The 57,105-nt window shown below is 70.5% G+C and carries 47 protein-coding genes, 3 pseudogenes and 1 riboswitch (2 of these 51 cut by a window edge); of the genes and pseudogenes, 21 read left to right on the plus strand and 29 right to left on the minus strand.

The features are described 5' to 3' along the window. Positions 1–477, minus strand: partial view of an SIS domain-containing protein gene (locus tag ACFRMN_RS14715; RefSeq protein WP_383018647.1) — the 5' portion only. It extends 411 nt beyond the left edge of the window; only the first 477 of its 888 coding nucleotides appear in the window; the start codon lies at positions 475–477; the stop codon falls past the left edge of the window. Between the two features lie 164 nt (positions 478–641). On the opposite strand from ACFRMN_RS14715, the gene ACFRMN_RS14720 reads away from it, so the two are divergent. Further along, positions 642–1,439: a DeoR/GlpR family DNA-binding transcription regulator gene (locus ACFRMN_RS14720; RefSeq protein WP_383018650.1), complete on the plus strand. Its 798-nt coding sequence runs from the start codon at positions 642–644 to the stop codon at positions 1,437–1,439. Positions 1,440–1,581: 142 nt separating this feature from the next. On the opposite strand, the gene ACFRMN_RS14725 is transcribed toward ACFRMN_RS14720, so the two are convergent. Further along, on the minus strand, positions 1,582–2,841 hold the full coding sequence (locus tag ACFRMN_RS14725) for an MBL fold metallo-hydrolase (RefSeq protein ID WP_383018653.1): 1,260 nt from the start codon (positions 2,839–2,841) through the stop codon (positions 1,582–1,584). A gap of 220 nt (positions 2,842–3,061) precedes the next feature. On the opposite strand from ACFRMN_RS14725, the pseudogene ACFRMN_RS14730 reads away from it, so the two are divergent. After that, a pseudogene (locus ACFRMN_RS14730) lies at positions 3,062–3,388 on the plus strand (TetR/AcrR family transcriptional regulator); the annotation flags it as partial. Between the two features lie 104 nt (positions 3,389–3,492). Continuing rightward, positions 3,493–4,410 carry a carbohydrate kinase family protein gene (locus tag ACFRMN_RS14735; RefSeq protein ID WP_383018656.1) on the plus strand — a complete coding sequence of 306 codons (918 nt, stop codon included), beginning with the start codon at positions 3,493–3,495 and terminating at the stop codon, positions 4,408–4,410. A 96-nt stretch (positions 4,411–4,506) separates the two neighbouring features. Here ACFRMN_RS14735 and ACFRMN_RS14740 read toward each other — a convergent pair whose 3' ends face one another. Both ACFRMN_RS14740 and ACFRMN_RS14745 read right to left on the minus strand, forming a co-directional pair. After that, positions 4,507–5,508 (minus strand): DUF6745 domain-containing protein, encoded by a 1,002-nt coding sequence (locus ACFRMN_RS14740; RefSeq protein WP_383018659.1) that lies wholly within the window; start codon positions 5,506–5,508, stop codon positions 4,507–4,509. A 130-nt stretch (positions 5,509–5,638) separates the two neighbouring features. Next, a complete protein-coding gene (locus tag ACFRMN_RS14745; RefSeq protein ID WP_383018662.1) occupies positions 5,639–5,977 on the minus strand; it encodes a hypothetical protein in 339 nt (112 codons plus the stop codon). A 159-nt stretch (positions 5,978–6,136) separates the two neighbouring features. Between ACFRMN_RS14745 and ACFRMN_RS14750 the strand changes: the two genes are divergently transcribed. From ACFRMN_RS14750 to ACFRMN_RS14770, 5 genes are read left to right on the plus strand one after another with little or no spacing between them, the layout of a single operon-like run. Next, positions 6,137–7,090 (plus strand): STM4015 family protein, encoded by a 954-nt coding sequence (locus tag ACFRMN_RS14750; RefSeq protein WP_383018665.1) that lies wholly within the window; start codon positions 6,137–6,139, stop codon positions 7,088–7,090. A 3-nt stretch (positions 7,091–7,093) separates the two neighbouring features. Next, on the plus strand, positions 7,094–8,308 hold the full coding sequence (locus ACFRMN_RS14755) for an STM4014 family protein (protein ID WP_383018668.1): 1,215 nt from the start codon (positions 7,094–7,096) through the stop codon (positions 8,306–8,308). Then, positions 8,305–9,117 (plus strand): STM4013/SEN3800 family hydrolase, encoded by an 813-nt coding sequence (locus ACFRMN_RS14760; RefSeq protein WP_383019076.1) that lies wholly within the window; start codon positions 8,305–8,307, stop codon positions 9,115–9,117. The genes ACFRMN_RS14755 and ACFRMN_RS14760 overlap by 4 nt, the downstream gene beginning before the upstream one ends. Continuing rightward, complete coding sequence (locus tag ACFRMN_RS14765) at positions 9,114–10,466, plus strand: STM4012 family radical SAM protein (protein ID WP_383018670.1); 1,353 nt, start codon at positions 9,114–9,116, stop codon at positions 10,464–10,466. The genes ACFRMN_RS14760 and ACFRMN_RS14765 overlap by 4 nt, the downstream gene beginning before the upstream one ends. 5 nt (positions 10,467–10,471) lie before the next feature. Beyond that, positions 10,472–11,350: an STM4011 family radical SAM protein gene (locus ACFRMN_RS14770; RefSeq protein ID WP_383018673.1), complete on the plus strand. Its 879-nt coding sequence runs from the start codon at positions 10,472–10,474 to the stop codon at positions 11,348–11,350. Here the strand turns inward: ACFRMN_RS14770 and ACFRMN_RS14775 are convergent. Both ACFRMN_RS14775 and ACFRMN_RS14780 read right to left on the minus strand, forming a co-directional pair. Further along, positions 11,340–12,164, minus strand: coding sequence for an SGNH/GDSL hydrolase family protein (locus tag ACFRMN_RS14775; RefSeq protein ID WP_383018676.1), 825 nt, complete (start codon positions 12,162–12,164; stop codon positions 11,340–11,342). The genes ACFRMN_RS14770 and ACFRMN_RS14775 overlap by 11 nt on opposite strands. A gap of 168 nt (positions 12,165–12,332) precedes the next feature. Continuing rightward, positions 12,333–13,394 (minus strand): peptidoglycan DD-metalloendopeptidase family protein, encoded by a 1,062-nt coding sequence (locus ACFRMN_RS14780; protein ID WP_383018679.1) that lies wholly within the window; start codon positions 13,392–13,394, stop codon positions 12,333–12,335. 4 nt (positions 13,395–13,398) lie between these two features. Continuing rightward, positions 13,399–13,590: riboswitch (cyclic di-AMP (ydaO/yuaA leader) on the minus strand. 417 nt (positions 13,591–14,007) lie between these two features. Here ACFRMN_RS14780 and ACFRMN_RS14785 point away from each other — a divergent pair. Further along, positions 14,008–14,820: a tyrosine-protein phosphatase gene (locus ACFRMN_RS14785; protein ID WP_383018682.1), complete on the plus strand. Its 813-nt coding sequence runs from the start codon at positions 14,008–14,010 to the stop codon at positions 14,818–14,820. Between the two features lie 61 nt (positions 14,821–14,881). On the opposite strand, the gene ACFRMN_RS14790 is transcribed toward ACFRMN_RS14785, so the two are convergent. The 18 genes from ACFRMN_RS14790 to ACFRMN_RS14875 form a co-directional block, all read right to left on the minus strand. After that, complete coding sequence (locus tag ACFRMN_RS14790; RefSeq protein ID WP_383018685.1) at positions 14,882–15,082, minus strand: DUF6126 family protein; 201 nt, start codon at positions 15,080–15,082, stop codon at positions 14,882–14,884. Between the two features lie 23 nt (positions 15,083–15,105). Continuing rightward, positions 15,106–15,729, minus strand: coding sequence for a helix-turn-helix domain-containing protein (locus ACFRMN_RS14795; RefSeq protein ID WP_383018688.1), 624 nt, complete (start codon positions 15,727–15,729; stop codon positions 15,106–15,108). 77 nt (positions 15,730–15,806) lie between these two features. Next, positions 15,807–17,198, minus strand: coding sequence for an aspartate aminotransferase family protein (locus ACFRMN_RS14800; protein WP_383018691.1), 1,392 nt, complete (start codon positions 17,196–17,198; stop codon positions 15,807–15,809). After that, on the minus strand, positions 17,195–19,147 hold the full coding sequence (dxs, locus tag ACFRMN_RS14805; protein WP_383018694.1) for a 1-deoxy-D-xylulose-5-phosphate synthase: 1,953 nt from the start codon (positions 19,145–19,147) through the stop codon (positions 17,195–17,197). Before dxs ends, ACFRMN_RS14800 begins: the two co-directional genes overlap by 4 nt. A 95-nt stretch (positions 19,148–19,242) precedes the next feature. After that, on the minus strand, positions 19,243–20,262 hold the full coding sequence (gene hpnH / locus ACFRMN_RS14810; protein ID WP_383018697.1) for an adenosyl-hopene transferase HpnH: 1,020 nt from the start codon (positions 20,260–20,262) through the stop codon (positions 19,243–19,245). Positions 20,263–20,267: 5 nt separating this feature from the next. Continuing rightward, positions 20,268–20,957 (minus strand): 1-hydroxy-2-methyl-2-butenyl 4-diphosphate reductase, encoded by a 690-nt coding sequence (locus ACFRMN_RS14815; protein WP_383018700.1) that lies wholly within the window; start codon positions 20,955–20,957, stop codon positions 20,268–20,270. Further along, positions 20,957–22,969 (minus strand): squalene--hopene cyclase, encoded by a 2,013-nt coding sequence (shc, locus tag ACFRMN_RS14820; protein WP_383018703.1) that lies wholly within the window; start codon positions 22,967–22,969, stop codon positions 20,957–20,959. Before shc ends, ACFRMN_RS14815 begins: the two co-directional genes overlap by 1 nt. Positions 22,970–23,102: 133 nt before the next feature. Continuing rightward, positions 23,103–24,218 (minus strand): polyprenyl synthetase family protein, encoded by a 1,116-nt coding sequence (locus ACFRMN_RS14825; protein ID WP_383018706.1) that lies wholly within the window; start codon positions 24,216–24,218, stop codon positions 23,103–23,105. Continuing rightward, the gene (gene hpnE, locus ACFRMN_RS14830; protein WP_383018709.1) at positions 24,215–25,600 is read right to left on the minus strand and encodes a hydroxysqualene dehydroxylase HpnE; all 1,386 of its coding nucleotides are present in this window, start codon (positions 25,598–25,600) and stop codon (positions 24,215–24,217) included. The genes ACFRMN_RS14825 and hpnE overlap by 4 nt, the downstream gene beginning before the upstream one ends. 211 nt (positions 25,601–25,811) lie before the next feature. Continuing rightward, complete coding sequence (gene hpnD / locus ACFRMN_RS14835; RefSeq protein ID WP_383018713.1) at positions 25,812–26,762, minus strand: presqualene diphosphate synthase HpnD; 951 nt, start codon at positions 26,760–26,762, stop codon at positions 25,812–25,814. Further along, positions 26,759–27,679, minus strand: coding sequence for a squalene synthase HpnC (gene hpnC / locus ACFRMN_RS14840; RefSeq protein ID WP_383018716.1), 921 nt, complete (start codon positions 27,677–27,679; stop codon positions 26,759–26,761). Before hpnC ends, hpnD begins: the two co-directional genes overlap by 4 nt. A 381-nt stretch (positions 27,680–28,060) precedes the next feature. Then, the gene (locus ACFRMN_RS14845) at positions 28,061–28,846 is read right to left on the minus strand and encodes an ABC transporter ATP-binding protein (protein ID WP_030355206.1); all 786 of its coding nucleotides are present in this window, start codon (positions 28,844–28,846) and stop codon (positions 28,061–28,063) included. Further along, a complete protein-coding gene (locus ACFRMN_RS14850) occupies positions 28,839–29,768 on the minus strand; it encodes an ABC transporter permease (RefSeq protein ID WP_383018719.1) in 930 nt (309 codons plus the stop codon). The genes ACFRMN_RS14845 and ACFRMN_RS14850 overlap by 8 nt, the downstream gene beginning before the upstream one ends. A gap of 117 nt (positions 29,769–29,885) precedes the next feature. Then, entirely contained in the window at positions 29,886–30,758 is an 873-nt protein-coding gene (locus tag ACFRMN_RS14855) for a glycosyltransferase family 2 protein (protein ID WP_383019078.1), read from the minus strand. A gap of 5 nt (positions 30,759–30,763) precedes the next feature. Beyond that, positions 30,764–31,543: a CDP-alcohol phosphatidyltransferase family protein gene (locus ACFRMN_RS14860; RefSeq protein ID WP_383018722.1), complete on the minus strand. Its 780-nt coding sequence runs from the start codon at positions 31,541–31,543 to the stop codon at positions 30,764–30,766. Next, positions 31,521–32,582, minus strand: a complete 1,062-nt coding sequence (locus ACFRMN_RS14865; protein ID WP_383018725.1) for an iron-containing alcohol dehydrogenase family protein — start codon at positions 32,580–32,582, stop codon at positions 31,521–31,523. The genes ACFRMN_RS14860 and ACFRMN_RS14865 overlap by 23 nt, the downstream gene beginning before the upstream one ends. Beyond that, positions 32,570–33,319 (minus strand): sugar phosphate nucleotidyltransferase, encoded by a 750-nt coding sequence (locus ACFRMN_RS14870; RefSeq protein WP_383018728.1) that lies wholly within the window; start codon positions 33,317–33,319, stop codon positions 32,570–32,572. The genes ACFRMN_RS14865 and ACFRMN_RS14870 overlap by 13 nt, the downstream gene beginning before the upstream one ends. Then, the gene (locus ACFRMN_RS14875; protein WP_383019080.1) at positions 33,316–35,199 is read right to left on the minus strand and encodes a DUF5941 domain-containing protein; all 1,884 of its coding nucleotides are present in this window, start codon (positions 35,197–35,199) and stop codon (positions 33,316–33,318) included. The genes ACFRMN_RS14870 and ACFRMN_RS14875 overlap by 4 nt, the downstream gene beginning before the upstream one ends. A gap of 332 nt (positions 35,200–35,531) precedes the next feature. Between ACFRMN_RS14875 and galE the strand changes: the two genes are divergently transcribed. The 3 genes from galE (at position 35,532) to idi (ending at position 38,300) form a co-directional block, all read left to right on the plus strand. Then, positions 35,532–36,515 carry a UDP-glucose 4-epimerase GalE gene (gene galE, locus ACFRMN_RS14880; protein ID WP_383018731.1) on the plus strand — a complete coding sequence of 328 codons (984 nt, stop codon included), beginning with the start codon at positions 35,532–35,534 and terminating at the stop codon, positions 36,513–36,515. Between the two features lie 141 nt (positions 36,516–36,656). Continuing rightward, positions 36,657–37,595, plus strand: a complete 939-nt coding sequence (locus ACFRMN_RS14885) for a cation diffusion facilitator family transporter (RefSeq protein WP_383018734.1) — start codon at positions 36,657–36,659, stop codon at positions 37,593–37,595. A gap of 111 nt (positions 37,596–37,706) precedes the next feature. Next, the gene (idi, locus tag ACFRMN_RS14890) at positions 37,707–38,300 is read left to right on the plus strand and encodes an isopentenyl-diphosphate Delta-isomerase (RefSeq protein ID WP_383018737.1); all 594 of its coding nucleotides are present in this window, start codon (positions 37,707–37,709) and stop codon (positions 38,298–38,300) included. A gap of 10 nt (positions 38,301–38,310) precedes the next feature. Here idi and ACFRMN_RS14895 read toward each other — a convergent pair whose 3' ends face one another. Next, positions 38,311–38,781, minus strand: coding sequence for an ATP-binding protein (locus ACFRMN_RS14895; RefSeq protein ID WP_383018740.1), 471 nt, complete (start codon positions 38,779–38,781; stop codon positions 38,311–38,313). A 219-nt stretch (positions 38,782–39,000) separates the two neighbouring features. Here ACFRMN_RS14895 and ACFRMN_RS14900 point away from each other — a divergent pair, with 219 nt between their 5' ends. The 3 genes from ACFRMN_RS14900 (at position 39,001) to ACFRMN_RS14910 (ending at position 43,183) form a co-directional block, all read left to right on the plus strand. Further along, positions 39,001–39,780: an enoyl-CoA hydratase/isomerase family protein gene (locus tag ACFRMN_RS14900; protein ID WP_383018743.1), complete on the plus strand. Its 780-nt coding sequence runs from the start codon at positions 39,001–39,003 to the stop codon at positions 39,778–39,780. A 59-nt stretch (positions 39,781–39,839) separates the two neighbouring features. Continuing rightward, positions 39,840–40,703 (plus strand): hypothetical protein, encoded by an 864-nt coding sequence (locus ACFRMN_RS14905; protein ID WP_383018746.1) that lies wholly within the window; start codon positions 39,840–39,842, stop codon positions 40,701–40,703. 110 nt (positions 40,704–40,813) lie between these two features. Further along, positions 40,814–43,183, plus strand: coding sequence for a Tex family protein (locus tag ACFRMN_RS14910; RefSeq protein ID WP_383018749.1), 2,370 nt, complete (start codon positions 40,814–40,816; stop codon positions 43,181–43,183). A gap of 60 nt (positions 43,184–43,243) precedes the next feature. On the opposite strand, the gene ACFRMN_RS14915 is transcribed toward ACFRMN_RS14910, so the two are convergent. Beyond that, on the minus strand, positions 43,244–44,881 hold the full coding sequence (locus ACFRMN_RS14915; RefSeq protein ID WP_383018752.1) for an ABC-F family ATP-binding cassette domain-containing protein: 1,638 nt from the start codon (positions 44,879–44,881) through the stop codon (positions 43,244–43,246). Positions 44,882–44,925: 44 nt separating this feature from the next. Here ACFRMN_RS14915 and ACFRMN_RS14920 point away from each other — a divergent pair, with 44 nt between their 5' ends. Next, complete coding sequence (locus ACFRMN_RS14920) at positions 44,926–45,894, plus strand: FAD-dependent oxidoreductase (protein WP_383018755.1); 969 nt, start codon at positions 44,926–44,928, stop codon at positions 45,892–45,894. 9 nt (positions 45,895–45,903) lie between these two features. Here ACFRMN_RS14920 and ACFRMN_RS14925 read toward each other — a convergent pair whose 3' ends face one another. Both ACFRMN_RS14925 and ACFRMN_RS14930 read right to left on the minus strand, forming a co-directional pair. Then, complete coding sequence (locus ACFRMN_RS14925; protein ID WP_383018758.1) at positions 45,904–47,316, minus strand: M14 family zinc carboxypeptidase; 1,413 nt, start codon at positions 47,314–47,316, stop codon at positions 45,904–45,906. Next, positions 47,316–49,395: pseudogene (locus ACFRMN_RS14930) on the minus strand (Xaa-Pro dipeptidyl-peptidase). The gene ACFRMN_RS14925 and the pseudogene ACFRMN_RS14930 overlap by 1 nt, the downstream one beginning before the upstream one ends. Positions 49,396–49,758: 363 nt before the next feature. Here ACFRMN_RS14930 and ACFRMN_RS14935 point away from each other — a divergent pair. Then, positions 49,759–50,799: a LacI family DNA-binding transcriptional regulator gene (locus ACFRMN_RS14935; protein ID WP_383018761.1), complete on the plus strand. Its 1,041-nt coding sequence runs from the start codon at positions 49,759–49,761 to the stop codon at positions 50,797–50,799. Positions 50,800–50,841: 42 nt separating this feature from the next. Here ACFRMN_RS14935 and ACFRMN_RS14940 read toward each other — a convergent pair. Continuing rightward, a pseudogene (locus ACFRMN_RS14940) lies at positions 50,842–53,091 on the minus strand (glycosyl hydrolase); the annotation flags it as partial. A 267-nt stretch (positions 53,092–53,358) separates the two neighbouring features. Between ACFRMN_RS14940 and ACFRMN_RS14945 the strand changes: the two are divergent. The 4 genes from ACFRMN_RS14945 to ACFRMN_RS14960 all read left to right on the plus strand — a co-directional run. Next, positions 53,359–54,663, plus strand: a complete 1,305-nt coding sequence (locus ACFRMN_RS14945; RefSeq protein ID WP_383018764.1) for an ABC transporter substrate-binding protein — start codon at positions 53,359–53,361, stop codon at positions 54,661–54,663. A 158-nt stretch (positions 54,664–54,821) separates the two neighbouring features. Further along, the gene (locus tag ACFRMN_RS14950; RefSeq protein ID WP_383018767.1) at positions 54,822–55,790 is read left to right on the plus strand and encodes a carbohydrate ABC transporter permease; all 969 of its coding nucleotides are present in this window, start codon (positions 54,822–54,824) and stop codon (positions 55,788–55,790) included. Further along, positions 55,787–56,692, plus strand: coding sequence for a carbohydrate ABC transporter permease (locus ACFRMN_RS14955; protein WP_383018770.1), 906 nt, complete (start codon positions 55,787–55,789; stop codon positions 56,690–56,692). Before ACFRMN_RS14950 ends, ACFRMN_RS14955 begins: the two co-directional genes overlap by 4 nt. 142 nt (positions 56,693–56,834) lie before the next feature. Further along, positions 56,835–57,105, plus strand: the 5' end (the start) of a protein-coding gene (locus ACFRMN_RS14960; protein WP_383018774.1) for a GH1 family beta-glucosidase. 1,127 nt of this gene lie beyond the right edge of the window; 271 of the gene's 1,398 nt are visible here — the first part of the coding sequence; its start codon is at positions 56,835–56,837; its stop codon lies off the right edge, out of view.

The raw sequence follows: 57,105 nt of genomic DNA on the forward strand, positions 1-57,105 counted from the left end.
GACCGCGGTGTCCGGATGCAGACCGAGATGCGCTCGGAGCAGCGTGAGCGCGGTGGTGGCGAAGCGGGTCTGTACGACGGACCGCTCGTCGGCGAAGTCCAGTACGACCAGATCATCGGCGGCTGTACGCACCGGCGTCTCGGGGTCCGCGGTGATCGCGGTCGTACGGGCGGTACCGCGGACGTCCGCGAGCAGGGACAGCACCTCGGTGGTCGTCCCCGACCGGGTCAGCGCCACGATCCGGTCGTAGCGGCGGCCGGCGGGGAACTCGGAGGCGGCGAAGGCGTCCGTCTCGCCCAGCCCCGCCCCCTCCCGCAGCCCGGCGTAGGCGCGGGCCATGAACAGCGAGGTGCCGCAGCCGACGACGGCCGTGCGCTCACCGGGCTCGGGCAGCTTGTCGCGCACCGACTCGGCCAGGGCCGCCGCCCGGCGCCAGCACTCGGGCTGACTGGCCAGTTCCGTCTCCACATGCGTCATGTGTGTCTCCACTCCCCTGCGCCGCACGGCTCCCAGCCGTAGGGCACCCCTTGACCCTATGATTGTTTCTGCATGCTAGACGACGTTTTCAATCACTAACAAGCAATCCAGCCGGAGTGCATGTGCACATAGGATCAAGAGTCCACGGGATCGAGGGGGTTACGGTGAATCGCCATGAGCGTCATACGACCTTGCTTGAGCTGCTGACCGAGCGGCATCAGCTGGAGGTCGAGGCCGTCGCCGCGGAGCTGGGGGTGTCCGTGGCGACCATCCGCCGCGACCTCGATCACCTCGCCGAGCAGCAGCTGGTGACACGTACCCGGGGCGGGGCGGTGGCGCACTCCGTCGCGTACGAACTGCCGCTGCGGTACAAAGCGGTACGGCACGCCGCGGCGAAGGAGCGCATCGCGCGCGCCGCGGCGGCGATGACCGAACGCGGCATGGTGATCGGACTGAACGGCGGCACGACCGCCTCGGAGGTGGCCAGAGCGCTCGCCACCCACGGTGACCTGCGGGGAACGACCGAGGAGCGGATGGCCGAGGAGCCCGCGCTCACGATCGTCACCAACGCTCTGAACATCGCCCATGAACTGGCCGTGCGCCCGCACATCAAGGTGGTGACGACGGGCGGGGTCGCGATGCCCCAGTCGTACGAGCTCGTCGGGCCGCTGGCCCGGCACATCATCGGCGAGGTCAGCCTCGACATCGCGTTCATCGGTGCGGACGCCGTCGACACGGAGTCGGGCGCCAGTGCGCACAGCGAGCACGAGGCGAGCGTCAACGCGCTGCTCGCCGAGCGGGCGCGGACGCTGGTCGTGGTGGCGGACAGCTCCAAGCTGGGGGCCCGAGCGTTCGCGCGGATCTGTCCGGTGGGCGACATCGGGACGCTCATCACGGACTCCGGCGCGCCGGAGTGGGCGCGCCGGTTCGAGGAGCGCGGGGTACGCGTCGTCCAGGTCTGAGCGGACGGCGCCCTCCTCCTCCGCTCCTCTCCGACTTCCCTCTCCGACGCCCCTCGCGCGTCTGACCGGGCGAGGGGCAAGGATCGGGCCGTGGGGGCGCGAGGACCACGTCCCCGCGCCCCCCACGCCCCACCCTCGCGTGCTACGCGGAGGACGCCCTCTCGGCCGTCTCCTCCGCCTTCCCGCCGTCGCCCCTGCCGGCCGCGTCGCCCGCCGCCGTTACCTTCGCCGCCGGTGCCCCCGCGGCGGAGCGCTCGGTTACGGCGGGCCAGCCCTCGGCCGGTACGGCGGCCACCGAGCGCCACCACGGAGCGTCGGGAACCTCGTCCCCGGTGGGCTCGAAGGGCTGGCCGGGGCGCGGCAGCGCGATCCCGGCGCCCGCTTCGGTGGCGGCGGTGACCGTGCCCTCGCCTGGCTCGGCCCACGGGTGCGGGGCGAGGTTGAACGTACCCCAGTGGATCGGCAGCATCACGCCGGACGGCCGGCCGCCCTGGAGATCGAGATGGGCGCGCATACCCTCGGCCGGGGTCATATGAATATCGGGCCAGTACTCGCTGTACGCACCGATCTGGATCATGGTGGCGTCGAACGGGCCGTGCTCGGCGCCGATGTCCCGGAATCCGGGGAAGTAGCCGGTGTCCCCGCTGTGGTAGACGCGGTGCTCGGGACCGGCCACGACCCAGGAGGCCCAGAGGGTGTGCTGCTGGTTGCGCAGACCGCGACCGCAGAAGTGCCGCGCCGGGGTGGCGGTCAGCCGGAGACCGGCGACCTCGGTGGACTCGTTCCAGTCCAGCTCACGCAGCCGGGACGCGGGTACGCCCCACCGCTCCAGATGGGCGCCGACACCGAGCGGTACGGCGAAGACCGTGTCCGTGGAGGCGAGGGCCCGGATCGTGGGCAGATCCAGGTGGTCGTAGTGGTCGTGGGAGATCACGACGACATCGACGGAGCCGAGGGAGGCGAGCGGCACGGGCACGGGGTGCAGCCGTTTCGGCCCCGCGAAGGCGAAGGGCGAACACCGCTCACCCCAGACGGGGTCGAAGAGCACACGTCGGCCGTCGACCTCGGCGAGAACACTCGAATGCCCCATCCAGGTGAGGCGGAGGCCGGAGACCGGGGGCGCGGCGAGGTCCGCGAGGGTGGTGGAGTGCACGGGAATGGTGCCGATCGGCGCCCGCCGGGCGCGCGCTTCCTTCTGGAAGTAGATCTTCGCGAACTCCAGTCCCGAGGCGCCGGACGGTCTGGTCCTGGCACCCACCGGGTTCTGGAACACCCCGTCGACGAAGTTCGGCGAGCGGTGGATCCGCTCCAGCCGCTCGCCCGCCGAATCGGCCCCGAAGGCCGCGGGTCGCAGCGAGCGCAGCCGGGAGCGCAACGATAGGGGGGAACCAGCGCCTGTCACAGCACCTCCTGGAGGTTCGGTGTCGTCCCATTATGTCCGGGTGCGTACATCGGTGCGGGTCGAGTCGACCGGAATCGATCGGGCCCCACCCGGGCCTGCGTACGCCCGTCCAACGTCGTCACTTCCCCCGGGATTCCCGACTACGCCCCCGAGTCGTCGTCGCACAGCGGTACGGCCGGTACCGGTGAGGCGCCCGGGGCGGTCTCGGTAGGGTGGCGTCGTGGCGAGAGTGCGGCTGAGTGTGGCGGAACGGCGCGAGGATCTGCTGCGCGCCGCCGTCGGGCAGATCGAGGCGCGGGGCGTGGCCGCCGTGCGGATCTCGGATGTCGCCGCCGTGCTCGGCGTCAGCAACGCGCTGGTGCTCTACCACTTCTCCACGAAGGAGAAGCTGGTCGCCGCCGCCTTCGCCCATGCCGCACAGGACGATCTCGACCAGCTGCGCGCGCTGCTCGGCCGGCGCGACAGCGCGCTGGCCCGGCCGCACGGCGCGGTCCGCTGGTACGCGTCGTACGAGGGTTCACTGCCGCACGCCACCATGCTGGGGTGGGCCGACGAGGCCCTGGCACGTGAACTGGAGCTGGACGGCGCGGCCTTCGGAAGATCCGGCACCGGAATGTAGACAGACAGACTCAGACAGCGGAAAGGGAGATCGTGGCGCAGCAGCGGACCGACCAGCTCCATCATGATGTGCTGGTCGTCGGGGGCAGCGGGGTGGATACCGTCGTCCGGGTCGACTCGCTGCCGGTGCCTCTCGCCGACTCGGTATCGGTGGGGCCGATCCTCGAATGGCCGGGGCATACCGGTGGCAATGTGGCGCTCGGCTGCCGGAACCTCGGTCTGAACGTCAAGTTCCTCGACTATCTGGGAGACGACTGGACCGGCGAACAGGTTCGGGATCGGCTCGCGCGGGGTGGTGTGGACTTCGAGGCCCTGATCTCCCCCGCGGGCACCCGGCGCGCGGTCAATCTCGTGGAGAAGACGGGCCGCCGGATGTCCTTCCACGACGCCAGGGACCCGGACGATCTGCGGATGCCGCGCGATTTCTATCTGCCCCATCTCGAACGCACCCGCCATGTCCATCTGTCGATCACCAACTTCGCCCGGTTCCTCTATGACGACATCGAGGCGCTGGGCGTCCCTGTCTCGACCGATCTGCACGACTGGGACGGTCTCGCCGACTATCACAAGGACTTCGCCCTCCGCTCCGACCTGGTGTTCCTCAGCGCCGCCGGGGCGAGCGAGCGGATCGCCTCGGTGATGCGGGAGATCCTGCGCGAGGGCCGGGCCGAGGCGGTCGTCGCGACGGCGGGCGCGGGCGGCTCGTACGTGATGAGCCGTGAGGGGAGCCGTACGCCGCGCCCGGTCAGGGCGACCGTCCCGCCCGCGCCGGTGGTGGACTCCAACGGCGCGGGTGACGCGTACGTCTGCGGCTTCCTGTACGGGCGGCTGGCCGGACGCGACCTGGAGGAGTGCGCCCGGCTCGGCGCCGTGGCGGGTGCCCACGCCTGTACGGGCGAGGGCAACGAGGCGCTGATCGGACCGGACGAACTGCTCGCGGCCACTGTCTGACCGCCCCGGATCCCGGCGCCTTCGGCGCCCCGGCGCCCCGGTGCCCCGGTGCCCCGGTAGCGGCGTAGCCGGTTGGTCCTGTCCGCACCTAGCGGTTCAGGTCTGCCGCACCGGCGCGTACACCTCCTCCTCCACCCCGAAGGTCCACGCGACCCCCGCCTTCGCCGTGGACACCGTGGGCGGCACGCGCAGCCAGTAGGTGCGGTACGTACCGTCCGGCTCGGGTGTGGAGTTGACGACCTCGACCATCGCGACATCCTCGTCGCCGTCCAGCGCGATCCGCCACAGCACACCGGTCTCGTCGCGGTGGACGGGCCGCGCTCCCGACTCGTCCAGATAGCGGTCGTAGCCGTAGTACTCCAGCATCACGCGGCGCAGCTCCGCGTTGGCCTCGGTACGGATGCGCTCGGGCGTCAGGGACGGCAGTCCGGTGAGGAATTCGGCGGGGACGGGCATCCCGCGCCACGCGTACAGGGCGAAGCCGTCCGGATAGGCGAGCGCGGGGCCGTCCCCGCGGTCCAGCCGGCCCGCCTCGTCGCGGTACAGCGCGACGGGACGCTCGCAGATCACCACGGCGCGTTCGTACGGCCACCACCAGCCGGCGTGCCGCGCCACCTCGGCGAGTCCTTCGAGGCGTTCGCTTCGGCCGTCGAACGCGGCGAGCCACGCCGCGTCGTGCTGGCCGAGGACCGCGTCGAGCAGCACCGCGCGGATCTCGGCCGCCTCGGCGGGCCGGTCGGCGAGAACTTCCACGATTCCGAGGCGTATCCGCTCGGCGAGCGCCCGGGTGGTGTCCCAGAGCCGGGCGCCGGTGGTGTTCCAGTGCTCGGCCCAGCCCGCCGGCCCCAACGCGTCGTGCACCCTGCGCCGTTCCTCGGCCCACGGGTGCGTACGCACCTCGTCGCGCACGGACCGTCCCGCGTCGGCGAGTGACCGCGCGGACTGTGCGCCGGCCAGCGGCGAGCCGGCCCAGATGATCCGCTCCGGCTCCGCGAGGCCCGCTCCCCGGTAGGCGAGCCGCACCCCGCGCTCGGCGGCGGCCCGGTCCGTCTCCCCCGTCGCCGCGGCTACCGCCCGCCACGTATCCACGTCACTCATGCCCGAAGCCCCATCCCGTGTCATTCCCTTCCCCTGTCATGCCCGTCCCCCTGTCATGCCTGTCCACCGTCTCCGTACCGCTGTTGCCGCGAGGTCCGCCGCACGGCCGTGCTGAACGGGCGCCACGCCCTCAGTCCGCGACCATGCGCACCGCGCCCGGCAGGTACTCGCGCTGGCGCACCACCCGGAACCACCCCTTGGGCAGCGGTATCGCCGCGTGCTCCTCGTGCACCACCCGTCCGCCTTCCGGAAGATGGAGGAACATCGGTCCGAGCTCGTCGCCCGGCTCACGGACGAGCCGACCCGGTCCGGTCACCGCGTGGGCGTGGCCGGTGACCTCGCCGAGGGCCAGGACCAGCCGTCCCCGCGCGTCCCTCGGCTCACCGAGGGCGCGCTCGGCGTCCACAAGACGCGACGGCACCGCCTCTTCCGCGACGGGCACGATAAGGACGTCTCCTTGCCGGAACATGGCTCTCCCCTTGATCGGCGGCGCCGAGTGCGCCGACCTGAGAACGACGCTAGGGGGAGGGTCTGACAATCGGCCCCGGCACGGGGCGTTGTCAGTGGCCGCTGGTAGAACTGCTCCACATCAGCCGATCACATGTCACAGGTGTCTGGAGCGTTCGTCATGGCCATCTCGAACCATCTGCGGGAGTTCTACGGCCTGCCCGCGTTCGACTTCCCCCCAGCGGACACGAAGGCGGAGCTTCCCGACCCGGCCGCCGTGGCCTGGCGTATCTCGGTCGACTCGTACGAGTCCGAGGAGGAGTGGGAGGCGGCGTTCGCGCGCTTCGCCGAGTCCGTGGACACCACCGAGGTCCGGGCGCTGATCGTCGGATCCTGGAGCGACGCCTACGAGTCCGGCCCCGACGAGGTGATCTCGGCGCTCGTCGCCGCCCGCGACCGGCTGCCCGCGCTGCGCGCGCTGTTCCTCGGTGACATCACGTTCATGGAGTGCGAGATCTCCTGGATCAACCAGGGGCTGGTGACCCCGCTGCTCGACGCCTTCCCCGAGCTGCGCGAATTCGGCGTCCGCGGCGGGCAGGAGCTGCGTTTCCCCGCCGTCCGGCACGCACGGCTGCGCTCGCTCACGATCGAGACGGGCGGGCTGGACGCCGAAGTCGTGCGGTCCGTCGCGGCGAGCGACTTCCCCGAGCTGGAGCATCTGGATCTCTGGCTCGGCACGTCGTGGTACGGCGCGAACGCTCAAGTGTCCGACCTGGCACCGATCCTGGCCGGTTCGCGGCTGCCCCGGCTCCGCTCGCTGGCGCTGCGCAACAGCGAGATACAGGACGAGATCGCCGTGGCGCTGGCGGGCGCCCCGGTCGTGGCCGGGCTGGAGACGCTCGATCTCTCGATGGGCACGCTCGGCGAGGAGGGCGCGGAGGCTCTTCTCGGCGGCCAGCCGCTCAGCCATCTCAAGAGGCTCGATCTGCACCACAACTACCTCGGCGAGGCGATGCGGAAGCGTCTCCTCGACACGCTGGGCGCGGCGGGTGTCGAGATCGACCTCTCCGGGAGCACGGAGCCGGACCGTGAGTCCGACGGCGTCGAGCACCGCTATACCGCGGTGGCGGAGTAACGGATGACCCGGGACCCGAGCGACACGTCCGCGAGCGCCGTGCCCCGAAGCGCCCCGTCCCCGAGCACGCCGGCCCCGGGGGATCCGCGGCTGGTCGTGGTCGGGATCCCCGGCAACCGCCGCGTGTCCCTGTTCCAGGACGCCGTGCGGGCCGCCGGGCTGTCCCCAGCCCGCGAGGTGGCCTGGCGCGATGTGCTGGACAGCCGGGCGCGGTTCACGGCCGGTGAGACGGTACGGATCGACTCCCCGGGCGAGGACCCGGAGGTGGACCGGCTGCTTCGTGACGTGGACGATCCGACCCGTGTCGAGGGCACGGGCCGCTGGTACGAACGGTTCACGGCACTCGCCCGGGGCCTCGGCCGGGCCGCCTCCGCCGCCGGAGCCGATCTGCTGGACGATCCCGACGAGCTGGCGGTCCTCTTCGACAAGCGGCTCTGCCATGGCGTGCTCGACGCGGCGGGGGTCCGCGTTCCCGTGTCGCCCACCTCGGGCCCCGGAGGGCCGGCCGTGTCCGGCTGGGATGATGTACGCGCGCTGATGGCCGGGGCCGGGCTCCGCCGCGTGTTCGTCAAGATCGCCCACGGCTCGTCCGCCTCCGGTGTCCTCGCCGTCGAGAGGGCGGGTCCCGGCCGGGTGCGTGCCCTCACTTCCGTCGAACGGGACGGCGCGGGCCGCCTCTTCAACTCGCTGCGGATCCGCGACTACACCAGCGAGCGCGACGTGGCGGCGATCATCGACACCCTCGCGCCCGACGGACTGCATATCGAGCAGTGGGTGCCGAAGGCGGTCCTGGACGGCAGGCCGGCCGATCTGCGGGTGGTGGTCGTCGCGGGCCGCGCGACGCACGTGGTCGTACGGACCAGCCGGTCGCCCATGACCAATCTCCATCTGGGCGGGAAGCGCGGAGATCTCGACGCGGCCCGCGACGTGATCAAGGCGTCCGGCGGCAGCTTCTCCACCGCCCTCACCATCAGTGAGGCGGCGGCCGACCGCTTCCCCGGAACCCACTGCGTGGGAGTCGATCTGCTGCCCGCCCCGAGCTGGCGGCGGTACGCCGTCGGCGAGGTCAACGCCTTCGGCGATCTGCTGCCCGGTCTCACGGGGCTGCCGGGCCGCGGCGCCGACGGCCTGGACACCTACGCGGCGCAGCTCGCCGCCCTGCCGAGGCGTGCCACGCGCTGGACGACCGAGGAGCCGGCGTGCAGACACCTGACATGAACGAGGTCGTCGGGCGGGACGACCTCCTGCTCGTCACGCTCGACACACTGCGCTTCGATGTCGCGGAGGAGCTGGCCGCCGCGGGCCGTATCCCACATCTCGCCCGGCATCTCCCGGGCGGTCGCTGGGAGAAGCGGCACGCCCCGGGCAGCTTCACCTACGCCTCGCATCAGGCGATCTTCGCCGGGTTTCTGCCCACCCCCGCCGTGCCGGGTCCGCATCCACGGCTGTTCGCCGCGCGCTTCGGGGGCAGCGAGACCACGGCCGACCGGACCTTCGTCCATGACACGCCGGATCTGGTCTCGGGCCTCGCGGCGGCCGGCTATCGCACGGTGTGTCTGGGCGGCGTCGGCTTCTTCAGCCAGCGGGGCGCGCTCGGCTCCGTACTGCCCGGAATGTTCCAGGAGAGCCACTGGGAGCCGGAGTTCGGCGTGGCCTCTCCCACCTCATTCGAGGCGCAGGTGGAGCGCGCGGAGAAGGTCGTCGCCGGTCTGGAGCCCGACCAGCGGCTGTTCCTGTTCGTCAATGTGGCGGCGCTGCACCAGCCCAACTGGTTCCATCTGCCCGGCGCCACGCGGGAGGCGGGCGACTCGCGGGCCACGCACGCCGCCGCGCTGGAGTATGTCGACCGCCATATCGGCCGGCTCTTCGCCGCCGCGAGCAGCCGTCGGCGCTGCTTCACGATCGTCTGTTCCGACCATGGCACCGCCTACGGCGACGACGGCTGGACCGGCCACCGCCTGGGCCATGAAGTGGTCTGGACCGTGCCGTACGCCCATTTCTTCCTGGAGAGCGGGACAGCCCGATGAGCACCACCCTCGCACCTCGTCCGTACGAGAGTTATGTCTACGCCTATCCGCACAAGACCGCCTACCGCCCGCTGGAGGACCGCCCGGCGCTGCGTGGGCTGTGGGCCGGTGAACGCAAGGACGCGCTCTCCCTCTATCTGCACATACCGTTCTGCGAGGTCCGCTGCGGCTTCTGCAATCTCTTCACCCGGATCGGCGCCCCCGACGAACTGACGACGCGCTATCTCGACGCGCTCGACCGGCAGGCGATCACGGTGCGCGACGCCCTGGCGGACGCTGAAGCCGGCACGGACACCGTGCGGTTCGCCGCGGCTGCCTTCGGCGGCGGCACACCCACCTATCTGGACGCCGACGAGCTGGACCGGTTGTGCGACATCGCCGAGAAACGGATGGGGGCCGACCTGCGGGCCGTCCCGCTCTCCGTGGAGACCTCCCCCGCGACGGCCACCGCCGACCGGCTGGCGGTGCTCGCCGAGCGGGGTGCCACGCGGCTGAGCATCGGCGTCCAGAGCTTCGTCGACGCGGAGGCGAAGGCCGCCGTACGCCCACAGCGCCGCGCCGAGGTCGAGGCCGCGCTCGGCCGCATACGGGACGCCCGGATCCCCGTCCTGAACATCGATCTCATCTACGGCATCGACGGCCAGACGGAGGCGAGCTGGCGTCACTCCCTGGACGCCGCGCTCGCCTGGCGGCCCGAGGAGCTGTATCTCTACCCCCTGTACGTACGGCCGCTCACGGGCCTCGGCCGGCTCGGCGCCGGCGGTGACTCCGCCTGGGACGACCAGCGGCTGCGGCTCTACCGGCAGGGCCGGGACCAGCTGCTCGCGCACGGCTACGAACAGCTGTCGATGCGCATGTTCCGCCGGCCGGACATCTCGTTCCAGGACGCCGGCGCGGACGACTACGCGTGCCAGACCGACGGGATGATCGGTCTGGGCTGCGGGGCCCGCTCGTACACCTCCACTCTTCACTACTCCTTCGACTACGCCGTCGACATGCGCGAGATACGCGCCATCATCGACACCTACACGGCGACGGAGGACTTCTCCCACGCGGAGGTCGGCCGCCGGATCGATGGTGACGAGGCACGCCGCCGCCATCTTCTCCAGTCCCTCCTCCAAGCCGGGGGGATGACGGAGGCCGACTACCGCGCGCGGTTCGGCTCCGGCCCCGCCGAGGACTTCCCCGGCGAGCTGGCCCGGTTCGCGGCCCTCGGCTGGCTCGACGAGAGCGCGCCTCCCGGCCTGCTGCGCCTCTCCCCCGAGGGGCTCGCGTACTCGGACGCGCTGGGTCCCGCGCTCTTCTCCCCCGCCGTACGGGCCTCGATGGCCGCGTACGAAAGGAAGTGAGACCCGTGGACCTGACGATCCTCTACCGCGGCCCGCTCGCCTCCTGCGACTACGACTGCCCCTACTGCCCGTTCGCCAAGCGCCGCGACAGCCGGGAGCAACTGCGCGCCGACCGGGCCGCCCTGGAGCGCTTCACCGCCTGGGCTTCGGAGCAGCGGGAGGACAGGCTGTCGGTGCTGTTCACTCCCTGGGGCGAAGGGCTGGTGCGTTCCTGGTACCGGCGTGCCCTCACCGAGCTGTCGTCGCTGCCGCACATCGGCCGGGTGGCGATCCAGACGAATCTCAGCTGCCGCACCGACTGGCTGGCGGACGCCGATCCCGCGAAGCTCGCCCTGTGGTGTACGTACCACCCCGGCCAGACGCCGTACGACCGCTTCCTCGCGAAGACCCATGAGCTGGCGGAGCGGTCGATCCGGTTCAGTGTGGGGGTCGTGGGCCTGCCGGACCATCTGGAGCACGCCCGCCGGCTGCGCGCGGACCTGCCCGAGCAGGTGTATCTCTGGATCAACGCGGCCGAGGGCCGCAGCTATACGGATGAGGAGGCCGGTCGCTGGACGGCTCTCGATCCGCTCTTCCCCTACAGCCGCAGCCCGCACCGCTCGGCCGGTCTGCCCTGCCGGACGGGCGAGTCGGTGATCTCGGTGGACGGTGAGGGTACGGTGCGGCGCTGCCACTTCGTCCGCGCCGAGCTGGGCAATCTCTACGACGGGTCCTACCGGCGGGCGCTCGCTCCGCGGGCGTGCCCGCTGGCGGTGTGCGACTGCCATATCGGCTATGTGCATCTGGAGACACTGCCGTTGTACGACGTCTTCGCCGGAGGGGTACTGGAACGGGTCCCGGCGGGGATACGACCGGCCGGATCCGCCTCCGCGGTCAGTGCTTGAGAGGCAAGAGGTCCGGGCGCTTCGCTTCGACATGATCGCCGGAGGACTCACCGCGCAGCCGCCGCCCGATCCACGGCACCAGATATTCGCGTGCCCAGTGGATGTCGTCGCGCCGTACCTCCAGCGTCCCGCGCGGCGGCTGCGGCGGCCACGGCTGGTCCGGGTCGGCGGGCACATCGAGGCCGAGCACCTGCGCGGCGCGCAGCGCGACGCGGGTGTGCCCCTCGGGTGACAGATGCAGCCGGTCGCCGTCCCAGGCCCGCCTGTCCTGTACGGACTTGAGCGACCAGAGGTCGAGCACCGGGCAGTCGTAGCGGTCCGCGATGGCCCGCACATGGGCGGTGTAGGTGGCGATCCTGCCGCGCAGATGGCGCAGCACCGGGACGCCCCGGGTGTCGAAGCCGGTGGTCACCATGACCGTGCCGACGGCGCCGGAGAGATCGGCGACGGCCCGCTCGAAACGCTCGGCGACATCGTCGGGGTCGGTGCCTGGCCGGATGATGTCATTGCCGCCGGCGCAGAACGTCACCAGATCCGGGGCGAGTTCCTTGGCGCGCGGTATCTGTTCGTCGACGATCTGGTCGAGGAGCCGGCCGCGTACGGCGAGATTGGCGTACCGGAAATCACCGTGGACGGTGTCCGCCGTCGCACCCGAGACCGGCAGTTGGTCGGCGAGCAGGACCGCGAGCCGGTCCGCCCAGCCGACATACATCCCGTCGGGGCCCGGGTCGCCCACCCCCTCCGTGAAGCTGTCGCCGATCGCCGCGTACGACCCGAGTACGCCATTTCTTCTTGATCTCGAATCGTCTGCCACAGCACCACATCATTCCCGGCAGATGTGACCTACGCGACCGTAAGGAGGGGTTGACGCCGGGTGAGATATGCCATCGGTCAAGTTTCGGCCAAGCGGGAATAGTCGAAAAAGCCGCTGCCCGGCACGGAAAGTGCCGGGCAGCGCAATGAGCTGACGTGATCTGACGAATCAGACGTTGACACCGTTCTGCCGGAGGTAGGCCACCGGGTCGACGTCCGAGCCGTACTCGGGGCCGGTCCGGATCTCGAAGTGCAGGTGCGGTCCGGTGGAATTGCCGGTGGAACCGGAGAGTCCGATCTGCTGGCCCGCGCTGACGCTCTCGCCCGCGGAGACCTCCAGGGACGACAGGTGACCGTACTGCGAGTACATGCCGTCGCTGTGCTGGATGACGACCTGGTTGCCGTACGCACCGCCCCAGCCGGCCGTCACGACCGTGCCGTCGCTGACCGCCTTGACGGGGGTGCCCGAGGACGCCGAGAAGTCGACACCGGTGTGGTAGCCGCTGGACCAGCTGGAGCCGGAGGCGCGGTACGGCGTGGAGGTCGGTCCGTCGACCGGCGCGGTGAAGCCGGAACCGGTGCTCTGCTCCGCGGTGCCGTCGGCGGGGGCCTGCTCGGTGGTCGGGGCGGCGGACTCGTCCGTCGAACCGCTGGACGAGGAGTCGCTGGACGAAGAATCGGCGGACGAAGCGTCGGCGGACGAGGAATCGGCGGACTCGGCCGGGGAGGTGGTGTCGGCCGAGGACGTGGAGTCCGCCGAGGAATCGGCCGACGAGGAGGGCTCCGCCGGAGCCTCGGACGGCGCGCTCGCCGCTGCCCGCGCGCCGAGGGTCAGCTTCAGGCCGGGGTGGATCAGCGACGGGTTGTCGCCGACGGCCTCCCGGTTGTCCTGATACAGCCGGTGCCAGCCGCCCCGGACATGATGCTCAACGGCGATCTTGGAGAGATAGTCGCCGGCGACCACGGTGTAGGTCCTCGCGACCTTGGTGGCCACGTGGGTCACGGTCTGCTTCGTCACGGCGCGCTGCTGGGCGCCGGACAGATTCTGGGCCGTCTGCGCCGAGGTGGAGGCGGCCTGCGGAGCGGCGGCGGGGGCGGCCTTCTCCGCGGCGTGCGCGCCGGTGGCGCCGATGAGCGGAAGCGCGATGGCCGCGCCACCCGTACCCGCGGCGATGAATCCGCGCGAAATCGAATTGGTCTTGGGACGGCGGTGCTTACCCTTCGTGGGCATGGCGAATTCCTCTCCGGCGCCTGCGAGGTGAGCTGTCGGGTTCGGGCTGGAGCTGCCCGGCCGCGCATGGTGCGCGACTTCACCCCGAGCCGTCCGAACTTCCGGATCGGCGTACTACCTGGGTCCCCCGCTCCTGCCACGCGTTGATGGGTGGATGCGAATTCCAAGCGGCGGCAGGATTCGGCGATCCGCTCGGATTGAGGCTGAACGTAAGCGAGTCGGTCGGCCGGAACAAGATGCTGTTTTCCGGCGGTGACGCCCGTTCCGGATATCGCTCGGGTTATTCGGTCACCCTGCGTGGATTCCGGTCTTCAATTACCTTGCGGAGCAGCAATTCCCCCTCCCGATACCGCCACGCAACGTCACGGATATGATCCTGCTCACGGGCCGGAGCTCATCTCCCCCGCGACCGGGGCAGGTTATGCGGAATCACTCATTCCGGACAGATGGGCATGTGGGCGATATTCATCCGCGCGGCGTGTCCGAATAATGCGCTTCTGACCCTTCCGGAGCCGGGCCGATTGCCGCAGGTTGCCTGGGGAACAAATGTCGTAGGGTCGGAAGCCGACATCGTCGGCGAGCCGCGCCGACGGCAGACACGGAGGAGCACGCCGTGACGCAGCAGCTGCCGCAGGTCCCGTCGACAGAGCCCGAGTTGTCCGGCGTGCGCAACTTCCGCGATGTGGGCGGACTGCCGACCACGGACGGCCGGCGGGTGGCCTACGGCAGGCTCTTCCGCAGCGGACATCTCGCCAACGCCACCCCGGCCGATGCCGCCTTCCTCTCCTCCCTCGGCCTGCACACGATCTTCGACTTCCGCAACGCCGCCGATCTGAAGCTCGACGGCGCGGACGTGGAACTGCCCGGCGTACGCAATGTGAACCTGCCGCTCACTGATCCGGCGGACGGCGCCGAGTTCTGGCTGATGGTGCGGGACGGCGATCTCGACCAGCTGCGCTCGATCCTCTCGGACGGCAGAGCCGCGACCCGGATGATCGACTCGTACCGGACGATCATCACGGGACGCACCGCCGAGCACAGCCGCGTCCTGCACTCCCTCGCCGAGGACAGCGTCCCCGCGCTCATGCACTGCGCGGCGGGCAAGGACCGGGCGGGGCTCTCCATCGCGGTGTCCCTGCTCGCGGTCGGGGTGGAGCCCGAGGCGATCGAGGCCGACTATCTCAAGTCGAACCACCCGCACCGCCGCTACCCGATCCACCGCACCGACAACTCCCCCACCGGGATGTCCCCGGAGGTGATGGAACTGCTCAGCCCGCTCTTCGACGCTCGCGCCGAATATCTCGCGGCGGCCTTCGAGACCATCGAGAAGACCTGGGGCACCACCGACCGCTATCTGACCGAGGGGCTTGGGCTCGCCCCCGAGACCCGCGAGCGGCTTCGCACCCGCCTCCTCGACCAGAGCTGAGCAGCGGCGGGAACGGAGGGGGGACGGCGAGAGCGCCGGTAACGGCTTCGAAGGGGCGCCCCTACCCCCGCGCGCCCATCTCGAAGAGCAGATAGAGGAAGGCCGCGAAGAGATGGCCGGCGACCAGATAGGCGAAGAGCCGGATGACCAGCCCGCGGGGGAACTTCCCCTCTTCCTTCATGACATGACCGGACGCGGCGGATTCGGGCCGGCCTTCCGGTCCGTCGGCCGGGCCGGGCACGGAGTTCTCTGACTCGGACATGGTGGCAGACCTCTCTCAGCGGGTCAGCGACGATGGGCCCCGGCGCCGAGGCACAGCTCGGCGGCGGGGCTCTGCAGCAGGGTATGGACGAAGAGCAGCTCGGTCCCCTCGGGTCCGACCGCCGCGATCCGGTGCGGGGTGAGCGAGTCGAAGTGCGCGCTGTCCCCGGGGTCGAGTACGTGTACGGCGTTCCCGAGGGTCACCTGGAGCCGCCCTTCGAGGACATAGAGCCATTCCTCACCGGGGTGTACGCGGACGAGGTCGCCCTGAGCCCCGTAGGGGACCTGGAGCCGCAGCGGCTGCATGGCCCGCCCCGGGCCGCCCGCCTGGTGGTAGGTCCAGCCGTCGGCCTCGACCGGTTCCATCCGGCCGGCCCGGACGATGGGATCGCGCTCCGGCGGCATCTCCCCCAGCAGTTCGGAGACCGTCGTACCGTAGATACGGGCGAGGCTCAGCAGCATCGGAAGCGACGGCTGTCTGTGGCCGGTCTCCAGCCGGGAGAGATGGGCGGGGGAGAGCCCGGCCCGCCCGGCGGCGGCCTCCAGGGTGAGCCGTCGGCCGCGGCGCAGCTCGCGCAGGCGGGGTGCGACATCGGGCAGCTGGTCGGGCAGCTCGTCGGCGGCCCCTCCAGCGGGAGGTGTGCTCATATCTCCATTGCGCCAGGAACTTTCCTCTGGGGCAAATTTCTTACCCCAGAGGCAAAGAATCCCGATCCCCAGTACACCTAGCGGTTCGCCACGGCCTGCTTCACCAGAGTCCTGCCGAAGTCCCACATCAGTCCGCCACCGCCATGGGCGTCGTCCATGACCGCCGTGAAGGCGTCCACGAAGCGCTCGACCTCCCGCTCGCCGATGGTCAGCGGCGGGATCAGCTTGATCACCTCCAGATGGTCGCCGGAGACCTGGGTGAGGATCCGGTGCTTCTGGAGCAGCGGTACGACCACCATCTGCGCGAAGAGTCCCTTGCGGGCCGCCTGGAGCATGGTCCAGCGACCGCGCAGCTTGATCGAGTTCGGCCGGCCGAACTCGATGCCGATCATCAGGCCACGGCCGCGTACCTCGTACAGCAGCTCATAACGGTCGACGAGCGCGGCCAGTCGTGACCTGAGGAGATCCCCGGTGATCCGCGCGTTGGCGACGACGTTCTCGTCCTCCATCACGGACAGTACGGCCAGGCCCGCGGCCATGGCCTGGGCGTTGGATCCGAAGCTCGCCGAGTGGACGAGCACCCGGTCCATCGAGGAGTAGACCTTCTTGAAGATCCAGTCCTTGCCGAGGGTCGCGCCGACGGGCACGTAGCCGCCGGAGAGCGCCTTGGCCACACAGACGAGATCCGGCTCCACTCCCTCCTCGTGCTGGTACGCGTAGAAGTCCCCGGTCCTGCCGAGGCCGGTCTGTACCTCGTCGACGATGAGCAGCGCCTTGTGCCGGTGCAGCAGTTCCTGGGCGGCGCGCAGAAAACCGGGCGGGGTCTCGTGGACGCCCTTGCCCTGGATCGGCTCGACCACGAAGGCGGCCACATCGCCGCGCTTGAGCTCCCTCTCCAGCGCGTCGAGATCGCCGAGCGCGAGGGCGGTGTCGGGCAGCAGCGGTGCGAAGCCGTCCCGGAAGCCCTCCTCTCCGTTGACGGAAAGCGAGCCCGTGGTGAGCCCGTGGAAGGCGTGCGAGCAGTAGAGGATCCGGGGCTTCCCGGTCGCGTACCGCGCGAACTTCAGCGCCGTCTCCACCGCTTCCGTACCGCTGTTGCCGAAGAACACCCGGTCCAGATGCGGGGAGTGGGCGAGCAGTTTCTCGGCGAGCAGTCCGGGCAGCGGCTGGCAGTCGAAGCGGGTGAGATCGGCGAGCGAGGCGTCGAGGACGTCGTGGAGCGCCTTGCGTACGACGGGATGGTGCCGGCCGAGGCCCATGACGCCGAAGCCGGCGAGCATGTCGAGATAGTCGTTGCCGTCCTCGTCCCAGAAGTAGGCTCCCTCGGCCCGCTCGTAGAACCGGTCGAAGCCGATGGTGTGCAGCATGCGGGGAAGCTGGTGGTTGAGGTGCTTGGTGTACAGCTCGTAGCGCTCGGCGCCGCGCTCCGCGAGCAGCCGCGACAGGTCGAAGCCCGTGGGCCCGGTCATTCCGCGCTCTCCTTTCCTGCCGGGCTCTGCCCGCGCGCCCGGCTCTCCGCACGCGCCGGCTTCCCTACGCGTGCCCGGGTCTTCTTGGGTGCCAGGGCGGCGCTGATCCGTCCCGCGATCTCCACCGGGGTGAGACCGATGTCGGCCAGCACCTCACCCCGTTTGGCATGGGCCAGGAACTCCTCGGGGATACCGAAGGTCCGCAGCGGTACGTCCACCCCCGCGTCACGCAGCGACTGGCCGACGGCCGAACCCACCCCGCCGCTTCGGCTGTTGTCCTCGACGACCGCTACCAGCCGGTGCCGTTCGGCCAGCGGGGCGAGCTGTTCGTCGACGGGCTTGACCCATCGGGGATCGACCACCGTGCAGCCGATACCGCGCTCCGAAAGCAGCTCCGCCGCCTGGAGACATACGGGCGCGAGCACCCCCACCGATACGAGCAGCACCTCGGCGTCCGCCGCGCGACGCAGGACGTCCATCCCGCCCACGCGCCCCAGGGCCGGGATCTCCGGGCCCACGGACTCCTTGGCGAACCGCACCACGGTCGGCGCGTCGTCCACGGTCACCGCCTCGCGCAGCTGCGCCCTCAACTGTCCGGCGTCGCGCGGCGCCGCGATCCGCAGTCCGGGTACGCACTGGAGGATCGACATGTCCCACATGCCGTTGTGCGAGGCACCGTCGACTCCGGTGACCCCGGCCCGGTCGAGTACGAACGTGACGCCGCACCGGTGCAGGGCGACATCCATCAGCAGCTGGTCGAAGGCGCGGTTGAGGAACGTGGCGTAGACGGCGACGACCGGGTGCAGCCCGCCGGTGGCGAGCCCGGCCGCGGAGACCGCCGCGTGCTGCTCGGCGATGCCCACGTCCCAGATCCGGTCCGGGAAGCGCTCGGCGAACTTCGTCAGCCCGACGGGGTGCAGCATGGCCGCCGTGATCGCCACCACATCAGGCCGCTCCTCGCCGATCGCGACGATCTCGTCGCGGAACACCGAGGTCCACGACGGGCCGTTGGACGGTGCCAGCGGCTCGCAGGTCAGCGGATCCATCACGCCGACCGTATGGAAGCGGTCCGCCTCGTCCTCCAGCGCCGGCGCGTAGCCGCGCCCCTTCTCCGTCAGACAGTGCACCAGTACGGGTCCGTGGAAGCGTTTGGCGCGCCGCAGCGCCGATTCCAGGGCGGCGGTGTCATGGCCGTCGACCGGTCCGACGTATTTGAGACCAAGGTCCTCGAACATGCCCTGCGGGGCGAAGGTGTCCTTGAACCCCTTCTTCGCACCGTGCAGCGACCCGTACAGCGGCCGGCCCACCACGGGGGTGCGCTGGAGTACGTCCTTGCCCCAGGCCAGGACGCTCTCATAGCCGTCGGTGGTACGGAGAGTGGCCAGGTGATCGGCGAGTCCGCCTATCGTCGGACCGTATGACCGTTCATTGTCGTTGACCACGATGATCAGGGGCCGGTCCTTGGCCGCGGCGATGTTGTTCAGCGCCTCCCAGGCCATTCCGCCGGTGAGCGCTCCGTCCCCGATGACCGCGACGACATGGTCCTCCCCGCCCCGCACGTCACGGGCCTTGGCGAGTCCGTCGGCCCAGCCGAGGACGGTGGAGGCGTGCGAGTTCTCGATGACATCGTGTACGGATTCGGCGCGGGAGGGATAGCCGGAAAGGCCGCCCTTGCCGCGCAGTTTGGAGAAGTCCTGTCTGCCGGTGAGGAGTTTATGGACATAGCTCTGATGGCCGGTGTCCCACAGAATTCGGTCGACAGGAGAATCGAAGACCCGGTGCAGGGCGATGGTCAGCTCCACCACCCCGAGATTGGGCCCGAGATGGCCGCCGGTTCTGGCGACCGCCTGAATCAGGAACGCTCTGATGTCCTCGGCCAGTTCACCGATATCACTTTCACTCAGCGCCTTGAGATCGCGCGGCCCCCGGATATTCTCCAAGACTGACACGCTCGGGCCCCCTCTCGGAATGCTTCTTCAGCTCACCGTGACGGCGGGCGTTCCCGAGGGAACCCCCGCGTCCTCCACCATCGACACGGCTGTGCTCACCGCGTCCCGGCGACCGTCTCGCGGACCGCTCGCAGGGACTCCTTGAGCGAGCCCATGGTGGCGAGGACGGCGGTCGGCTCATAGCCGCAGTGCGCCATGCAGTTGGCGCAGCGCGCGTCCTTCCCGCGGCCGTACTTGTTCCAGTCCGTCTCCTCGATGAGCTGCCGGTATGTCGGCACATACCCGTCGCTCATCAGATAGCAGGGACGCTGCCAGCCGAAGAGCGAGTAGTTGGGGATGGCCCACGCCGTGCACGGGAAGTCGGCCTTGCCTTCCAGGAAGTCCAGGAACAGCGGGGAGTGGTTGAGACGCCAGCGCGCCCGGTTACCACCGGCGAACGACTTCCGGAACAGCTCCCGGGTCTGCTCGACACCCAGGAAGTGCTCCTGATCGGGGGCCTTCTCATAGGCATAGGCGGGCGAGATCATCATCTCGTCGACCTTCAGATCGTCATTGAGATAGTTCAGCACCTCGATGATGGTCTGCGGGGTGTCGGTGTTGAAGAAGGTGGAGTTGGTGGTCACCCGGAAGCCGCGGCGCTTGGCCTCCTTGATGGCCGCCACTGCCTCGTCGAACACGCCTTCCTTCGCCACGGACTCGTCGTGCCGCTCACGCAGCCCGTCGATGTGCACCGCGAAGGCGAAATACGGCGACGGCTTGAATTTCTCGATCTTCTTGCGCAGCAGCATCGCGTTGGTGCACAGGAAGACGTATTTCCGCTTCGCCACCAGCTGCCGGACGATCTCGTCGATCTGCGGATGCATCAGCGGCTCGCCACCGGCGATGGAGACCATGGGCGCCCCGGACTCCAGCACCGCCCCGACCGCCTGGGCAACGGGCATTCGCTGCTTCAGGATGCCTGCCGGGTGCTGGATCTTGCCGCAGCCCTCACATTTCAGATTGCAGGCGAAGAGGGGTTCCAGCTCGACGATGAGCGGAAACTTCTCACGTCTGCGGAGCTTCTGTTCAAAGAGGTACGTCCCGACCCTGATGGTCTGACGGAGCGGCATGGCCATCTAGCTCACCTCCTGGGGAGCAGCAAAGAACGGTGCCATTCATGGAAAGCTGGGAGGACGGCACGGAGAACGCGGAAGGCTGATATTCCACCGCGCACTGTGCCAATACGGACGAGCTCATGCTCTGGAGCGTCCACGACCACCCGGACGGCCGCAACCGGGCGGGACCCGGCGCTCAGAGCACTCCGGAGCGTGGCGGCGGACTCCATGTCCACCGCGACCGCCCCCGTGGCGCGCAGTTCGGCCCGCTCCTGACCACGAACCACATGGTCGGAGCCGGTCAGCGGGCCGGTGTGGACCGTATGGCCCGGCACGACCCTGGCCAGTGCGTCCACCAGCAGTGCGGTGCCCGTACAGGGCGTGGAGCCGTCCGGGTGCCGGGTCTCGTCGGCGACGATCAGATCCCCGGGGTTCATCCCCGGGACGAGTCCGGCACAGAACCCGGACGCGATCACGGCCGCGTCCCTGTTCCGGGCCTCCGCGAGCACGCGTGCCACGGCGCGCTCGGCGTTCTTGGGTCCCATGCCCGTACGCAGGACGGTCACCGGCGCCGCCGCGCCGGCCCGGCCCGGGCGCAGGGCGAACCGCTCGATGCCGAGCGCGCAGGCGATCAGCAGCGGCGCGGCGGGACGGGGAGCCGGACTCGCCGACGGACCGGAGGACGGAGCCGAGGACGGGCCGGAGGACCGTTCCATCAGCTCCCCTTGTGGGCGCCGGCGAGGACCGCGAGCGGCTTGGGCTCGCCATGGAGGTACCTGCCGAGCGCGGTGAGCGGGAAGACCTGCCGGTAGAGGTGGTAGTTGATGGAGAAGTCCCAGGGAAAGCCGGTACCGGTGAAGTGCGGCTCGTCCCAGGAGCCGTCCTCCCGCTGAGCCCCGGCGAGCCAGGCGATTCCCCGCTCGACGGCCCTGCTCTCCCGCTCGCCGGCCGCGAGGAGCGCGAGCAGCGCCCACGCGGTCTGGGAGGCGGTCGTGGCACCGCGTCCGATCCACGCCTCGTCGTCGTACGAGCGCAGGTCCTCGCCCCAGCCGCCGTCCTCGTTCTGCACGGATTCGAGCCAGCTGACCGCGCGGCGGATCGCGGGGTGGGAGACCGGCAGTCCGGCCGCGGTCAGCGCGGGCACCACCGAGCCGGTCCCGTATACGTAGTTGACGCCCCAGCGGCCGAACCAGGCGCCGTTGGTCTCCTGTTCGGCGAGAAGCCACTCGATTCCGCGTCGGGTGCGGGGGTGATGGGACTTGCCCTCGAAGGCGAGCATCTCGACGACGTGCGCGGTGACATCCGCGGAGGGCGGGTCGATGACCTCGCCGAAGTCGCAGAAGGGCAGCCGGTTGGGGAACGGACTGGTGTTGTCGGCGTCGAAGGCGCCCCAGGCTCCGTTCCTCGACTGCATGCCCAGATTCCACCGGGCGCCGCGCTCGATGGCCGCGTCGAGCCGCCGGGCGTCCGGGTGTCTGACCCGGCGCAGCGCGAGGACGACCTCGGCGGTGTCGTCGATGTCGGGGTAGTTGTCGTTGTGGAACTCGAACGCCCAGCCGCCGGGCGCGAGTCCGGGCCGGCGTACGGACCAGTCGCCGGGGCGCACGATCTGCTCGCCGAGCATCCAGTCGGCGGCCTTGACCAGGGCCGGGTGGTCAGGATCCAGACCGGCGTCGGCGAGTGCGATGGTGGCGAGGCAGGTGTCCCAGACCGGCGACTGACAGGCCTCGATCATCCGGGCGCCGTCCTCGCGCCGGACGGCGAACCGGTCGAGTGATTCCAGGCCGGCGCGCATGATCGGGTGGTCGAGGTCGTAGCCGAGCAGATGCAGGGCGATCACGGAGTAGACGGCGGGGGGCTGGATTCCGCCCCAGCAGCCGTCGTTCTCCTGCCGTTCGATGATCCAGCGTGCGGCGGCGTTCATCGCCGTACGGCGCAGTCTGCGCGGCGCGACCTTGTGGTAGACGTGCAGCGCCTTGTCGAGGCGCTGGAACACGCCGTCCCAACTGGTCATGGGCGCGACGGACTTGCCCGTGCCGGGGCGCGCGGGGTCGGCGCGCAGCTCGTCCAGGGCGAATGGAGCGGGCCGTACGGGCCGCTTCGCGGAGACGATGGTCAGCGGCACGATCGTCTGCCGTGCCCAGCAGCCGAAGTCATAGATGTTGAGCGGGAACCACTTGGGAAAGAAGATCAGTTCGGGCGGCAGTTCGGGCAGGTCGTCCCACTTCCACCAGCCGAAGAGGGCGAGCCAGACGCGGGTGAATACCCGGGAGCCCTCGATGCCGCCGTGTTCGCGTACCCAGCGTGAGGCGCGCGCCATGTGCGGGTCTTCGGGACTGTCTCCGGCCAGCCGCAGGGCGACATACGCCTCGATGGTGGCGGAGAGTTCGGCGGGGCCTCCGTAGAAGGTGGCCCACGTACCGTCCGCGCGCTGCTCACCACGGATGAAGAGGGCCGATGCCTCCGTGGTGCGCGCGTCCTGGATTCCGAGGAACTGGCGGAGCAGCAGATCCTCGGCGTCCATCGTCACATTGGTGGCCAGGTCGCCCTTCCACCAGCCCTGGGCGTCCTGCCTGCCGAGCAGATGCTCGACGGATCGTGCGGTGGCCCGCTCGGCGGCGACTCGAAGGTCACCGCCCGCCGCGGGGGTGGTGGTTCCGGTCGGTCTGCTCGCCGAGGCTGCGCGGGGTCCCACGGCCCCGGTGCTTCCGTCGGTCGTCGCTGTCATGGCTTCCCCTTCGTGCAGTGGTGTGCTTCTGCTGTGCTGGGGTCTCCGTCGTCCGGCGCCCTACGGGCTGTGGACGGCGACTGTTGGGGGTATGGGGTTCAGCCCCTGGAAGGAAGGCATAGGGGAATAGTGATCATCTCTTTCGTACGACGACGAAGTCCGCGAGCGCGATGAGTTGCGCCCGGACCTGTTCCGGCATGTCGACGCCATCCAGGGCCTCGATGGCGACGGCGTGCTGCCTGCGGGCCTCCTGCGAGGTCCACTCCCGGCCGCCCGCCTCTTCGATCAACGCCGCCCGGGTGGCGAATTCTTCCTCCGAGAAGGTCTCGAAATCAATGCTTTTGGCGTCGGCGGCGAGCAGTTCACCGAGCCGTTCCGAGGCCCGGCCGCCCGCGGCGAGCGCCGCGACGACCGGCAGGGACTTCTTGCGCTGACGCAGATCGCTCCAGGTCTGCTTGCCGGTGGCCTCCGGGTCGCCCCAGATGCCGAGCAGATCGTCAACAGCCTGGAAGGCGAGGCCGAGATGATGCCCGTACGCCTCCAGCGTGTCGGCCGTACGGTCGTCGGCGCCGCCGAGGACCGCGCCGATGGAGACGGCGCAGGCGAGCAGGGCGCCGGTCTTGTTGCCCTCCATCTCCAGGCACTCCTCGACGGTGACCCGCTCGCGGTGCTCGTAGGAGATGTCCTGCGCCTGACCGTCGATCAGTTTGCGGGTCGCGGTGGTCAGGCGGCGTGTCGCGCGGCCCGCCTCGACCGTGCCGATCTCCAGCAGCACCTCATTGGCGAGTGCGAAGAGGGCGTCGCCGACGAGGATCGCCTGGGCGGGACCGTGAATCTTCCATACGGTGTCGCGGTGGCGGCGCTGTTCGTCGCCGTCCATCAGATCGTCGTGCAGCAGCGAGAAGTTGTGGACCAGCTCCACCGCGACCGCGCCGGGGACGCCCTTCTCGGCGGGCGCGCCGGCGGCCTCCGCGGAGAGCAGCGCGAGCGCCGGGCGCACCGCCTTCCCGCCGTCTCCGTCAACGGGCCGGCCCTCGGCGTCGATCCAGCCGAAGTGGTAGGCGGCGACGGTGTCCATGGGTGCGGCAAGCCGCTCAACAGCGGCGCGCAGCACCGGCGTTGACAGGCTCCGTCCACGCTCAAGCAGCGCGTGGACATCCGCGGTGTCGACAGCCGGATCAGCCGGGGGCACAGTCGGCACGGTCTCTCCTCTTGTTCCAGTACTCGTTGGTGCGGTACTCGGGCTCATGCCGCCTCCCGCAAGGGGTGTTCGTGGCGGTGCCCCAGCTCGGAGAGGGCCGCGCCGGCGGCGCTGAAGCCGCTGCGCACCGCACCCTCCATCGTCGCGGGCCAACCGGTGGCGGTCCATGCGCCGGCCAGGAAGAGGCCGGGGGCACGGGTGTGGGCCGTCGGCCGCAGCCTGCCCACACCCGGTGCGGGCGCGAACGTCGCGGTGCGCTCGCGTGTCACGAAGAAGTCCCGCACCTCCGCGCCCCGGGTGGCCGGAAGAAGTCGTTCCAGTTCGGGCAGATAGCGCTCGCGCAACTCCGACACGGGCGTGTCGATCTCGTCCTGGGCGGCCGACTGTGACACCGCCAGATACTGGCCGTCCTTCAGTCCGGAGGCGTCGGTACGGTCGAAGACCCATTGGACCGGGCTGCCGAGCGCGGCGAAGAACGGCCGGCGCAGCACCTTGCGGTCGTACACGACATGGAGGTTGAGGATCGGCGCGGTGCCGATGTCCAGCAGCCGGTCGGGGGCCTCCAGCGCGCCCCCGGGCAGCAGCGAGTGGGCCTCGCGCTGGGGTACGGCGAGGACGACGGCGTCCGAGTGCAGCCGCTCTCCGTCCATGTCGACATGCCAACCGCCGTTCTCCGCGCGGGAAACGGAGCTGACCCGGGTGCGGGTCTCGGTCCGTACCCCCGCGGAGTCGAGTGCCTTGCGGGCGAGCGTGTCGTGCAGTTCACCGAGCGGGACACGCGCCCAGCCGATGTCGGCGGCTCCGGGCTCGGAGAGCAGCCCGGTCTTGAAGACCATCGCGGCGAGCCCCATGGACGCGTACGGCGCGGTGGCGTTGAGGGTGGCCACGCCGACCAGGTCCCAAAGGGCCTCGATGGTCCGCTCCGACTGGCCGTGCCGGCCGAGCCAGGTGGCGAAGTCGATGCCGTCCAGCGCCGGGTCGGCGGGGTCGAGCCGCTTGAGCGCGAGCGCGGCGCGCCCGACGGAGGCGCGCTCGGCCAGTGAGAGATGCGGATACGTCGCGAGCCCGGCGGCCAGATGCAGCGGTACGGGCAGCCCGTTGCGGCGGATCCGTCCCAGCCTGGGCCCGCCGGCCGGGGCGACATCGAGTACGGGTACGTCCAGCCGGTCCTGGAGCGGCGCGAGCGCGGCGCCGTCCACCCGGTCGAGGAACCAGCGGTACGCCGTACAGCAGCGCAGATACACATGCTGGCCGTTGTCGACGGTGAGGTCACCGCGCTGGAAGGAGAAGGCGAGACCGCCGAGCCGGGGCCGTCCCTCGACGAGCGTCACCCGCACTCCGGCGTCGGCGAGCTGAAGGGCGGCCGTGATGCCGGCGAGTCCGGCGCCGACCACGACCGCGTGGCGGGGCGTGCCCTCGGCCGTTGTCATGCGTGCCCCCCTAGGGCGTGTGGTGAACGTCCCGCCTGGCCCGCCGTGCCCGGCAGCCCCGTCCCGCGGGCGGACGGCGCTGCTTTCGCGCCATGCCTCAGGGCGAGGGACGCGTCCTGGCGACGCGGGGTTGAGAACCATCGGTGCGTGTGCGTGTTCCGGTGGATTGCGCGGGGCGTGGGAATCGGGCCGAATCGGGCGGTGAGCCGCATCAGCCACGCCTCCTGATGGTCTGCCGGGAGATCTGGCGCGCGTCGAGCCCCGAGAGCCCGCGCACGGCGACATACGCCTTCTCACGTCCCGGCAGCGAGACCCTGCCGCGCAGCACGGCCTCGGGGTCGCGTGCGATGCGGTCGAGCAGCCGGCGGTAGATGCCGGCCATGGCGGCGACGCAGGCGCCGCTGCGCCGGTCGAGCATGGGCAGCAGACGCAGGCCCTCGGCGAAGAGCGCGCGGGCGCGGCGCACCTCGAAGTGCACCAGTCCGGCGAAGTCGGCGCCCGCGGCCGGGGTCGCGCTGTGGAAGCCCGCGGAGCAGCCGAACTTGGCGAGGTCGTCGGAGGGCAGGTACGTACGGCCGTTGCCCGCGTCCTCGCGTACGTCGCGCAGGATGTTGGTCAGCTGAAGGGCGAGTCCCAGCGTGTCGGCGTACTCGGAGGCACGCTCGGCGCCGGGCGCGCCGGGGGTGGTACCGAACACGCCGAGCGACACCCGGCCGATGGCGCCCGCGACACACCGGCAGTAGGCCTTGAGGTCGTCCCAGGTCTCATAGGTGTCGCCGCGTACGTCCATCAGCACGCCGTCGATCAGCTCGTCGAGGCCGCCGAGCGGGATCGGGAAGCGGCGCGCCGCGTCGGTGAGCGCGACGGCGACAGGATCGGTGTCGTCCTCATCCACCGCGCCCTTTCTGACCCGCTCCAGGAGGGTACGGGTGTCGTCGAGGCGTGCCTGCTTGGCCTCCGGGGCGAGTGTGCCGTCGCCGATGTCGTCCACCCGCCGGGAGAGGGCGTACAGCGCGGACATGGCCTGTCGCTTCTCGGCCGGCAGCAGTCTGATGCCATAGGCGAAGTTACGGGCCTGCTGCCCGGTGACGGCCTCGCAGTAGCTGTAGGCCGCCAGTACCGGCGCGGACATGGGCGTCTGTCCCTCCACGTTCCGGCTCACCCCTCTCTGTGCGCACTTCGCAGGACAGCTCCCACTTCGCGCAGCAGACGCGGCTTGGTGGGTTTGGGCGGTCCGGGGAGCACATCGTGCCCGGCGGCCGCGATCGAGACGAGGGCGGCACGCCCTCCGGCGACGAATCCGGCGAGCAGCAGCCGGAGTCTGCCGTGGACGCTACCCACCAACGGGGTGCCCTCATTCAGCAACTGCCCGGCACGTTCGGCCTCGAAGGCCACCAGCGCGCGGACCGACGCGTTCGCGGTGCCCGCGGCCAGGTCCGCCTCGGTGACATGAAACCTCTTCATGTCCTGGGTGGGCAGATAGATACGGTCCCGGCCAAGGTCCTCGGTGACGTCCTGGAGATGTTCGACGATCTGCAGCGCCGTGCAGACGGCGTCGGAGCGGCGGACGCGCTCGGAGCTCGCGGTGCCGGTGATCTGGAGGACGAGACGGCCGACCGGGTTCGCGGACAGCTCGCAGTAGGCGAGCAGGTCGTCATAGGTCTCGTAGCGGCGGACCAGCTGGTCCTGGCGATTGGCCGCGATCAGTCCGAGGAACGGCTCGGGGGTGAGCGAGCGGCGCCGTACGGGCGAGATCAGGGCGCGCAGCAGCGGATGCGCCGGAGCCGGGCCCTGCGGGTCGAAGACACGCCGCAGATCGGCCTCGAAGGCGTCCAGCATGACCAGCCGGTCGTCGGCCTGGGCGGGGTCGACGCCCAGGTGGCGGGCGTCGCCGCCGCCGGGGGCGAGATCGCCGTCACCGATGTCGTCGACGAGCCGGGCGAAGCCGTACACGGCCATCAGATCGTCTCGCCAGGCGCGCGGCAGGAAGAACGGGGCCACGGGAAAGTTCTCGTCCGCGGCCTTGTCCAGGGTGGTGCGCGAGGAGGCGTCGGAGCGTACCTGTGGGGGGCCCGTCATCGCGTGCTGCCCGGTACGGGGACGGCGGAATCCTCGCGGAGCTGGAGATTTTCCGTCATTGCCGTCACATCTCCCGTTCTACACTGCTGACCCAATACATCCCATTTCGGACACGCCGCCCGCTCCTCCGAGTACAGAAGGCCGGTAGGCAGGCGGGGCGCCCCGTGGGAATGACCCCACTTGCCGCGAATCAGCCCAGCACAGCTTACGTTGTACAGCTAGGAGGAACACGTCGGGGTGTTACGCGCATTACAAGAACCGCGCAATACCTGCCAACCTTCCACCGGCCCACCGGACTTGACCGATTTTTGACGATCGGCTCAACAGGAGGCCCCCGCCGGGTCGGTCCGGCGGGGGCCCGTTCGATCGTGGCGGACCGGACTACTTGCCGGTCTCCTTCTCGTACGCCTTGATGACCTCGTCGGTCGGACCGTCCATCAGGAGCTCGCCCTTCTCAAGCCACAGCACCCGGTCGCAGGTGTCCCTGATCGACTTGTTGCTGTGGCTGACCAGGAAGACCGTACCCGCCTCCTTGCGCAGCTCGCGGATCCGCTGCTCGGAGCGGATCTGGAACTTCCGGTCGCCGGTGGCCAGCGCCTCGTCGATCATGAGGACGTCGTGGTCCTTGGCGGCGGCGATGGAGAACCGGAGCCTGGCGGCCATGCCGGAGGAGTACGTCCGCATGGGGAGGGTGATGAAGTCGCCCTTCTCGTTGATCCCGGAGAAGTCGACGATGCCCTGGTAACGCTCCCGGATCTGCTCGCGTGTCATCCCCATGGCCAGACCGCCGAGGATGACATTGCGCTCACCGGTCAGATCGTTCATCAGGGCCGCGTTGACCCCCAGCAGGGACGGCTGGCCGTCGGTGTAGACCTTGCCGCTCTCCGCCGGCAGCAGACCGGCGATCGCGCGCAGCAGGGTCGACTTGCCGGAACCGTTGGTGCCGATCAGCCCGATCGCCTCGCCGCGGTACGCGGTGAAGGTGACCCCCCGGACGGCGTGGACCTTGCGGACGCCCCGCGACTCCCCCTTGTCGCGGCGGAGTATGCGGCTGAGCGCGGCGGTGGCGCTGCCCTTGCCGCCGCCACCGCCGTTGACGCGGTACACGATGTGCACGTCGTCGGCGATGACCGTGGGGATACGCCCCTGCGTGTTGTCCTCAGCCACGGCCGTAGCGCTCCTCAGCCTTCCAGAAGTAGACGAAGCCGACGACGCCCAGGAGCACGGACCACACCAGCGCGACCAGCCAGACATGCGCGGGCAGGTTGTCGGAACCGTAGCCGTCGATCAGCGCGAACCTGACCAGGTCCATGTAGATGGCGGCCGGGTTGTACTGGAGTACGTCGGCGATCCAGGCGGGCTTGTCCTTGAGCATCACCGGGATCGAGAACATCACGCCCGAGGCGTACATCCAGGTGCGCATCACGAACGGCATCAGCTGGGCGAGGTCGGGGGTCTTGCTGCCCAGCCTCGCCATGATCAGCGCGAGACCGGTGTTGAAGACGAACTGGAGCGCCAGCGCGGGCACGACCAGCAGCCAGCTCAGGGCCGGGTAGCTGCCGAAGGCCACCGCGACGACGACCAGCACGATCATCGAGAAGAGGAGCTGCTGAAGCTGCTGGAGGGAGAAGGAGACCGGCAGCGAGGCCCGGGGGAAGTGCAGGGCCCGGACGAGCCCCAGGTTGCCGGAGATGGCACGCACACCGGCCATCACCGAGCTCTGGGTGAAGGTGAAGACGAAGACGCCGGTGACCAGGAAGGGCACGAAGACATCCTGGGGGATGTCCTTCTTGGTCCCCAGGATCAGGCCGAAGATCAAGTAGTAGACAAAGGCGTTCAGCAGGGGGGTCGCCACCTGCCATAGCTGGCCCAGCTTCGCCTGGCTGTACTGGGCCGTGAGCTTCGCCTGGGAGAAGGCCAGGATGAAATGACGCCGGCCCCACAGCTGCCGGATGTAGTCGCGCAGCCCTGGCCGGGCACCGCTCACCGACAGACCGTACTTGGCGGCGAGATCCGCCGCGGACAGACCGTCGTCGGGCGACGGGGGGGCGCTCACAGCGATCGCACCCTCTTGGGTTGTGTCACTCACAAGTTGAAACTTTCGTGTTCAAGATGCGCAGCCGGTCGGGCGCGGGCACGGACGGCCCGGCCCCGGGGGGTTAAGAGGCAGGCGGCCTCTTGTCCGATGCTCTCAGAACCGAGCTTGTCAGATGACAGGCGGTCGGCCCAGCCGGGTCAGCCGCCACACCGTACGCCACTTCATCGGACGGCGCGGCCCGCACGGGGTCGCCCAGCCCTCCCGGAACCCGCCGAACCACGCCTTCAGCGCGGTCAGGGACGGGCGCCGGACCAGGGTGAGCAGCACCCACACACCGAGATAGAACGGGACGACGACGGCGGGCAGATTGCGACGGGCGAGCCAGACCCGGTTGCGGGCCACCATGCGGTGGTAGACCGCGTGCCGGGACGGCGGCATGGTCGGGTGGTTCAGCACCATGTCGGCGCGGTAGTCGATCATCCAGCCGGCGTCCAGCGCCCGCCAGGCGAGATCGGTCTCCTCATGGGCGTAGAAGAACCCGCCGGGCAGCGCGCCGACCTCCGCGAGGACCTTCGTACGTACGGCACTGGCACCGCCGAGGAAGGTCGTCACCCGCGAGGACCGCAGCGGGTCCGAGGCGCGCAGCCGCGGGACATGGCGGCGCTGGGTGAGACCGGTCTCCGGGTCGGTGATCCGGAAGCTGACGATCCCCAGCACGGGATCGGCCGCGAACGCCCCGCGGATCAGCTCGGCGGTGTCGGTGTGCGGCAGCAGACCGTCGTCGTCCAGGAAGAGCAGGGCGTCCACGTCCGAGCCGGCGGCCCCGAACGCCTCGATCCCGACATTGCGGCCGCCGGGGATACCGAGGTTCTCGGGCAGCTCGACCGTCCGTACGCCGTCGGGGACGGCGCCCACCGGGGCGCCGTTCCCGACCACGACGATCTCGACCGGGTCGCCGTTCTGGCGGCGGACGGAGTCGATCAGCGCACGCAGTTCGCCGGGGCGGTCACCCATCGTGATGATCACCGCGCCGAGCCGCATGTCGCTCACCTCAGCCTGCTGGACGCCAGGATGGAGACGAGGTGCAGCAGCGTCTGTACGACGGCGATTCCGGCCAGCACCGCGATCCCGAGGCGGCTGAAGAACAGATCGCCCCTGACCGAGTCCAGGATCGCCAGGAGAAGGATCAGCAGGGACGCCTCGATCCCGAGGATGAGCCGGTGGAACTTCAGCGCCCCGGCGGCCCTGCGGGCCAGCGCCATACCGGACGAGCGCGGCTCGGAGGCCGCCTCCTTGACCGGAGCCAGCCCCTGCTGATGACGGGCGACACCGACCAGGTCGGTCTCGGCCTTGACCATGATGGCGCCGAGGGCGGCGAGCGTACCGAGGAAGGCCCACAGCCAGTCGATCCGTCCGGTGCCCCACAGGTCGGCGGCGCGCAGCCCGAAGCCGAGCAGGACGGCGGCGTCGCACAGGTAGGCGGCGACCCGGTCCAGATACACCCCGGTCATCGAGTACTGCTTCTTCCAGCGGGCGATCTCGCCGTCGACGCAGTCCAGCAGCAGATAGAGCTGGACCGCCAGCACGCCGAGCACCGCGCCCGTGATCCCCGGCACCAGGAGGGCGGGGGCGGCGAGGGCACCGGCCACGGTCATCACGTACGTCACCTGGTTGGGCGTGACCCGCGTGTTCACCAGGTACCGGTCGACGCGCAGCGAGATCTCCCGCATGTACAGGCGCCCGGCCCAGTGCTCACCGCTGCGCCGGTCCTTGACCCCCTCCGGGTGTACGACCGGGCGGAGTTCAGCTACTGATGGTCTTGGCATAGTCGGCGTACGCGTCCCTGATGTGGTCGGTGGACAGGTCGAGGTGTTCAAGGATGGTGAAGCGGCCGGGACGGGTCTGCGGCGCGTAGGCGACGGCCCGTACGAACTCCTCCACGGAGAAGCCGATCTCCTCGGGCAGCACGGGCAGCCCGTGCCGGTGCAGCACCTCGGTGAACAGGTGTGACTCCTCATGGGCGCCGCGCAGGTACATGGCGAAGGCGGCGCCGATGCCGACCTGTTCGCCGTGGAGCGCGGAGCGCTTGGGGTAGAGCAGGTCGAAGGCGTGACTGATCTCATGGCAGGCACCGGACGAGGGGCGGGTGTCCCCGCTGATCGACATGGCGATACCGGTGAGCACCAGCGCCTCCGCCAGGACGGTCAGGAACTCGTCGTCGCCGACCCCGCCGGGGTGGCGCAGCACGGCCTCGCCCGCGGTACGGGCCATGGCGGCGGCGAGTCCGTCCATCTGCTCGCCGTTGGTACGGTGCGACAGCTCCCAGTCCGCGATGGCCGAGAGGTTCGAGATGGCGTCGCCGATGCCGGACCGGACGAAGCGGATCGGCGCGTCCCTGATCACATCGAGGTCGATGACGACGGCGATGGGGGTGGGGACGCCGTAGGAGCCGCGGCCGTTGTCGTTGTCGAGCGTCGCGACCGGTGAACACAGGCCGTCGTGCGAGAGGTTGGTGGCGACGGCCACCATCGGCAGGCCCACCCGGGCCGCCGCGTACTTCGTCACGTCGATGATCTTGCCGCCGCCGAGGCCGACCACGGCGTCGTACCGCTTGCCCTTGATGTTGTCGGCGAGCCTGACCGCGGAGTCGATCGTGCCGTCCGCGACGGAGAACCAGTCCGCGCCCGGCAGGTCCGGCGCGAGCCGTTCGCGCAGCACCTGTCCGGAGCCGCCGCTTATGGCCACGGCGAGCCGGCCCGAGCTGGAGATCCGCTGGTCGGCGAGGAGGCCGGCGAGATCGTCCAGGGCGCCGCGGCTGATGTCGACGACGACCGGGGACGGGATGAGCCGGGTCAGTACTGGCACGCGATCTCACGGCCCTTCGCGAGGTCGTCGTGGTTGTCGATCTCGACCCAGGGGATGTCACCGATGGGCGCCACGTCGAGGGTGAAGCCGCGGTTCACCAGCTCCTGGTAGCCGTCCTCGTAGTAGAGGTCGGGGTCCCGCTCGAAGGTGGCCTTGAGCGCGTCGGCGAGGTCCGCGGCGGCCTCGGGCTCGATCAGTGTGACCCCGATGTACTCGCCGGTGGCGGTGGCCGGGTCCATCAGTTTGGTGATGCGGCGCACACCCCTGGCGCCGTCCGTGATGACCTTCATCTCCTCGTCGGCCAGCCGCTTGACCGTGTCGAGGGCCAGGATGATCCGGCGGCCCTCGCCGCGGGCGGCGAGGAGGGTCTTCTCGACGGAGACCGGGTGCACGGTGTCGCCGTTGGCGAGGATCACACCTCGCGTCAGCACCTCACGCGCGCACCAGAGGGAGTAGGCGTTGTTCCACTCCTCGGCCTTGTCGTTGTCGACGAGGGTGAGCTTCAGCCCGTACGTCTTCTCCAGCGCGGCCTTGCGCTCGTACACGGCCTCCTTGCGGTAGCCGACGACGATCGCCGCCTCGGTGAGGCCGACCTCGGCGAAGTTGCCGAGCGTCAGGTCGAGAACCGTGGTGGTCCCCTCCCCCGCCGGGTCCACCGGCACGAGGGCCTTCGGCAGCGTGTCGGTGTAGGGGCGCAGACGCCTTCCGGCACCGGCGGCGAGTACGAGGCCGATCATGCGGCTTCTCCTTCGTCATGTACGGCGGGGGCTCCGGAGGACACCCAGAACCGGATGGACTCCGTGAGCGCGACCAGCGCCACGGCGACGGCGAGCACCGTCAGTTCCAGCGGGAAGTCGGATTCGCGCGTGGAGAAAGCGGCGCAGACGGTGACCAGCGACGTACGGCCCTCATGTCCGCCGAGCGTCCGGACGAGCGCGCGGGGCGGGGCGCCACTGCCGCCGCGGATGCGGTAGACCGCGTCGTAGTGATGGTAGGCGACCGCCGCCACCAGCCCGAATGCCGCGGGCAGCGCGCCTGGCACATCGGCGCGGGCGGCGAAGACCAGGACGGTGCTGTACTCGGCCGCCCGGAAGACGGGCGGGATCAGCCAGTCGAGGGGGCCGCCCATCCGGTGGGCGACGGCGAACCCCGAGGTCAGCACGTACACCAGAGCGCCGAAGATGAGCACGGGGCTGTGGAGCGGGCCGAAGGCCGCCATGGCGACGACGGTGACACCGCCGGCGAGTGCGACCAGGAAGGGCAGCACGCCGGGCAGCGCGCGGGCCGGGCGCCGCAGCACCCGCGCGACGACCTCCGCGAACGGCCCCGAATCGGACAGGTCCGCGAGCGCCTGGGCGGCCCGGTCGGTACGGACGGCCTTGCGGGTCACCGAGCGCAGGACCCGGCCCGCGGTGGTGTAGCAGGCGGCGAAGGCGCAGCCGATGAGCAGCGCGTAGAAGACGATCCGGGGGGTGGTGACGGCCGTCAGAACGGCGATCATCGCCCAGCGCTCACCGATCGGCAGCACGATCATCCGGCGCACCCAGACCGTCCAGCCGACGCTGTCGAGTCTGCTGGAGAGCGCGGCGGTGGGGGTGCCCACCACGGCCTTGCCGGAGGAGGTCGCGGCGGCCGCGTCGACGTTCGCCTCGTTGAACGAGAAGTCGACGACATGGCGGCAGGTCTGGAGGACCATCGCGCCGAGCGCGAGCGCCCATACGTCGTCGCCGCCCCGCGCGGCTCCGAGCGCCAGACCCGCGTAGTAGGCGTACTCCTTGGCGCGGTCGAAGGTCGCGTCCAGCCAGGCGCCCATCGTGGAGTACTGGAGCGAGTAGCGGGCGAGCTGCCCGTCGGTGCAGTCCAGGACGAAGGAGAAGAGCAGCAGCGCGCCGGCGGCGACATAGCCGCCGCGGGTGCCGGTGGCCGCGCAGGCCGCCGCGATCAGCGCGGTGATCAGCGACGCGGTGGTGACCTGGTTGGGGGTCAGCCCGCGGCGGGCGCACCAGCGGGCGAGATAGCGGGAGTACGGGCTGATGCAGAAGGTGGTGAAGAAGCCGTCGCGGGCCTTCACGGCGGAGCGCAGCCGTACGGCCTCGTCGTCCACGGCGGCGACGGCGGCCTCGGCCCGTTCCCGGGCGGCGGCGTCGGCCGGTACGGCGGCGACGAGCGAGCCGAGTTCGGGGCGGGTGACGGCGGTGCCGTCGGCGTCGAGCGCGGTGGCGACCCGGTCGGCGAGCGGTTCACACGGAACCACGGCGGTGGCGGCGGTCCGCTGGGGCTCCGTCGTGCCGCCGGCCGGCCGGGGGCCGTCCTCGGCCCCGTCCAGGGACGTCATGGCGCGCAGCAGCGCGGCACGGGCCCCGGGCTGTGCGGTGAGCGCGCCGGGCACGGCGGCGACCGGGAAGCGGGGGTCGGTCAGGGCCAGCCGCAGGGCGTGGACATGACCGACGAAGCGGGGGTCGACCAGTGCGACCCGCTCGGCCGCGGGGGCGGCGGCGAGCAGGCCCCGGGCGCCTTCCACGCTCGGCGCGGTACGTACGTCGAAACCCAGCGACCGCAGATCGTCTTCGAGCGACGATCCGGGTACCGGGGGACCGGTGAGGATGGCGGTCGACAGACGAACTCACTCCTTGGCGCTGACAGGGCTGGGTGCACGGCGAACGCCCCGGGATCCGGGCTGCGGCACGTCGGCAGAGGCTATCGGATGAACGGAAGACCTAGTTCACCGACCGTTTACGCCCCGGACGCCATGATCTGGTCCGGGAACAGCCCGCGTGGAGATCATCATTGTCGATCGACGCCCCGCCCCACAAACCGCGGGTGCCGGGGGCGGGGCCATGACGTGAACAGAACATGAGCGGGGCCGCCGGAACGGGCGTGCGCGAGCGCCCGTGCCAGGCGCTCTCGGGCCGGCGGGAACCCGGTCCTGACAGGGCCTAGGGTGACGGCATGACGTGGCTGATCACAGGTGGAGCGGGTTATATCGGGGCACATGTCGCGCGGTCCATGACGGCGGCGGGCGAGCGCGTCGTCGTGCTCGACGATCTGTCGACCGGCGTCGCCGACCGGCTGCCCCCGGAGATCCCGCTCGTGCGGGGCTCCTTGCTGGACAGGGGGCTCGTCGACCGCACGCTCGCCGGGCACGAGATCACCGGAGTCGTGCATCTCGCGGCGAAGAAGCAGGTCGGGGAGTCCGTCGAGCAGCCGCTGAGGTACTACCGGGAGAATGTGCACGGGCTCACAGTGCTGCTGGAGGCCGTGGTGACGGCGCGGGTGCGGCGCTTCCTCTTCTCCTCCTCGGCGGCCGTGTACGGCGTGCCTGATGTGGAGTTGATCACGGAGCGGACGCCCGCCGTGCCGATCAATCCCTACGGCGAGACCAAGCTCACGGGCGAGTGGCTGGTACGGGCGACGGGAAGGGCGCACTCGATCGCCACCGGCTGTCTGCGCTACTTCAATGTGGCGGGCGCCGGGCGCCCCGAACTCGCGGACACCGGGGTGTTCAACATCATCCCGATGTTCTTCGACCGGATCAGCCGGGGTGAGGCACCGCGGATCTTCGGCGCCGACTATCCGACACCGGACGGCACCTGTATCCGGGACTACATCCATGTCTCCGATCTCGCCGAGGCCCATCTCGCCGCCGCCCGGTGGCTGGCCGGCCAGGAGGGCGCCCGGGATCTCACGGTCAATATCGGCCGCGGCGAGGGGGTCTCGGTCCGCGAGCTGGCCGATCTGGTGGCGGAGGTGACCGGTGACCGTACGGAACCGGTGGTCGAGGCGCGCCGTCCCGGCGACGCCGCTCGGGCCGTCGCGGCCGTCGGACTGATCGGCGAGGAGCTGGGCTGGACGGCGAGCCGCGGCGTACGCGAGATGGTCGAGTCGGCCTGGGAGGGCTGGCGGCTGCACCATCCCACGGCCTCGGTCGGGTGATCGCGCCGCGCTCTGACCTGCGGTCATTTCCGCAGGTCAGAGCATATGACAACGGTGTTCAGTGCCGTGTTGCCGGATACCCCCCACCCGTAGTTCACTGACCTCGTCGGCAGTTTGTCCGGACGACCGGGAGGCATCCTCATGGGGGCAGGGCACAACCACGGGCACACGCACGGAGGACCACCCGCGGGCACCGCGACCGCCGCGTACCGTGGCCGGCTGCGGATCGCTCTGTCGATCACCCTGTCCGTGATGGTGGTGGAGATCATCGGCGGTATCGCCTCCGACTCCCTCGCCCTGTTCGCGGACGCGGCGCATATGGCGACGGACGCGGTGGGCCTCGGGATGGCCCTGCTGGCCATCCACTTCGCCGCCCGGCCCGCGGACGAGACCCGCACCTTCGGTTTCGCGCGGGCCGAGATCCTGGCCGCACTGGCCAACTGTGTGCTGCTGCTCGGGGTCGGCGGCTTCCTGCTGTACGAGGCGATCGAGCGCTTCCTCGTGCCGCCCGAGACCAAGGGCGGGCTCACGATCATCTTCGCCCTGGTGGGTATGGCCGCCAACCTGGTCTCCCTCTCGCTGCTGATGCGGGGGCAGAAGGAGAGCCTCAATGTGCGCGGCGCGTATCTGGAGGTCCTGGCGGACACCCTGGGCTCGCTCGCGGTGCTGGTCTCGGCCGTCGTCATCCTGACCACGGGCTGGCAGACTGCCGACCCGATCGCGGGCCTGCTGATCGGGCTCATGATCGTCCCGCGTACGGTGAAGCTGCTGCGGGAGACGCTGAACGTCCTGCTGGAAGCGGCGCCCAAGAACGTGGACATGAATGAGGTGCGCGCGCATATGCTCGCACTGCCCGGGGTGGCGGACGTACACGATCTCCATGTCTGGACGATCACTTCCGGGATGCCGGTGCTCTCCGCGCATGTGGTGGTGGACCAGGACGCGCTGGACGCGGTGGGCCACGAGAAGATACTCCATGACCTGCAGGGATGTCTGGGCCATCACTTCGATGTCGAACACTGCACCTTCCAGCTGGAGCCCCGGGGCCATGCGGAACACGAGGCGAAGCTCTGCCACTGACGTCCGCTGGGGCGTGCCGCGGCCGAACGAACATGCCCACGCCCCCGAGGTGCGGACACGGGGCTTTTGTACGGCAGACTTGGGCCCCGAGGCCCGATGCGAAGGATGGTTATGCCGACCACACCAGTCACTGCGGCGAACAGCTCGTCGAACGGCGCACAAGAAACGATCATGCTGGAGCTGGTCGACGAGCACGGCAATACCATCGGCACCGCCGAGAAGCTTTCGGCCCATCAGCCGCCCGGCAGGCTGCACCGGGCGTTCTCGGTCTTCCTCTTCGACGAGCGGGGCAGGCTGCTGATCCAGCGCCGCGCGCTCGGCAAGTACCACTCCCCCGGCGTCTGGTCGAACACCTGCTGCGGGCATCCGTACCCGGGCGAGGCGCCGTTCGCCGCCGCCGCCCGCCGTACCCACGAGGAGCTGGGCATCTCGCCCTCGCTGCTCGCCGAGGCGGGAACGGTGCGCTACAACCATCCCGACCCGGCCTCGGGGCTGGTCGAGCAGGAGTACAACCATCTCTTCGTCGGGCTCGCGCAGGCCCCGCCGCGGCCGGACCCCGAGGAGGTCGGCGAGACGGTGTTCGTCACCCCGGCGGAGCTGACCGAACGGCACGGCGAGGCCGCGTTCTCCGCGTGGTTCATGACCGTCCTGGATTCGGCGCGCCCGGCCATCAGAGAGCTCACCGGGCCTGCCGCGGGCTGGTAACACTTCCCCGCTACGGTTTCCCGGGCGCGGCCGGCGACGGGAAGGGCAGCACCGCCCAGACGATCTTCCCGCCGCCGGCGGTGTGCTCCACACCGCAGTTCCCGCCGGCCTCACGCGAGGTCTCCTGTACGAGCAGCAGCCCGCGCCCGCCCGTCCTGGCGTGATCCGTCTCCAGCGCCGTGGGCCGGTACGGATGGTTGTCCTCGACCGACACCCGGATCCACGCCGCGCCGATGGCGACCTCGACGGCGATCTCCGGCGAGAGCAGGGCCGCGTGCAGTACGGCGTTGGTGACCAGCTCGGAGACGATGAGCAGCACCCCCTGAACGACCCCGTCCCGGACCGGTACGCGCTGACGTTTCAGCAGGTCACGTACGGCGTGTCTGGTCTGAGGCACGGAGCTGTCGACGGCGGGTGCGGTGAACCGCCAGACCCCCTCGTACGACAGCGGCCGGGCCGGAACACTTCCGCGGCTCTCCATCGTGCGGCACCCACCCTTGTGTCGAACGGTGTCGTCCATCGGTACCGAGTCTTGGGACCGGCGCGGTCCGTACCGGAGCACTGAACAGAAGTCAGCCGGAATTGGCGTGTCGCGACCGCATTCGAGCGACACGACCAGAGAAACGATCGGCTCTGCTCATCTGCTGGCGCATTCGGAGCGGTTGCCGGTGTCATGGAGAGCGGGGATAGCATCCGGCGCATGGAGCCCCAGCTGCTGCACACCGTCACGGACGGCATCGCGACCGTGGTGATCCACCATCCCGCCAAGCGCAACGCGATGACCGCGCGGATGTGGCGGGAGCTGCCACCGCTGCTCAGCGTGCTGGCGGACGACCCCGCCGTACGGGTGCTGGTCCTGACCGGTGAGGGCGCCACCTTCTGCGCGGGCGCCGACATCTCCTCACTGCGCGAGCCGGGCCAGGATCCACAGTCGCTGGCGGTGGCCGCCGAGGAGGCGCTGGCCGCCTTCCCCAAGCCGACTCTCGCGGCCGTACGCGGCTACTGCGTGGGCGGCGGCTGCCAGCTGGCCGCGGCCTGCGATCTGCGGTTCGCCGAGGAGGGGGCGCGGTTCGGGGTCACTCCGGCGCGGCTCGGGATCGTCTACCCGGAGTCGTCCACCCGTCGGCTGGCCTCGCTGGTGGGGCCCGCCACGACCAAATACCTGTTGTTTTCGGCCGAGTTGATCGAGACGGAACGAGCACTGCGTACCGGACTCGTCGACGAGGTGCTGCCGGAGGGCGAGTTGGGCAAGCGGGTGGCGGAGTTCGCGCGGGTGCTGGTCTCGCGTTCGCGGCTGACCCAGGCGGCGGCCAAGGAGTTCGCCTCGGGCCGTACGGACCGTGCCGCGTACTGGACGGCGCAGGCGCGCGACAGCGGCGACACCGCGGAGGGGGTCGCCGCTTTCCTGGAACGCCGCGAGCCGCGCTTCAGCTGGACGTTCGAACCCGTCGGCACGGGCGGAGCCGTCACTGAAGGATGAACCGGCTCCCGTCCCGACCCGCCCTGTCGCACGTACCGACCAGTCGGTAACGTACGGCCATGACCTCACTGCCCGAGCGTGCCGCGCGGCGCTGTCACGCCGTCGTCAATCCGTTCCACTCGGCCCTCTACTTCTCCCCCGACCTCGGACGCGAGTTCGCGCGCGCCGGTCTGGACGACGCGCGGGCCGCCTACTTCGCGGCCCGTGCCGCACCCCTGGGGCGGGCCGGCGCGGGGACCGTCACCGCGTCCTTCTACAACTTCCGGCACGACCTCGTCGCCCGGCACATCCCGCGCGTCTGGGACTCCGTCTCCCCCGAGGACGCGCTCGACGCGCGGCTGCGGGCCGTCGACTCGCTGCTGCGCCGGCTGCTGGGCGAGGACGTCCTTGTTTCGAAGGAGCTGGCCGAGGCGGCGGAGCTGGCGCTGCGGGCCGCCGAGGCGTGCGCCCGTCCCGCACGTCCGCTGTACGCCGCCAACGCCGATCTGCCGGTGCCCGACGCGCCGCATCTGGCCTACTGGCACGCGGCCACGCTCCTGCGGGAGTACCGCGGTGACGGCCATCTTGCCGCGCTGCTGAGCGCCGGCCTCGACCCGCTGGAGGCACTGGCCAGCCACACCGCGAGCGGCCGGGGCATGTCACCGAAGTGGGTCCTGGCCACCCGGGGCTGGAGCCAGGAGGAGTGGGAAGCGGCCAAGGAGCGACTGCGCGAGCGGGGGCTGCTGGACGCGGACGGTGAGCTGACCGCGTCGGGTACGGAGCTGCGCAAGGCCCTGGAGGACGAGACCGACCTGCTGGACCGGGCACCGTACGAACATCTGGGGGCGGCGGGAGTGGCCCGCCTCACCGAGCTGGGCGGGGCTCTCGTGGGGGCGGCGCGGGCGGCCGGCGCGTTTCCCGCGGATCTCATCGGGCAGCGCTGATAACCGGCTCGTCACCGCTGAACCGGCTCGTCACCGCCGGTCGCGCCCGCTGATGTCGGTACCACCTGCCACAATGCAGACGGCGGACCACTGAACAGCGGAGCGTGATCGTGACGACGTCCATCGAAGGCAGGATCGCCGAGGAACTCGGCGTACGGGAGCGGCAGGTGAAGGCGGCCGTCGAGCTGCTCGACGGCGGGTCGACCGTGCCGTTCATCGCGCGCTATCGCAAAGAAGCGACCGAGACGCTCGACGACGCGCAGCTGCGCACGCTTGAGGAGCGGCTGCGTTATCTGCGCGAACTGGAAGAGCGGCGGGGAGCGATCCTGGAGTCCGTACGCGAGCAGGGCAAGCTCGACGACGCCCTGGAGGCGCGGATCCGGGCCGCCGACACGAAGGCGCGGCTGGAGGACATCTATCTGCCGTTCAAGCCCAAGCGGCGTACGAAGGCTCAGATCGCCCGGGAGGCCGGTCTGGAGCCGCTTGCCGAGGGGCTGTTGAGCGATCCGACGGTGGAACCGCTCGCCGCGGCCACCGCGTTCGTGGACGCGGACAAGGGGGTCGCCGACCCCGCGGCGGCGCTGGAGGGCGCCCGCGCCATCCTCACGGAGCGGTTCTCCGAGGACGCGGATCTCATCGGTGAGCTGCGCGAACGGATGTGGACCCGGGGCCGGCTCGTGGCGAAGGTGCGGGACGGCAAGGAGGAGGCGGGCGCCAAGTTCGCCGACTACTTCGACTTCGCGGAGGGCTTCTCCCAGCTGCCCTCGCACCGCGTACTCGCGATGCTCCGGGGCGAGAAGGAGGATGTCCTCGATCTGGTCCTGGAGCCCGAGGAGCCGTCGGAGCAGCCGGGCCCGAGCATGTACGAGAACATGGTCGCGCGCCGCTTCGGCGTGGCCGACCGCGGCCGTCCCGCCGACAAGTGGCTCGCCGACACCGTGCGCTGGGCGTGGCGTACGCGCATCCTGGTGCATCTCGGGATCGACCTCCGGCTCCGGCTGCGGACCGCCGCCGAGGACGAGGCCGTACGGGTGTTCGCCGCCAACCTCCGCGATCTGCTGCTGGCGGCCCCGGCCGGCACCCGCGCCACGCTCGGGCTCGACCCCGGGTTCCGTACGGGCGTGAAGGTGGCCGTGGTCGACGCGACCGGCAAGGTCGTCGCCACCGACACGATCTATCCCCATATGCCCGCGAACAAGTGGGACGAGTCGCTGGCGAAGCTGGCCCGGCTCTCGAAGGAGCACTCCGTCGATCTGATCGCCATCGGCAATGGCACGGCGTCCCGGGAGACCGACAAGCTCGCCGGTGAGCTCTGTGCCAAGCACCCCGAGCTGAAGCTCACGAAGGTGATGGTCTCGGAGGCGGGCGCCTCCGTGTACTCCGCCTCCGCGTTCGCCTCGCAGGAGCTGCCCGATCTGGATGTCTCGATCCGTGGTGCGGTCTCCATCGCGCGCCGGCTCCAGGACCCGCTGGCCGAGCTGGTGAAGATCGATCCCAAGTCGATCGGTGTCGGCCAGTATCAGCACGATCTGTCCGAGGTGAAGCTGTCCCGTTCGCTGGACGCGGTCGTCGAGGACTGTGTGAACGGTGTCGGTGTCGACGTCAACACCGCTTCCGCGCCGCTGCTCTCGCGCGTGTCCGGCATCGGGGCGGGACTCGCCGAGAACATCGTGGCCCATCGCGACGCCAACGGGCCGTTCCGGTCACGGCGCGCGCTCAAGGATGTGGCGCGGCTAGGTCCGAAGGCGTACGAGCAGTGCGCGGGCTTCCTCCGTATCCGCGGTGGTGACGACCCGCTGGACGCGTCGAGTGTGCATCCCGAGGCGTATCCGGTGGTGCGGTCGATGGTGAAGAGGACGGGCAGCGAGGTCGCCTCGCTGGTCGGGAACGCGTCGGTGCTGCGCACGCTGCGGCCCGACGATTTCGTGAACGAGTCGTTCGGTCTGCCGACCGTCACCGACATCCTGCGCGAGCTGGAGAAGCCGGGGCGGGACCCGAGGCCGGCGTTCAGGACGGCCACGTTCAAGGACGGCGTCGAGAAGCTCGGCGATCTGGCGTCCGGGATGGTGCTGGAGGGGGTCGTGACGAACGTCGCCGCGTTCGGCGCGTTCGTCGACATCGGGGTGCACCAGGACGGTCTGGTCCACGTCTCCGCCATGTCCAGGAACTTCGTGAAGGACCCGCGTGAGGTGGTGAAGCCGGGTGATGTGGTCAAGGTGAAGGTGATGGACGTCGACATCCCCCGCAAGCGGATCTCCCTGACGCTGCGACTGGACGACGACGCTCAGCCGGCCAGGCAGGACCGGGAGCGGTCCGGGGGCGGCGGGCGGCCTCCGCAGCAGCGGCAAGGGGCGCGCGGTGGCCGCGGTGGCGGCGGCGGACGCCAGGCCTCGGCCCCGCCGCCGGCGAACAGCGCGATGGCGGACGCCTTGCGGCGGGCGGGGCTGACGGATCCGAACGGCGGCGGCAAGCGGCGCTGAGCCGCCCTGGACGTGGCGGTGCGGGGGCTCCGGAGAGGAACAGGAGCCCCCGCGCCGCCGTCAGATCTCGGTGACCTTGCCGTCCGCCACATCGAGACGGCGGGTCGTACGGACCGCGTCCAGCATTCTGCGGTCATGAGTGACCAGCAGCAGCGTGCCGTCGTAGGAGTCGAGCGCCGACTCCAGCTGTTCGATGGCCGGCAGGTCGAGGTGGTTGGTCGGCTCGTCCAGGACCAGGAGATTGACGCCCCTGCCCTGGAGGAGCGCGAGCGCGGAGCGGGTGCGCTCGCCCGGTGAGAGCGTGGTCGCGGGGCGCAGGAGATGGCCGGACTTGAGGCCGAACTTCGCGAGCAGCGTACGGATGTCGGCCGGTTCGGTGTCGGGGACCGCCTTACGGAAGGCGTCCAGCAGGGATTCGGGACCGTGGAAGAGGGCGCGTGCCTGGTCCACCTCCCCGACGACCACGCCGGAGCCGAGCGTGGCGTGGCCCGCGTCCAGCGGAAGGCGGCCCAGCAGGGCGGCCAGGAGCGTGGACTTGCCGCTGCCGTTGGCTCCGGTGATGGCGACCCGGTCGGCCCGGTCGACCTGGAGCGTGACGGGCCCGAAGTGGAAGTCCCCGCGCGCTACTTCGGCCGCGCGCAGCGTCGCCACCACGGCTCCCGAGCGGTCCGCGGAGGCGATCTCCATCCGCAGTTCCCACTCCTTGCGGGGCTCCTCGACCACTTCGAGGCGTTCGATCAGCCGCTGCGTCTGGCGCGCCTTGGCCGCCTGCTGCTCGCTGGATTCGGTACGGAACTTCCGGCCGATCTTGTCGTTGTCGCTCGCCTTGCGCCGGGCGTTCTTGACGCCCTTCTCCATCCAGGAGCGCTGGGTGTGGGCCCGCGCCTCCAGGGAGGACTTCTTGTCGGCGTACTCCTCGAACTCCTCACGGGCATGGCGCCGTGCGGTCTCGCGCTCCTCCAGATACGCCTCGTAGCCACCGCCGAAGAGCGTGATCTTCTGCTGGGCCAGGTCGAGTTCGAGCACCTTGGTCACGGTGCGTACCAGGAATTCGCGGTCATGGCTGACGACGACCGTGCCGGCGCGCAGGCCCGAGACGAAGCCCTCAAGACGGTCGAGGCCGTCGAGGTCGAGGTCGTTGGTCGGCTCGTCGAGCAGGAAGATGTCGTACCGCGAGAGCAGCAGCGAGGCCAGACTCGCGCGGGCGGCCTGGCCGCCGGAGAGCGTGGTCATGGGCTGGTCGAGGCCGATGGTCAGCCCCAGTGAGGCGGCGACCTCCTCCGCCCGTTCGTCGAGGTCGGCGCCGCCGAGGGCGAGCCAGCGCTCCAGGCCGATGGCATAGGCGTCATCGGCACCGGGCGCGCCGTCGACCAGCGCCTGCGTCGCCTCGTCCAGGGCGGTCTGCGCGGCGGTGACGCCGGTACGACGGCCCAGGAAGGCCCGTACGGTCTCCCCCGGGCGCCGTTCGGGCTCCTGGGGGAGATGGCCGACGGCGGCGGTGGGCGGGGACAGCCTCAGTTGTCCGTCCTCGGGCGTGTCCACTCCGGCGAGCAGCCGGAGCAGGGTGGACTTCCCGGCGCCGTTGGCGCCCACAAGTCCGATCACATCGCCGGGCGCGACGACCAGATCGAGCCCGGAGAACAGCGAGCGGTCGCCGTGTCCCGCGGCGAGGTCTTTGGCTACGAGCGTGGCAGTCATCAGACCGCCGATCCTACCGGGGCGGATTCCGGTACGGTCCGGGCATGAGCGGCACAAGCACTGATGTGATCGTGGTGGGCGGCGGGGTCATAGGGCTGACGACGGCGGTGGTGCTCGCGGAGAGCGGCCACCACGTCAGGCTGTGGACCCGCGATCCGGTGGCGCGGACCACCTCGGCGGTGGCGGGAGCGCTGGTCTGGCCCTATCGCATCGAGCCCGCGCGCCAGGTCGGCGCCTGGCTGGAGGAGTCGCTGCGGCACTACGTACAGCTGGCGCGGACCCCGGACAGGACCGGCGTGCGCGTCGTCGCGGGGCTGATGGCGGACACCCCGCTGGTGGGACTGGGCAGTTGGGCCTCCAAGGTGCCCGAGCTGCGCGAGGCGCGTGCCGACGAGTTGCCCGACGGTGTCGCCCAGGGGCTGCGGGCCGCGGTTCCGCTGATCGACATGCCGGTGTATCTGCGCTGGCTGAAGGCGCGGTTGCGCACGGCGGGCGGCATCGTCGAGCGGCGGTCGGTCACGGGCCTCGCCGAGCCCGCCGCCGAGTCGTCCGTCGTGGTCGACTGCACCGGGCTCGGTGCGCGGGAGCTGGCGGGGGACGCGTCGCTGTATCCGGTGCGCGGTCAGGTGGTGATCGTGGAGAACCCGGGGATCGACGAGTGGTTCGTGGCGGCCGTCCCCGGCTCCTCCGAGACGACGTATCTGATGCCTCAGCCGTACGGGGTGCTGCTCGGCGGCACGGCGAGCGCTCACTCCTGGGATCTGAGCCCCGACCCGGCCGAGGCGGAGGCCATTGTCGCGCGCTGTGCCCGGATCCGGCCCGAACTGGCCGGGGCGCGGGTGCTGGAGCACCGGGTGGGGCTGCGGCCCGCCCGTCCCCGGGTGCGGCTGGAGGCCGTACCGCTGCCCGGGGGCGGGCGGGTGGTGCACAACTACGGGCACGGCGGCGCGGGCGTCACCGTGGCCTGGGGCTGCGCGGTGGCCGCCGCCCGGCTGGCGGTGGCCACCCCGTAGAACGAGCGGTCAGCAGGCGGCGGGCGTCGCGGCCGTCAGGTGGTACTCCGCCCGCTCGTCGAGCAGCAGCGGCACCAGGTTCCGCTGCGACTGGCGGAGCGGTACGAACGCGCCCTTGCCGAGCGGCACGGACACCACGCCGTGCAGGGCGAGTTCGTCCTTGACGTCCGTGTACTGGGCCGCGTCGAGACGATAGCCGCACGGCGGGTCCTGGAGGATCTTCTCCGGGGCCGCGGGGTCGTTGTCGGCGCCGCCGAGATAGACCGGTCCCCGGTCCTTGAGTCCGGCCAGCCGGGCGGTGGCCGTGGCGGTCACGATCCGCGCCCTTCGCTCGTCGGTGAAGGTGAACAGGCCCTTCAGCGAGTCGAGTTGGCTGGTCACACGGCGCCGATTGTTGAGCGCCTCGTCGGCTTTCTCGGCGTCCGTGAGGGGATCGACCCGGCTCTCGATGAGGAGGCCGATCGAGTGCTTGACGCCCGAGGCGTTGCGCAGGATGCGTTCCTGGCCGTCGCCGGCGGTCTGCCTGATGGGGTCGCCGGTCACCGGGTCGGTCCAGATGCCGTAGGTGCCGATGGAGTGGCCGGCCGCGCGCGCGGCGGGCCGTACGTACCGCTCCGACAGCGCCTGCGACTCGTCGTGCACCCGCGCGTCGGTGTTGAGGTTGCGGGGCCAGAGGTCGAACAGGTCCTCGTCGTAGTACGGCGGGGTGGCGCCGTACTCGTGCAGGTCGTAGATGATGTCCGGCTGACGGTCGCGGATGAGGGCGGCCATCGTGCGGCCCTCGGCCGTCTTCAGCGCGATGTGGTCGCGGTTGATGTCGACGCCGTCGGAGTTGCCGCGGGTGTCGGCGGCGCGGCCGTCCGGGTTGGCGGTCGGGAGGACGAGCACGGTCGTACGGTCCAGGAAGCGCCGGGTGGCGCGGTCCTTGGCGTAGGCGAGGTCGCGGACGGTGGTCAGACACGCCTCGCGGCCCGACGGTTCGTCGCCGTGCTGGCTGCACACCAGCAGCACGGTGGCGGGCGCGCGCCGGGCGCCGAGCTCCACGAGCTGGAGCGGCCGGCCCTGTTTGGTGGTGCCGATGGTGGTGAGGGTGGCGCGGTCGCTGCCCCGGTCGACGGCCGACAGGAACCGCTGCTCCTGTGCCTGGCTGGTCCAGTTCGCGCCGTCGCTGGTCTCGAATTCCGTACGCGGCGGGGTGTCGGTGGCCTGACCGGAGGCGGCCTGACCGGAGGTGGCCTGACCGGAGGCGGCCTGACCGGAGGCGGCCTGACCGAAGGCGGCCTGACCGGAGGTGGCCTGACCGGAGGCGGCCTGACCGGGGGCGGCCTGACCGGGGGTGGCCTGCGCGGGGAGGGCCGCGATCGGCAGCACGAGGGCCGCGGTGGTCATCGCCAGGACGAGGGTGCGTAGACGGGGTGTCATCAGGTGCGGTCTCCCGGGATCGGAGGTGTCCGGCGCGGCTCGGCCACGCCGTTCGGACGGGACTCTCGGGGTGCGCTGTGCGGCGGGACGGCGCCGGTCGTGGCGCGGGCGAACGCCTCGGCGCCGCCGACGAGCGGCAGCTTCGCGGACGTCCGGGCCAGATCGAGGGTGAGGGTAGGGGTGGTGGACGGCGGGTCGATCAGGCCCTGGTCCGTGCCGCCGATGATCAGGGCGAGCCGGTGGCCCGCGGGTATGACATGGTCGCTCGCGGCGAGCTGGAGGGTGAGGGTGTACGGCTTGCCGGGGGTGAGCGGACGGCCGTGGCCGGCCGAGGCGTAGGTGCCGAGATCGGCCCAGCCCCGGCTGAAGACCGTGTGGTCGACGTCCGCCGTCCTGGCCGCGGTCTCCCGGTAGCAGGAGCTGTCGGCGGTGGTGCTCGGGCCCCAGCAGGTGCGTTCGGTGAGGGTGGTGATGCCCTCGCCCGCGTGTCCGTAGTCCCGGATGGTGTCGGGGCCGAGGTCGACGAGGACCGCGGAGAGATGGGCGGTCGAGGTGGACGGGGTGGCGGTGACGGTCACCGTGGAGGAGCCGGAGAGCCGTAGATCGCGGCTGAGCGGCCGGGTGACGAAGCCGGACTTGGCGGTGGTGGACCGGTCGACGTCCGCGGCCCAGTCGGACTCGCTCAGGCGCGGGTCGTCCGTGAAGGTCTCGGTCGTACCGGGACGGGCGGGGGTACGGCCGAGTGTGCCGACGCCGGGGACCGTACCCGCGGCGGGCCGCACGGTCGTGGCATCGGTGGCGCGCGGCGGCCACACCGTGTCGGTGGTCCAGCGGTCGGGGGCGCGCTCGATGTCCGCCATGGGCTCGCGGTCGACGCCGTTGTCGTAACCGAGCAGATAGTGGTCGAACCAGCGGTGCAGGGTGTCGACCCATTCGGTACGGCGGAAGTCGAACGGGTCGACATGGCCGGTCTGGGAGAGCCAGATCTTGCGCTCCACGCCGGCGTCGGCGAGCGCGTCCCACCACTGGCCGAGGTGTTTCGTGCGGACGTTGAGGTCCTGCATGCCGTGGACGGCGAAGACGCTGGCCCTGACCTGGTCGGCGTTCCGTACGTAGTCGCGCTCGCTCCACAGCCGGGTCCAGTCGCCGGTGCGCGGCGCTTCGTCGATCAGCCGCTGCTGGACGGCCTGGCAGCGGGCGCGGGCCTCGGGGCTCTCCACGTAATCCGAGAGCCATTCGGGTCCCGAGTCGTAGAGGGGGGCGCCCTGGGCGAAGTAGTAGTCGTACCAGGAGCTGATCGCGGCGATCGGGACGATGGTCCTGAGCCCCTTGACGCCGGTGGCGGCGACGCCGTTGGCGATGGTGCCGTCGTAGCTCTTGCCGATCATGCCGGTGGCGCCGGTGGTCCAGGAGGCCCGTACGGGGTCGGTGCCGGTGCGGCTGCCGTACGCGCGGGCGCGGCCGTTCAGCCAGTCGACTACGGCCTTGGCCGACAGGACGTCGGAGCGTCCGCCGACGTCGACGCAGCCGTCGGAGCGGTTGGTGCCGGCCAGATCGACGGCGACGAAGGCGTAGCCGCGCGGCACGAAGTAGTTGTCGTAGTGCAGCGGGAAGCCGGCGGGGTCGCCGTTCGCGTCATAGGTCTTCTTCTGGCTCTCGTTGCCGCGTCCGCAGCAGGAGTAGTACGGGGAGGCGTCCATGATCACGGGGATCTTCCGGCCCGACCGCGCGGCTTCGCGGGGCCGTACGACATCGACGGCGACCCGGTCGGTACTGCCGTTCGCGTCGCCGTCGATCGTTCGCGTCGCCGTCGATCCCGGTGTCCACCCAGACGGACTCGCGGATGGCGTTCTCGTAGGAGTAGACGGGCTCGCTCCGGCGCGGGGGCGGCCCGGCCGTCGTCGGCCACGCGCTCGGTATTCCCTGCGCTCCTTGTGCCTGCGCTCCTTGCGCCTGCGTTCCCTGTGGCTGTGCTCCCTGTGCTCCGGCCGGGGTGAGCAGCACCCCCAGTAACGCGGCGGATGCCGCCGCGACCAGCGTTCTGCATGACCAGCGGGCGCCCCGCGCACGGATCTCCATGGGGCGGAAGGTACCCCTGTCAACTCGCCCGCAAAAGAGGGCAGTCGTGAGAGACGAGGGGCAAGAGGGGCCGGGCCGCACGTGCCGGGGGCGCGGCACGGCGCTTTCCCCGCTGAGCTCCGCCGTGCTGCCGCCGGGGCCCCGCTGAGGCGGCATGTTCCCTGCTGGGGCAGCATGGGAGCGCTCTCAGGATGGCGCCGGGAGCGGCTAGGCTGGACGGCGTCCCTGTCCGCTGTACCCTCCGTATCCGCCGTATTCTCCTAGCCCGTGTCGCCGTACCGCCTTGGTTCGTATCCCCGTAGTCCGTCCGTATCCCCTCCGAATCCCCGTAGTCCGTACCCCCTCCGACGAGGAGCGCACGTCTTGACCCAGCCGTTCCCTGGGGCCCGCCCCACTCTGGAAGCCGTCGCGGCGCGCGCCGGTGTCTCGCGGGCCACGGCCTCCCGGGTCGTCAACGGCGGTGCGGGGGTGCGACAGCCGCTGGTCGAGAAGGTGCAACGGGCGGTCGAGGAGCTGGGGTACGTACCGAACCACGCGGCCCGCACGCTGGTCACCCGGCGTACCGGCGCCGTCGCCGTGATCATCGCCGAGCCGGAGATCCGGATCTTCTCCGACCCGTTCTTCTCCCAGCAGATCCGCGGTATCAGCAAGGAACTGACCGCGCACGACTACCAGTTGGTGCTGCTGCTGCTCGAAGGCCCCGGCGACTACGACCGGATCGCCCGCTATCTGGCCGGCGGCCATGTCGACGGCGCGCTCGCCTTCTCGCTGCACACCGACGACCCGATCCCCGAGATCACCCGGCGGGCCGGGATGCCGACGGTCTACGGCGGCCGGCCGAGCTGGACGACGGCACCGGATCACCGGGACGTGCCGTATGTGGACGCGGACAACCGCGGCGGAGCCCGGGAGGCCGTGCGGTATCTGCGGGATCTCGGCCGACGGCGGATCGCCCACATCGCGGGGCCGCGCGACCAGACATCGGCCATCGACCGGCTCGACGGCTACCGCGATGTGCTGCTGGACGGGGATCCCGCGCTGATCGCCGAGGGGGCGTTCACCGAGGAGAGCGGGGCACGGGCGATGACCGAGCTGTTGGAGCGGTGTCCCGAGCTGGACGCGGTGTTCGCCGCTAACGATCTGATGGCCTCGGGCGCGCTGCGGGTGCTCAAGGAGCGCGGGATCGCGGTGCCCGACGAGGTGGCGCTGGTGGGGTTCGACGACATGGACTCGGTCGCCGGGGTCACGGATCCGCCGCTGACCACCGTCCAGCAGGACATCGAGGGGCAGGGCCGGCTGATGGCGCGGCTGCTGCTGCGCGGACTCGACCGCGAGCGCGAGGGCGAGCGGGCCCCGGCGTCGGTGATCACCCCGACCACGCTGGTACGGCGGGCCTCGGCCTGAGCCGGGCCCGCCGTCCAGCGGGGTGGGGCGGCCTGACTACTTCGTCGCTGTCGAGCGGGCCGGTACGTCGAGTGTCGTACCGTCCGAGAAGGTGACGGTCCGCGCCACCGACTCGAAGTTGTGCGCCGCGTAGGTGCGTACGCCGCCCTTGCTGAAGACGGCCGAGGCCGGGACGGACCCGGTCACCGTCGCGTCGGGAGCGCCGAGCGCGTCCAGCGTGCCGATCCAGTGGTAGGTGTGCGCCTTGGACTCACCGGCCTCGGGGGTGTATCCCGAGTTGCCCGCGTCCCACTTGGCCTTGGCGCCCGCCGGATCGGCCAGCGCCTCGAACTCCCAGAGGATGTCGCGCCATTCGACGGCCGGGCCGCCGTTCTCCCGTTCCAGCTCGGCGAGATTGCGCTGGATCGCCGCCTTCTCCCGGCCCAGATGCAGTGAACCGCCGGTCACGGGAAGGACATTGATGCCGTGGATCTCCTCCGGGTTGGCGGTCCACCAGGTGGAGTACGCGCCGCCGCTGCCCCACACCATGCCGACCGTGTCATGGCCGAAGGAGGACGGGAAGACCTCCTCGTCGGCGTCGAACCAGTACTGGGCGATCGCCTCGGACTCGGTGGCCAGCAAGTAGCTTCCCAGATCGCGCAGTTCGGCGTCACCGGTCGCGGAGCCCCACAGGACGAGGGCGGCGCTGAGGTTGGTGGACTCCGACGACGACTCCTGGTTGTTGCCCGCGGCGAACCCCTGGTGCCCGGAGGCCCAGCTGTGGCCCGCGTACACATCGAAGCCGCGCAGGAAGGGGAAGGCGGTGTCGGTGCGGCTGGGGTTGGCGGCGTCACGGACCAGTGTCTTCACCATGCCGCCCCAGGCGGAGTCGGCGGCCCATCCCTGGTCGTACTGCGCGACGATCGCCGCCGCGTACACGTAGTAACTGTAGTGGAAGTGGTGGTCGTTGAGCTCCGTGTCGCTGCCGTAGGACGCCGGGTAGCCGATCAGCGTCTTCCAGTCCTTGTCGTAGGAGAACTCACTCGCGCCGCCCGCCGTGAACCACTCCTCCAGCCGGCCCTTGAGCAGCCCGAGGAGCTTGTCGCGCGTCGCGCTCTCCCCGATCTGGTCGGCCATGGGCACCAGTTGGGCGAGTCTGCCCAGCGCCTTGCCTGTCCAGTACGTGTCGGTCGCGCCCGAGAACGGATCGGCCGCGCCCGCCACCTCGTCCAGATAGCCCTTGAGCCGCGCCTGGTCGACACCGCTCGACTTCGGCAGCGCGGGCAGCACCCCGGAGGACGCCTGGGAGGTGGTGAAGGAGGCCGACTCGCGGACCTTCATCGTGCCGCGTGGTGAGACATAGGTGTACGGGGTCAGCGGGTCGGTGGTGTTCAGCCACTGGTGCCGGTAGAGGGCCTGGAGCGTACCGGTCTCGGTGCCCTCCTGCGGCTCGGTGGTGAGGCTGTAGGTCGCCCTGACCGTGCCTCCCCCGGTGTTCCAGCTCACCTTCGAGCCGGTGACGAAGCTGTACGCGTACTTCCTGTACGTGGCGAGCGCGTCGGTGGACGGCAGGACCGCCAGCGAGAAGTAGTCGGCGCCGCCGAGCCCGGCCGTCACGGTGGATCCGGAGACGGCCCAGTCGCTGCCCGTCGGTGCGAACAGGGCGTAGTGGTGGCCCGCGACGGTGATGCCGAGGACATTGCCGTCGTCGGCGAAGACCTCGGGCGCGGCGGCGGTGGTGATCCGCGCGTCGCCGCCCGAGCCCTTGGCGTAGACGAAGGGCAGGCCGTGGCCGATGGTGGTCCGCAGCGTGCGGGCGCCGTCGGACCAGTACGGCGTGACGGTCCAGTCCGACCAGGCGTCGGCCTTGGTGTCGGGCGAGTTGAGCCCGGTCAGACCGAGGGTGAGATCCGCCTTGTGGGCGTATTCGTACTGGCGGCCGTCGCCGACGATCGCCGGAGTGGTCGGATAGCCGACCTCCAGACCGCCGGCCGTCGCCTGATAGGTGAGGGGGTGGCCGTACATGGGGGTGGAGTACGGGTTGTCGCCGTACCGCTGGAAGGCCAGCGAGGACCACCAGTCGTTGGTGGGCAGCGGCCGGTCGCGCGCGGCCTCGGTCACCTTCGGGGTGACGGGAGTGCCGGTGTTGGTGGTGGGGCCGGATGTGCCGGCGGGTCGGCTGTCCGAGTAACTGCCGGAGCCGACGGGCACGTTGGCGGCCAGCGCCGGGGACGCGGCGGGGCCCAGGCCGACGGCGGCCAGTGCGGTGGCCAGAATCAGCGCCGAGGCGGGTCTGGCGCGGGAGACGGACATGGACGGCACCTCGAAGACATGGGGGGCAAGGGCGTCCGAGAGCGCTCTCAGATGGCAGGAAACGTAAAACTCCTGAAACAGAAGTGTCAATACGTCGGACAAGTAAGGCAGTTCACGACGAGCCTGGGTCCGTATGGCAGCCGTTATGTGTTCGAGTCTTGACGAGGGGTGGCGCGCCGGGGCACGCTCCAAGCCATTCTCTTGAGAGCGCTCTCAACTGCCTCTCGCGGGTACTCCGTTGTATTCCGAAGCCAAGGGAGGCTTCCCATGCCCAACGCCCGAGCCGCCAGGAGGGCCGCAGTCCGTCTCGGTGCGGTCGTGCTCTCCGGGGCACTCCTCGCCGCGTGCGGATCCGGCTCCTCGGGGGGAACCTCCGACAGCGCGGGTGGCAAGGTCACGCTGACGGTCGACCTCTTCGGATCGTTCGGCTACAAGGAGGCGGGACTCTACGCGGAGTACCAGAAGCTCCACCCGGACATCACGATCAAGCAGAGCGACACCGAGGACGAGGCCGACTACTGGAAGTCGCTCCAGACCCGGCTGGCCGGCGGGGGCGGGCTCGGCGATGTGCAGGGCATCGAGGTGGGCCGGATCGCGTCGGTCACCCAGCAGCAGTCCGACACATTCGAAGACTTGAAGCAGTACGGCGCGGACAAGCTGAAGGACCGGTTCGCCGAAGCCAAGTGGTCCGCCGCCACGACGGAGGACGGCCGGATCCTGGGTCTTGGCACGGATGTCGGGCCCGAGGCGATGTGCTACCGCACGGATCTGTTCAAGCAGGCGGGGCTGCCGACGGACCGTGACGAGCTGAGCCAGAAGTGGTCCACCTGGGACGGCTATCTGGCCCTCGGCAAGGAGTACCAGAAGAAGGCGCCCGCGAAGGGCGCCTGGATCGACAGCATCGGCAGCCTCTACTCGATCATGATCGGCCAGGAGAAGGAGCGGTACTACGACGCCGCCGGGAAGCTGATCTACGAGAACAACCCGGCCGTGAAGACCGCCTGGGACACCTCGGTCGACGCGGCGGAGTCCGGGCTGAGCGCCAAGCTCGACCAGTGGACGCCGCAGTGGAACCAGGCGTTCGCGGCCGGGTCGTTCGCCACCATTCCGTGCCCCGCCTGGATGCTCAGCTATATCAAGGGCCAGGCCGGGGAGACCGGTTCGGGCAAGTGGGACGTCGCCAAGCTGCCCGGCGGCGCGGGCAACTGGGGAGGCTCGTATCTCTCCGTCCCGCGCGCCGCCAAGAACAAGAAGGAGGCGTACGAGCTGATCGAGTGGCTGACCGCACCCGAGCAGCAGGCGAAGCTCTTCCAGAAGCAGGGGCTCTTCCCGTCAGCCACGGGCGCCATCGAGAAGATCTCGGGCGCCAAGGACCCGTACTTCTCGGACGCGCCGATCGGTCAGATCTTCGGTGACGCGGCCAAGTCCTCCCCCGTACAGGTCCTCGGGGTCCATGACCAGAATGTCGCCCAGCAGATCACCAACGCGCTGAGCGAGGTGGAGCGCAAGGGCACCTCGTCCGAGAAGGCGTGGTCCACCGCGAAGAAGGGCGTTGACAACGTCATCGGCTGACGTCGGCATCGTCATCGGCTGATCACCGCATCGGCCGACGCTGTCGCCGGGGGCGGGTTCCGGGCGGATTCCACATCTCGTCCCCGCTCAGGGCCTGTCCCCGGTCCCGGCCCCCGGTCCCGCCCTTCCCCCTCGCCCACGCTTCCGAAGGCCGTTCCATGACCCTCACCGCCACCGCGAAGGCCGCGTCCCCGCCGCCGTCCGGGCCGGCCGCCGCCCGGCCGTCCGCCGTGCGCCGCGCCTGGCGCGCCTTCTCCCCGTACGCTTATGTCGCCCCGTTCTTCACGCTGTTCGCGGCGTTCGGGCTGTTCCCGCTGCTCTACACCGCGTTCGTCTCGCTCTACCGGGTGGAGCTCCAGACACCCGGCGACATGGAATGGCGCGGTCTCGGCAACTACACCGCTCTCTTCACCGACGAGTTCTTCTGGACGTCACTGCGCAACACCTTCACCATCGGTGTGCTGTCGACCGTCCCGCAGCTGGCGATGGCCCTGGGCCTGGCCCATCTGCTCAACTACAAGCTGCGCGGCCGGACTTTCATCCGTACGGCGATCCTGCTGCCGTACGCCACCTCGGTCGCCGCCGCGACGCTCGTGTTCGCGCAGCTCTTCGGCCGCGACTTCGGTCTGATCAACTACGCACTGGGGCTGGTCGGTTTCGACCCGGTGGACTGGCAGACCGGTACGGTCGCCTCGCAGCTGGCCGTGTCGTCCATCGTCATCTGGCGCTGGACCGGCTACAACGCGCTGATCTATCTGGCCGGCATGCAGTCGATCCCCGGCGAGCTGTACGAGGCCGCCGAGGTCGACGGGGCCTCGCGCTGGCGGCAGTTCCTCCATGTCACCCTGCCGGGACTGCGCCCCACGATCGTCTTCACCGTCGTCGTCTCGACGATCGGCGCGACCCAGCTCTTCGGTGAGCCACTGCTCTTCGAGGGGTCCATCTCGGGCGGTATCTCGCATCAGTACCAGACCCTCGGACTCTATATGTACGAGCAGGGCTGGGGCTTCTTCCATCTGGGCCGGGCCGCCGCGATCGCCTGGGTGATGTTCGTCCTGATCCTGCTGCTGGTCGGCGTCAACGCCCTGATCGCCCGCCGCCGTTCCCGTAAGGAGGCCGGCCGATGACCGCGCTCGCCGCACCGCCCACCCCACCGCCGGGGACCGAGGACCGGCCACGGCGGTCCGTACGGCGCGGGAGCCGCGCCGGGCGCACGATGCACGGGGGCAGGCTCTCGTACGCGATCCTGGCCGTCGCGCTGCTCATCTCGGCGTTCCCGTTCTACTGGACGATCGTCGCGGCCAGCCGCTCCAACGCCGAGCTGGCGAAGGTACCCCCGAGTCTGCTGCCGGGGCCGAACCTCATCCGCAACTTCGAGGCGGTGCTGGAGGAGGCCGATATCGGCAAGGCCCTCCTCAACTCCTTCATCGTGTCCGGTTCGATCACCGTGGGCACGGTGCTGTGCTGCACCCTCGCCGGATTCGCCTTCGCCAAACTGCGCTTCCGCGGCCGGGGCGCGCTGCTCGCCGTCACCGTGGGCACGATGATGATCCCGCCGCAGCTCGGGGTGATCCCGCTGTTCATGCTGATCGCCGAACTCCAGTGGGTGAACCAGCTCCAGGCCGTCATCCTGCCCGGACTCGTCTCCGCCTTCGGGGTGTTCTTCATGCGCCAGTATCTGGTGCAGTCGCTGCCCGACGAGCTGATCGAGGCCGCCCGGGTGGACGGCGCCTCCACGGCCCGGATCTTCTGGTCGATCGTGGTGCCCATCGCCCGGCCGGGGATGGCCGTGCTCGGCATGCTGACCTTCATGGCCGCCTGGAACGACTTCTTCTGGCCGATCATCGCGCTCTCCTCGCAGAATCCGACCGTGCAGGTGGCGTTGCGCCAGCTCGGCGGCGGCTATGTCCACGACCAGTCCGTGATCATGGCGGGCACCCTGCTCGGCACACTGCCCGTGCTGCTGGTCTTCGGTCTGCTGGGCCGGCAGATCGTCGGTGGCATCATGCAGGGCGCCGTCAAGGGGTGATGCCCCCTCTGTCGCGCGCCCGACGCCGCACGCGCCTCCGTACGCGCCTGCGCACCCGCCACGGCGCCCGCCACGACGTCCGTACGGGTCCCCCGCCGCCTCCCCCCACTGTTCTGTCTCATCTCACGGGAGTTCCTTCCATATGACCGCTGTCGACGCACGCCCCCAGACCACCGCGGAGTCGCGCTTCCCCCGCGGTTTCCGCTGGGGGACGGCCACCGCCGCGTACCAGATCGAGGGGGCCGCGGCCGAGGACGGCCGTACCCCGTCCATCTGGGACACCTTCAGCCGCGCTCCCGGCCGGGTCCGCAACGGTGACACCGGCGATATCGCCGCCGACCACTACCACCGGATGGACGAGGACGTCGCGCTGCTGAAGGAGCTGGGGGTCACGGACTACCGCTTCTCGGTGG

The organism is Streptomyces sp. NPDC056835, from assembly GCF_042789485.1.
Taxonomy (GTDB): domain Bacteria; phylum Actinomycetota; class Actinomycetes; order Streptomycetales; family Streptomycetaceae; genus Streptomyces.

Coding starts and splice junctions, on each gene's coding strand:
- ACFRMN_RS14795 (WP_383018688.1), bottom strand. CDS start 15,729: ATGAGCACACCTCCCGCTGGAGGGGCCGCCGACGAGCTGCCCGACCAG.
- ACFRMN_RS14745 (WP_383018662.1), bottom strand. CDS start 5,977: ATGTTCCGGCAAGGAGACGTCCTTATCGTGCCCGTCGCGGAAGAGGCG.
- hpnE (WP_383018709.1), bottom strand. CDS start 25,600: ATGACAACGGCCGAGGGCACGCCCCGCCACGCGGTCGTGGTCGGCGCC.
- ACFRMN_RS14945 (WP_383018764.1), top strand. CDS start 53,359: ATGCCCAACGCCCGAGCCGCCAGGAGGGCCGCAGTCCGTCTCGGTGCG.
- ACFRMN_RS14905 (WP_383018746.1), top strand. CDS start 39,840: ATGACCTCACTGCCCGAGCGTGCCGCGCGGCGCTGTCACGCCGTCGTC.
- ACFRMN_RS14895 (WP_383018740.1), bottom strand. CDS start 38,781: ATGGAGAGCCGCGGAAGTGTTCCGGCCCGGCCGCTGTCGTACGAGGGG.
- hpnC (WP_383018716.1), bottom strand. CDS start 27,679: ATGACGGGCCCCCCACAGGTACGCTCCGACGCCTCCTCGCGCACCACC.
- ACFRMN_RS14925 (WP_383018758.1), bottom strand. CDS start 47,316: ATGACACCCCGTCTACGCACCCTCGTCCTGGCGATGACCACCGCGGCC.
- ACFRMN_RS14780 (WP_383018679.1), bottom strand. CDS start 13,394: ATGCCCACGAAGGGTAAGCACCGCCGTCCCAAGACCAATTCGATTTCG.
- ACFRMN_RS14950 (WP_383018767.1), top strand. CDS start 54,822: ATGACCCTCACCGCCACCGCGAAGGCCGCGTCCCCGCCGCCGTCCGGG.
- ACFRMN_RS14760 (WP_383019076.1), top strand. CDS start 8,305: ATGAACGAGGTCGTCGGGCGGGACGACCTCCTGCTCGTCACGCTCGAC.
- ACFRMN_RS14755 (WP_383018668.1), top strand. CDS start 7,094: ATGACCCGGGACCCGAGCGACACGTCCGCGAGCGCCGTGCCCCGAAGC.
- ACFRMN_RS14920 (WP_383018755.1), top strand. CDS start 44,926: ATGAGCGGCACAAGCACTGATGTGATCGTGGTGGGCGGCGGGGTCATA.
- ACFRMN_RS14900 (WP_383018743.1), top strand. CDS start 39,001: ATGGAGCCCCAGCTGCTGCACACCGTCACGGACGGCATCGCGACCGTG.
- ACFRMN_RS14870 (WP_383018728.1), bottom strand. CDS start 33,319: ATGATCGGCCTCGTACTCGCCGCCGGTGCCGGAAGGCGTCTGCGCCCC.
- ACFRMN_RS14860 (WP_383018722.1), bottom strand. CDS start 31,543: ATGCCAAGACCATCAGTAGCTGAACTCCGCCCGGTCGTACACCCGGAG.
- ACFRMN_RS14800 (WP_383018691.1), bottom strand. CDS start 17,198: ATGACCGGGCCCACGGGCTTCGACCTGTCGCGGCTGCTCGCGGAGCGC.
- hpnH (WP_383018697.1), bottom strand. CDS start 20,262: ATGGCCATGCCGCTCCGTCAGACCATCAGGGTCGGGACGTACCTCTTT.
- ACFRMN_RS14825 (WP_383018706.1), bottom strand. CDS start 24,218: ATGAGCCCGAGTACCGCACCAACGAGTACTGGAACAAGAGGAGAGACC.
- ACFRMN_RS14750 (WP_383018665.1), top strand. CDS start 6,137: ATGGCCATCTCGAACCATCTGCGGGAGTTCTACGGCCTGCCCGCGTTC.
- shc (WP_383018703.1), bottom strand. CDS start 22,969: ATGACAGCGACGACCGACGGAAGCACCGGGGCCGTGGGACCCCGCGCA.
- ACFRMN_RS14765 (WP_383018670.1), top strand. CDS start 9,114: ATGAGCACCACCCTCGCACCTCGTCCGTACGAGAGTTATGTCTACGCC.
- ACFRMN_RS14740 (WP_383018659.1), bottom strand. CDS start 5,508: ATGAGTGACGTGGATACGTGGCGGGCGGTAGCCGCGGCGACGGGGGAG.
- ACFRMN_RS14855 (WP_383019078.1), bottom strand. CDS start 30,758: ATGCGGCTCGGCGCGGTGATCATCACGATGGGTGACCGCCCCGGCGAA.
- ACFRMN_RS14790 (WP_383018685.1), bottom strand. CDS start 15,082: ATGTCCGAGTCAGAGAACTCCGTGCCCGGCCCGGCCGACGGACCGGAA.
- idi (WP_383018737.1), top strand. CDS start 37,707: ATGCCGACCACACCAGTCACTGCGGCGAACAGCTCGTCGAACGGCGCA.
- ACFRMN_RS14955 (WP_383018770.1), top strand. CDS start 55,787: ATGACCGCGCTCGCCGCACCGCCCACCCCACCGCCGGGGACCGAGGAC.
- ACFRMN_RS14815 (WP_383018700.1), bottom strand. CDS start 20,957: ATGGAACGGTCCTCCGGCCCGTCCTCGGCTCCGTCCTCCGGTCCGTCG.
- ACFRMN_RS14915 (WP_383018752.1), bottom strand. CDS start 44,881: ATGACTGCCACGCTCGTAGCCAAAGACCTCGCCGCGGGACACGGCGAC.
- galE (WP_383018731.1), top strand. CDS start 35,532: ATGACGTGGCTGATCACAGGTGGAGCGGGTTATATCGGGGCACATGTC.
- ACFRMN_RS14885 (WP_383018734.1), top strand. CDS start 36,657: ATGGGGGCAGGGCACAACCACGGGCACACGCACGGAGGACCACCCGCG.